Annotated in this window: 52 protein-coding genes and 1 rRNA gene (1 of these 53 running past the window's edge); 30 read left to right on the top strand and 23 right to left on the bottom strand. The window is 68.1% G+C overall.

Annotated features, from left to right (window positions below; all coding sequences use genetic code 11):
• Nucleotides 1-151: 151 nt before the first annotated feature.
• Nucleotides 152-268 (top strand): 5S ribosomal RNA (rrf, locus tag CTB96_RS07560).
• Nucleotides 269-922: 654 nt separating this feature from the next.
• Here rrf and CTB96_RS07565 read toward each other — a convergent pair.
• Nucleotides 923-1261 (bottom strand): META domain-containing protein, encoded by a 339-nt coding sequence (locus CTB96_RS07565; protein ID WP_110126329.1) that lies wholly within the window; start codon nt 1259-1261, stop codon nt 923-925.
• Nucleotides 1262-1324: 63 nt separating this feature from the next.
• Between CTB96_RS07565 and CTB96_RS07570 the strand changes: the two genes are divergently transcribed.
• From CTB96_RS07570 to CTB96_RS07600, 7 genes are all read left to right on the top strand, one after another.
• Nucleotides 1325-2344, top strand: coding sequence for an adenosine deaminase (locus CTB96_RS07570; protein ID WP_110126330.1), 1020 nt, complete (start codon nt 1325-1327; stop codon nt 2342-2344).
• A 2-nt stretch (nt 2345-2346) separates the two neighbouring features.
• Complete coding sequence (locus CTB96_RS07575) at nt 2347-5970, top strand: proline dehydrogenase family protein (RefSeq protein ID WP_110126331.1); 3624 nt, start codon at nt 2347-2349, stop codon at nt 5968-5970.
• A 36-nt stretch (nt 5971-6006) separates the two neighbouring features.
• Nucleotides 6007-6633: a hypothetical protein gene (locus CTB96_RS07580; RefSeq protein WP_110126332.1), complete on the top strand. Its 627-nt coding sequence runs from the start codon at nt 6007-6009 to the stop codon at nt 6631-6633.
• Between the two features lie 214 nt (nt 6634-6847).
• Nucleotides 6848-7849 (top strand): 3-oxoacyl-ACP synthase III, encoded by a 1002-nt coding sequence (locus CTB96_RS07585; RefSeq protein ID WP_110126333.1) that lies wholly within the window; start codon nt 6848-6850, stop codon nt 7847-7849.
• Nucleotides 7846-10551: an alpha/beta fold hydrolase gene (locus CTB96_RS07590; protein WP_110126421.1), complete on the top strand. Its 2706-nt coding sequence runs from the start codon at nt 7846-7848 to the stop codon at nt 10549-10551. Before CTB96_RS07585 ends, CTB96_RS07590 begins: the two co-directional genes overlap by 4 nt.
• Complete coding sequence (locus tag CTB96_RS07595; protein ID WP_110126334.1) at nt 10548-11519, top strand: NAD-dependent epimerase/dehydratase family protein; 972 nt, start codon at nt 10548-10550, stop codon at nt 11517-11519. The genes CTB96_RS07590 and CTB96_RS07595 overlap by 4 nt, the downstream gene beginning before the upstream one ends.
• A 49-nt stretch (nt 11520-11568) precedes the next feature.
• A complete protein-coding gene (locus CTB96_RS07600; RefSeq protein ID WP_110126335.1) occupies nt 11569-12009 on the top strand; it encodes a YdeI/OmpD-associated family protein in 441 nt (146 codons plus the stop codon).
• Between the two features lie 7 nt (nt 12010-12016).
• On the opposite strand, the gene CTB96_RS07605 is transcribed toward CTB96_RS07600, so the two are convergent.
• Together CTB96_RS07605 and CTB96_RS07610 are read right to left on the bottom strand one after the other, a co-directional pair.
• Nucleotides 12017-12388: a GntR family transcriptional regulator gene (locus CTB96_RS07605; RefSeq protein WP_181397184.1), complete on the bottom strand. Its 372-nt coding sequence runs from the start codon at nt 12386-12388 to the stop codon at nt 12017-12019.
• Between the two features lie 7 nt (nt 12389-12395).
• Nucleotides 12396-12833: an Lrp/AsnC family transcriptional regulator gene (locus CTB96_RS07610; protein WP_110126336.1), complete on the bottom strand. Its 438-nt coding sequence runs from the start codon at nt 12831-12833 to the stop codon at nt 12396-12398.
• 224 nt (nt 12834-13057) lie between these two features.
• On the opposite strand from CTB96_RS07610, the gene ddaH reads away from it, so the two are divergent.
• On the top strand, nt 13058-13903 hold the full coding sequence (ddaH, locus tag CTB96_RS07615) for a dimethylargininase (protein WP_427846474.1): 846 nt from the start codon (nt 13058-13060) through the stop codon (nt 13901-13903).
• Nucleotides 13900-15141, top strand: coding sequence for an ornithine--oxo-acid transaminase (rocD, locus tag CTB96_RS07620; RefSeq protein ID WP_110126337.1), 1242 nt, complete (start codon nt 13900-13902; stop codon nt 15139-15141). The genes ddaH and rocD overlap by 4 nt, the downstream gene beginning before the upstream one ends.
• Nucleotides 15142-15238: 97 nt before the next feature.
• On the opposite strand, the gene CTB96_RS07625 is transcribed toward rocD, so the two are convergent.
• Both CTB96_RS07625 and CTB96_RS07630 read right to left on the bottom strand, forming a co-directional pair.
• A complete protein-coding gene (locus tag CTB96_RS07625) occupies nt 15239-16495 on the bottom strand; it encodes an alpha-hydroxy acid oxidase (protein WP_110126338.1) in 1257 nt (418 codons plus the stop codon).
• Between the two features lie 79 nt (nt 16496-16574).
• On the bottom strand, nt 16575-17321 hold the full coding sequence (locus CTB96_RS07630; protein WP_248283271.1) for a FadR/GntR family transcriptional regulator: 747 nt from the start codon (nt 17319-17321) through the stop codon (nt 16575-16577).
• A 351-nt stretch (nt 17322-17672) separates the two neighbouring features.
• Between CTB96_RS07630 and CTB96_RS07635 the strand changes: the two genes are divergently transcribed.
• Nucleotides 17673-18491, top strand: a complete 819-nt coding sequence (locus tag CTB96_RS07635; RefSeq protein WP_181397185.1) for an alpha/beta hydrolase — start codon at nt 17673-17675, stop codon at nt 18489-18491.
• A 27-nt stretch (nt 18492-18518) separates the two neighbouring features.
• On the opposite strand, the gene CTB96_RS07640 is transcribed toward CTB96_RS07635, so the two are convergent.
• The 8 genes from CTB96_RS07640 to CTB96_RS07675 all read right to left on the bottom strand — a co-directional run bounded on the left by CTB96_RS07640 (nt 18519) and on the right by CTB96_RS07675 (nt 26053).
• Nucleotides 18519-18881 carry a LysR family transcriptional regulator gene (locus CTB96_RS07640; RefSeq protein ID WP_181397186.1) on the bottom strand — a complete coding sequence of 121 codons (363 nt, stop codon included), beginning with the start codon at nt 18879-18881 and terminating at the stop codon, nt 18519-18521.
• A 73-nt stretch (nt 18882-18954) separates the two neighbouring features.
• On the bottom strand, nt 18955-19557 hold the full coding sequence (locus CTB96_RS07645; RefSeq protein ID WP_110126342.1) for a DJ-1/PfpI family protein: 603 nt from the start codon (nt 19555-19557) through the stop codon (nt 18955-18957).
• 125 nt (nt 19558-19682) lie between these two features.
• Nucleotides 19683-20078 carry a sortase gene (locus CTB96_RS07650; RefSeq protein WP_248283272.1) on the bottom strand — a complete coding sequence of 132 codons (396 nt, stop codon included), beginning with the start codon at nt 20076-20078 and terminating at the stop codon, nt 19683-19685.
• 27 nt (nt 20079-20105) lie between these two features.
• The gene (locus CTB96_RS07655) at nt 20106-21509 is read right to left on the bottom strand and encodes a rhamnulokinase (RefSeq protein WP_110126425.1); all 1404 of its coding nucleotides are present in this window, start codon (nt 21507-21509) and stop codon (nt 20106-20108) included.
• Nucleotides 21510-21580: 71 nt separating this feature from the next.
• Entirely contained in the window at nt 21581-23635 is a 2055-nt protein-coding gene (locus CTB96_RS07660) for a bifunctional aldolase/short-chain dehydrogenase (protein ID WP_110126343.1), read from the bottom strand.
• Nucleotides 23632-24489 (bottom strand): alpha/beta hydrolase fold domain-containing protein, encoded by an 858-nt coding sequence (locus tag CTB96_RS07665; RefSeq protein ID WP_110126344.1) that lies wholly within the window; start codon nt 24487-24489, stop codon nt 23632-23634. The genes CTB96_RS07660 and CTB96_RS07665 overlap by 4 nt, the downstream gene beginning before the upstream one ends.
• 2 nt (nt 24490-24491) lie before the next feature.
• Entirely contained in the window at nt 24492-25658 is a 1167-nt protein-coding gene (rhaI, locus tag CTB96_RS07670; RefSeq protein ID WP_110126345.1) for an L-rhamnose isomerase, read from the bottom strand.
• The gene (locus CTB96_RS07675) at nt 25655-26053 is read right to left on the bottom strand and encodes an L-rhamnose mutarotase (RefSeq protein ID WP_110126346.1); all 399 of its coding nucleotides are present in this window, start codon (nt 26051-26053) and stop codon (nt 25655-25657) included. Before CTB96_RS07675 ends, rhaI (CTB96_RS07670) begins: the two co-directional genes overlap by 4 nt.
• Before the next feature lie 236 nt (nt 26054-26289).
• Here CTB96_RS07675 and CTB96_RS07680 point away from each other — a divergent pair, with 236 nt between their 5' ends.
• Complete coding sequence (locus CTB96_RS07680; RefSeq protein ID WP_110126347.1) at nt 26290-27306, top strand: LacI family DNA-binding transcriptional regulator; 1017 nt, start codon at nt 26290-26292, stop codon at nt 27304-27306.
• Here CTB96_RS07680 and CTB96_RS07685 read toward each other — a convergent pair.
• Nucleotides 27303-28574: an MFS transporter gene (locus CTB96_RS07685; protein WP_110126348.1), complete on the bottom strand. Its 1272-nt coding sequence runs from the start codon at nt 28572-28574 to the stop codon at nt 27303-27305. The genes CTB96_RS07680 and CTB96_RS07685 overlap by 4 nt on opposite strands.
• 375 nt (nt 28575-28949) lie before the next feature.
• Between CTB96_RS07685 and CTB96_RS07690 the strand changes: the two genes are divergently transcribed.
• The 3 genes from CTB96_RS07690 (at nt 28950) to CTB96_RS07700 (ending at nt 32474) form a co-directional block, all read left to right on the top strand.
• Nucleotides 28950-29591 (top strand): class II aldolase/adducin family protein, encoded by a 642-nt coding sequence (locus tag CTB96_RS07690; RefSeq protein WP_110126349.1) that lies wholly within the window; start codon nt 28950-28952, stop codon nt 29589-29591.
• 109 nt (nt 29592-29700) lie between these two features.
• Nucleotides 29701-30867 (top strand): L-rhamnose isomerase, encoded by a 1167-nt coding sequence (gene rhaI, locus CTB96_RS07695; RefSeq protein ID WP_110126350.1) that lies wholly within the window; start codon nt 29701-29703, stop codon nt 30865-30867.
• Nucleotides 30868-31013: 146 nt separating this feature from the next.
• On the top strand, nt 31014-32474 hold the full coding sequence (locus tag CTB96_RS07700; protein ID WP_110126351.1) for a rhamnulokinase: 1461 nt from the start codon (nt 31014-31016) through the stop codon (nt 32472-32474).
• A gap of 78 nt (nt 32475-32552) precedes the next feature.
• On the opposite strand, the gene fucO is transcribed toward CTB96_RS07700, so the two are convergent.
• Together fucO and CTB96_RS07710 are read right to left on the bottom strand one after the other, a co-directional pair.
• The gene (gene fucO, locus CTB96_RS07705) at nt 32553-33704 is read right to left on the bottom strand and encodes a lactaldehyde reductase (protein ID WP_110126352.1); all 1152 of its coding nucleotides are present in this window, start codon (nt 33702-33704) and stop codon (nt 32553-32555) included.
• A gap of 111 nt (nt 33705-33815) precedes the next feature.
• Nucleotides 33816-34685, bottom strand: coding sequence for a sugar phosphate isomerase/epimerase family protein (locus tag CTB96_RS07710; protein WP_110126353.1), 870 nt, complete (start codon nt 34683-34685; stop codon nt 33816-33818).
• 202 nt (nt 34686-34887) lie between these two features.
• Between CTB96_RS07710 and CTB96_RS07715 the strand changes: the two genes are divergently transcribed.
• From CTB96_RS07715 to CTB96_RS07735, 5 genes are all read left to right on the top strand, one after another.
• Nucleotides 34888-35691 (top strand): DeoR/GlpR family DNA-binding transcription regulator, encoded by an 804-nt coding sequence (locus CTB96_RS07715; RefSeq protein WP_146215766.1) that lies wholly within the window; start codon nt 34888-34890, stop codon nt 35689-35691.
• Between the two features lie 49 nt (nt 35692-35740).
• On the top strand, nt 35741-36778 hold the full coding sequence (locus tag CTB96_RS07720; protein WP_219993235.1) for an autoinducer 2 ABC transporter substrate-binding protein: 1038 nt from the start codon (nt 35741-35743) through the stop codon (nt 36776-36778).
• Nucleotides 36779-36842: 64 nt separating this feature from the next.
• Nucleotides 36843-38384, top strand: a complete 1542-nt coding sequence (locus CTB96_RS07725; RefSeq protein WP_110126355.1) for a sugar ABC transporter ATP-binding protein — start codon at nt 36843-36845, stop codon at nt 38382-38384.
• Nucleotides 38381-39397: an ABC transporter permease gene (locus tag CTB96_RS07730; protein WP_110126356.1), complete on the top strand. Its 1017-nt coding sequence runs from the start codon at nt 38381-38383 to the stop codon at nt 39395-39397. Before CTB96_RS07725 ends, CTB96_RS07730 begins: the two co-directional genes overlap by 4 nt.
• Nucleotides 39394-40488, top strand: a complete 1095-nt coding sequence (locus CTB96_RS07735; protein ID WP_110126357.1) for an ABC transporter permease — start codon at nt 39394-39396, stop codon at nt 40486-40488. The genes CTB96_RS07730 and CTB96_RS07735 overlap by 4 nt, the downstream gene beginning before the upstream one ends.
• Here CTB96_RS07735 and CTB96_RS07740 read toward each other — a convergent pair.
• Nucleotides 40485-41870, bottom strand: coding sequence for an MFS transporter (locus CTB96_RS07740; RefSeq protein WP_110126358.1), 1386 nt, complete (start codon nt 41868-41870; stop codon nt 40485-40487). The genes CTB96_RS07735 and CTB96_RS07740 overlap by 4 nt on opposite strands.
• A 5-nt stretch (nt 41871-41875) precedes the next feature.
• Nucleotides 41876-42406, bottom strand: coding sequence for a MarR family winged helix-turn-helix transcriptional regulator (locus CTB96_RS07745; RefSeq protein ID WP_110126359.1), 531 nt, complete (start codon nt 42404-42406; stop codon nt 41876-41878).
• A 204-nt stretch (nt 42407-42610) separates the two neighbouring features.
• Between CTB96_RS07745 and CTB96_RS07750 the strand changes: the two genes are divergently transcribed.
• Entirely contained in the window at nt 42611-43504 is an 894-nt protein-coding gene (locus tag CTB96_RS07750) for an alpha/beta fold hydrolase (RefSeq protein ID WP_110126360.1), read from the top strand.
• A gap of 9 nt (nt 43505-43513) precedes the next feature.
• Entirely contained in the window at nt 43514-44563 is a 1050-nt protein-coding gene (gene lplAB, locus CTB96_RS07755; RefSeq protein WP_110126361.1) for a lipoate-protein ligase LplAB, read from the top strand.
• On the opposite strand, the gene CTB96_RS07760 is transcribed toward lplAB, so the two are convergent.
• Entirely contained in the window at nt 44560-44880 is a 321-nt protein-coding gene (locus tag CTB96_RS07760) for a GNAT family N-acetyltransferase (protein ID WP_248283273.1), read from the bottom strand. The genes lplAB and CTB96_RS07760 overlap by 4 nt on opposite strands.
• A gap of 34 nt (nt 44881-44914) precedes the next feature.
• Here CTB96_RS07760 and CTB96_RS07765 point away from each other — a divergent pair, with 34 nt between their 5' ends.
• Complete coding sequence (locus CTB96_RS07765) at nt 44915-45820, top strand: DNA-methyltransferase (protein WP_110126362.1); 906 nt, start codon at nt 44915-44917, stop codon at nt 45818-45820.
• On the top strand, nt 45817-46743 hold the full coding sequence (locus CTB96_RS07770) for an LLM class F420-dependent oxidoreductase (protein ID WP_110126363.1): 927 nt from the start codon (nt 45817-45819) through the stop codon (nt 46741-46743). The genes CTB96_RS07765 and CTB96_RS07770 overlap by 4 nt, the downstream gene beginning before the upstream one ends.
• A 17-nt stretch (nt 46744-46760) precedes the next feature.
• On the opposite strand, the gene CTB96_RS07775 is transcribed toward CTB96_RS07770, so the two are convergent.
• The gene (locus tag CTB96_RS07775) at nt 46761-47789 is read right to left on the bottom strand and encodes a LacI family DNA-binding transcriptional regulator (RefSeq protein ID WP_110126364.1); all 1029 of its coding nucleotides are present in this window, start codon (nt 47787-47789) and stop codon (nt 46761-46763) included.
• Between the two features lie 230 nt (nt 47790-48019).
• Here CTB96_RS07775 and CTB96_RS07780 point away from each other — a divergent pair, with 230 nt between their 5' ends.
• From CTB96_RS07780 to CTB96_RS07790, 3 genes are all read left to right on the top strand, one after another.
• A complete protein-coding gene (locus CTB96_RS07780) occupies nt 48020-49351 on the top strand; it encodes an ABC transporter substrate-binding protein (RefSeq protein ID WP_110126365.1) in 1332 nt (443 codons plus the stop codon).
• Nucleotides 49352-49429: 78 nt separating this feature from the next.
• Entirely contained in the window at nt 49430-50482 is a 1053-nt protein-coding gene (locus CTB96_RS07785) for a carbohydrate ABC transporter permease (RefSeq protein WP_110126366.1), read from the top strand.
• Complete coding sequence (locus CTB96_RS07790) at nt 50479-51390, top strand: carbohydrate ABC transporter permease (RefSeq protein WP_110126367.1); 912 nt, start codon at nt 50479-50481, stop codon at nt 51388-51390. Before CTB96_RS07785 ends, CTB96_RS07790 begins: the two co-directional genes overlap by 4 nt.
• A 153-nt stretch (nt 51391-51543) precedes the next feature.
• Here the strand turns inward: CTB96_RS07790 and CTB96_RS07795 are convergent, their stop codons facing one another.
• Nucleotides 51544-52977, bottom strand: a complete 1434-nt coding sequence (locus CTB96_RS07795) for an HNH endonuclease signature motif containing protein (protein ID WP_110126368.1) — start codon at nt 52975-52977, stop codon at nt 51544-51546.
• Between the two features lie 181 nt (nt 52978-53158).
• Nucleotides 53159-53854 (bottom strand): NAD(P)H-binding protein, encoded by a 696-nt coding sequence (locus CTB96_RS07800; RefSeq protein WP_110126369.1) that lies wholly within the window; start codon nt 53852-53854, stop codon nt 53159-53161.
• A gap of 89 nt (nt 53855-53943) precedes the next feature.
• On the opposite strand from CTB96_RS07800, the gene CTB96_RS07805 reads away from it, so the two are divergent.
• From CTB96_RS07805 to CTB96_RS07815, 3 genes are all read left to right on the top strand, one after another.
• On the top strand, nt 53944-54804 hold the full coding sequence (locus tag CTB96_RS07805; RefSeq protein ID WP_248283275.1) for a M15 family metallopeptidase: 861 nt from the start codon (nt 53944-53946) through the stop codon (nt 54802-54804).
• A gap of 101 nt (nt 54805-54905) precedes the next feature.
• Nucleotides 54906-56063, top strand: coding sequence for an amidase domain-containing protein (locus CTB96_RS20470; RefSeq protein WP_181397188.1), 1158 nt, complete (start codon nt 54906-54908; stop codon nt 56061-56063).
• Nucleotides 56064-56162: 99 nt separating this feature from the next.
• A complete protein-coding gene (locus CTB96_RS07815) occupies nt 56163-56855 on the top strand; it encodes an amidase domain-containing protein (RefSeq protein WP_110126371.1) in 693 nt (230 codons plus the stop codon).
• Nucleotides 56856-56946: 91 nt separating this feature from the next.
• Here CTB96_RS07815 and pgm read toward each other — a convergent pair whose 3' ends face one another.
• Nucleotides 56947-57671 carry the 3' portion of a phosphoglucomutase (alpha-D-glucose-1,6-bisphosphate-dependent) gene (pgm, locus tag CTB96_RS07820; RefSeq protein ID WP_110126372.1) on the bottom strand. It continues 892 nt past the right edge of the window, so 725 of the gene's 1617 nt are visible here — the last part of the coding sequence; the start codon falls outside the window, past its right edge; its stop codon occupies nt 56947-56949.

Raw genomic sequence — 57671 nt, forward strand, 5'->3', positions numbered from 1 at the left:
AGCTGACCGGTACTAATAAGCCGATAATTTGATAACACAACAGTTTGAATAAGCTGCAAGCGTCCACTATGTGGTTCTCGATGTACGGTCGAGAACAAATAACTAAATACTTATGTATAAATTTGTTCGATTCACCAGCATCACCAGGTGTTTCGGCGGCTATAGCAAGAGGGAAACGCCCGGTCACATTCCGAACCCGGAAGCTAAGACTCTTTGCGCCGATGGTACTGCAGGGGGGACCCTGTGGGAGAGTAGGACACCGCCGGACTTAACTTAGCAACACCAGAAAAGCCACCCCACCGGGGTGGCTTTTCTGCGTTTAACCCCCACCCCTCGACGCCTAGCCCATCCGCCGGCCNACCCGTCTCGAGGTCGCACCATCCGCTGGTCGAGCCTGTCGAGACCCCGCGAGATCGCCTACCCACCGCAACCCACGCCCGTCACCCAGTCTCGACACGCTCGACCACCGAGACGGGCGCGACCCACACACATCCGCGAACCGTGAGAAAAGCACCAGAACACACGGCTTTTCGGGGCTTACCTCACAGCTCGCGAACCACGGCAACCCGCGCGACGACCCCCGAGGGCGCACCACCCGCCGGTCGAGCTCGTCGAGACCCCGTGAGGCGGCCTACCCACCGCAACCCACGCCCGTCACCGGGTCCCAACAAGCTCGACCACCGAGGCGGGCGCGACCCACACACATCCCGCGAACCGTGAGAAAAGCACCAGAACACACGAGTTTTCGGGGCTTACCTCACAGCTCGCGAACATAACGTCGAGAGTCGCGCGACGACCCCGCAAGACCCACCCTCCGCTGGTCGAGCTTGTCGAGACCCCGCGAGACGGCCTCCCCACCGTCACCCACACCCGTCACCCGGTCTCGACACGCTCGACCGCCGAGGCGGGCGCGAGCCGCAGGCTAGAGTCGGGTGCGCGACGCGGGCACCGACCTCGTCAGGGTGCCGATGGGGGTGCCGGCCTCGTTCAGGATAGTCAAGGTGTCACCCTGCCTGGTGGCCGTCGCGGCCTGGCTCAGCCAGGTGTCCACCCCCTCGCAGTACATCATCGTGGAGGCCAGCTGGCCGAACTCCACGGCGTCACCCTCTGCTTTCCAGCCGCCCATCAGGCGGTTGCAGCCATCCGTGCCGGCCAGCCTGTGATCGTCGAGGAACTCCAGGTAGGGCTTGCCACGGATGCCGGCTACACCCCAGACACCCACCCAAGCCGTCTCGTCGGTCGCTGAATCACCCGTTCCCATCGCGCTAGAGTATGGCGACCGCCGACCGGGCGCAAACGACTTCGATGATCCAGGAGTACATCAGTGACGAACCGACAGGGTGTCTGGCCGACCGCCGAACTGCACGTGCACATCGAGGGCACCCTCGAGACCGAGCTGCTCGTGGCCCTGGCCCGTCGCAACAACGTCGAGTTGCCCAGCTACGACCCTGACGCCTTGCGCGAGCTCTACCGATTCACCGATCTGCAGTCGTTCCTCGACATCTACTACGCCAACCTGGCCGTGCTCCGCACCGAAGCCGACTTCTACGATCTCGGCCTGGCCTACCTCACCCGCGCCGCAGCCGCCGGGGTGCGCCGGGCCGAGATCTTCTTCGACCCGCAGACCCACCTGGCCAACGGCATCCCGCTTGCGGTGGTATTCGGCGGCCTCACCCGGGCTCTCAACGAGGGCCGCGAGAACCTCGGCATCTCCGCCGACCTCATCCTCTGCTTCCTGCGCCACCTCGGTGGCGCCGAAGCCCTCGCGACCCTCGACGCCGCGATCCCCTACCTCGACCAGCTCATCGGCGTGGGCCTCGACTCGGCGGAGGTGGGCTTCCCGCCCTCGCTCTTCACCGAGGTCTTCGCCAAGGCCGCCGCACTGGGCTTGCACCGGGTCGCCCACGCCGGCGAGGAGGGCGGACCCGACTATGTGCACGAGGCGCTCGACCTGCTCGGGGTGGAACGGGTCGACCACGGCATCCGTTCGGTCGAGGACGACCATTTGCTCGAGGTGCTCCGGGAGCGTCGGATTCCACTCACGGTCTGTCCGCTCTCGAACGTCTGTCTGCAGGCGACGCCGACTCTTGCCGCGCATCCGCTGCCGGCGATGCTCGATGCCGGCTTGATCGTGACCATCAGCAGCGACGACCCCGCGTATTTCGGCGGCTACATCGACGACAACCTCGCCGCCGTGCAGCAGGAGTTCGCCCTGAGTCCCGAACAGATGGCCCAGCTCGCGCGCAACTCGTTCCAGGCAGCCTTTTTGCCGGATGCTGAGAAACGCCGGTACATCACGGCCGTGGACGAGCACCTCGAGGAGGTGCTGCGACTACTCTCGTGAGCATGACCAATCCCACTTCGAACGTGCAGCAGGACCTCGGCGCGGAAGTTGTGGCGCTCGTCGAGAAGTGGCTGGCGGCAAGCCAAGACATCCCCGCTGACATCTCGGCCGAGCGCCTGGCCGGAGTGCTGAAAGATCCCAACGGCCTGGACTTCACCGTGGGCTTCGTCGACGGTGTGATGCGGCCCGAAGACGTGATGGTCGCGGGCTACAACCTGCAACGGGTGGCCAAGCTGGCCCCCGCCTTCCTGCCTCCCGTGCTCCGCGGCGCCATCGGCGTCGGCGGCGTGATGGGGCCGGTCTTGCCCTGGGTGGTCATCCCGGCAGCCCGCAAGGTGTTACGGCAAATGGTCGGCCACCTGGTGGTGGATGCGACGCCGGACAAGCTCGGGCCCGCGATCGAAGCCCTGCGGGAGTCGGGCAACCGGCTCAACATCAATCTGCTCGGGGAAGCCGTCCTGGGCGAGAAGGAGGCGCTGCGGCGCCTGGCCGGCACCCGCGACCTGCTGGCCAGGGACGACGTGGACTACGTGTCGATCAAGGTCTCCTCGATCGCCAGTCAGCTCTCGATGTGGGCGTTCGACGAAGCCGTCGACCGCGTCGTCGAACGGCTCACCCCGCTGTACGAGCTGGCTGCCGCAGCACCGACGCCCAAGTTCATCAACCTCGACATGGAGGAGTACCGCGACCTCGACCTCACCATCGCGGTGTTCGAACGTATTCTCGACCAACCCAAGCTGCTCAACCTCGAAGCCGGCATCGTGCTGCAGGCCTACCTGCCCGACGCGTTGGGCGCGCTGCAGGGCCTCACCCAGTGGGCGCAGTCCCGCCGGGCCGGGGGCGGTGCGCCGATCAAGGTGCGCGTGGTGAAGGGCGCCAACCTCGCGATGGAACACGTGGACTCCGTGGTTCACGGCTGGCCGCTGGCCACCTACGACAGCAAGCAGGACACCGACACCAACTACAAGCGGGTGCTCAATTGGGCGCTCACTCCGCAGAACACCGATGCTGTGCGCATCGGTGTCGCCGGCCACAACCTGTTCGACGTGGCCTACGCTCATCTGCTCGCCCAGCAGCGCGGGGTGGACGACCGGGTCGACTTCGAGATGCTGTTGGGCATGGCCACCAGCCAGGCCGAAGCAGTGAAGAAAGACGTCGGCCAGCTGCTGCTGTACACGCCGGTGGTCAACCCGGCCGAGTTCGACGTGGCGATCAGCTACCTCATCCGCCGGCTCGAGGAGAACGCCAGCGAGGAGAACTTCATGTCGGCGGTGTTCGAACTGGCCGACACGCCTGCCCTGCTCGAGCGGGAGAAACAGCGCTTCCTCGACTCCCTTGCCGCGCTGGAGACCGGGCCGGGTGCGCAGGCCGGCAGCAGCCGGGCCCCGCTTCCGAACCGGATGCAGGACCGGTCCGTTGTTGTGCCGCTGGCGCCCGAAGCCCCGTCGGGTCCCGCGCTGACCACCCCGCCGGCCGACGCCGACGACCCCAACCTCACCGCAATGGTGCTCGGCCTCACCCGCGGCTCGGTCAGCCGCAGCCGGTCAGAGCTCGGCGCCTTCCGCAACGAACCAGACACCGACCCGTCCCTGCCGGCGAATCGTGCCTGGGGGCGCAGCATCCTGGCCAGGGTCGAGACCTCGATGCTCGGCAAGGACACCATCGCGGCCGCCCGCATCACCGAGACCGATCGGCTCGACGAGGTCATCGCCACCGTGACGACCGCCGGCGAGGCCTGGGGCCGCAAGACCGGTGCAGAACGCGCCGCGGTGCTGCACCGCGCCGGTACCAACCTGGCCGCCCACCGTGACCGCCTGATCGAGGTGATGGCCTCCGAAACCGGCAAGACCATCGCCGAGGGTGACCCGGAGGTGAGCGAGGCGATCGACTTCGCCCACTACTACGCCGAGCGCGCCCGCGACCTCGATATGGTGCAGGGCGCCGTCTTCGTACCCGCCAGGCTCACCGTGGTCACACCGCCGTGGAACTTCCCCGTCGCCATTCCGGCCGGGGGCGTCCTCGCCGCCCTCGCTGCCGGTTCCGGCGTGATCATCAAGCCAGCCACGCTCGCGCAGCGCACCGGAGCGGTGCTGGTGGAGGCGCTGTGGGAAGCCGGTGTGCCCAGGGACCTGCTCGCGCTCGTCGACCTGCCCGACCGGGAGCTCGGCAGCCGGCTGCTGGCGCACCCCGACGTCGACCGGGTGATCCTCACCGGCGCGTACGAGACCGCGCAGACCTTCCGAGGTCTGCGCTCCGACCTCCCGTTGTTGGCCGAAACCAGCGGCAAGAACGCCATCATCGTCACTCCCTCCGCCGACCTCGACCTCGCAGCGGCAGACGTGATCAAGAGCGCGTTCGGCCATGCCGGCCAGAAATGCTCCGCCGCCAGCCTGGTGATCCTGGTCGGCTCTGTCGGCCGCTCGATGCGATTCCTCGGCCAGCTGGTGGATGCGGCGACCTCGATGCGGGTGGGCCGCCCGGCCGACCCCGACAGCCAGATGGGCCCCATCATCGAACCCGCGAACGGCAAGCTGCTGCACGCGTTGACCGAGCTGGGTGCCGGAGAGAAATGGCTGGTCGAGCCCAAGTTGCTTGACGACGAGCTGGAGACGGGCGTTGGGCAGCTGTGGTCGCCCGGCATCCGCAGCGGCGTCGCACCCGGCTCCTATTTTCACCTCACCGAGTTCTTCGGTCCGGTGCTGGGAGTGATGCACGCCCGCACGCTGGAGGAAGCCATCCGGTACCAGAACGCCGTGGACTACGGCCTGACCTCCGGGCTGCACTCCCTCGACGCCGACGAGATCGCACAGTGGGTCGACACGGTTCAGGCCGGCAACCTCTATGTGAACCGCGGTATCACCGGCGCCATCGTGCAACGCCAGCCGTTCGGCGGCTGGAAGCGGTCGGCGGTGGGCCCCGGCAGCAAGGCCGGCGGCCCCAACTACCTGTACGGGCTCGGCGGCTGGGTCACCGACCCCGGCAAGAACAGCTCGACGCTGCACCTGCGTGGCCTGGAGCAGCGCATCACCGATCTCATCGAGGCCTCCCAGCCGTCGCTGCCCTACGAGGACTTCGACGTACTGCGCCGGTCCGCGCTCAGCGACGCCCTCGCCTGGCGGGAGGAGTTCGGCGCCGTCGCCGACGTTTCCGGCCTCGGCCTGGAGCGGAACCTCTTTCGGTACTGCGCCCTGCCGGTCACCATCCGGTCGGGTGAGGACGGCAACCTGGCCCTCCTGCTGCGCGTGATCGCCGCAGGCCTGCTGTCCAAGTCCCGGTTCGTGGTGTCAAGCGCCGTGCCGATCCCGGCCGCCGTGCGCGCCGTGCTCGCCCCCCGGGACATTCCCCTGGTCATCGAGAGCGACGAGGAGTGGCTCGCGCGCGCGGCCGCCGGCGGGGTCAGCACCAGCCGGGTGCGGTTGATCGGCGCCGACCCGGTCGCCGGTGCCGCCGACGCGGCCACGGCCTTCGCCACCGCCCTGAACGGCAGCCCCGACATCGCCGTCTACGCGCATCCGGTCACCCAGTCCGGTCGGGTGGAGTTGCTCGCGTTCCTCCGTGAACAGTCGATCTCGATCACCGCCCACCGGTTCGGCAACCCCAGCGCCCTCACGGATGAGGTCATCTAGCGCCATAATGGCTGCGGCCGGAGGCGAGGTGATGGTGTGCAGGCACCCAAGTGGTTACGACTGCGGCGGGAAGCCTGGGGCTTCATCGTCGGGTCGGCGCTGTTCATCCTCGGTGCCGTGCCGGCCTACCTCGGCGCCGTGGGCGCCGTGGCCGACAACGCCACCTTCTTTCTCGGCTCGCTGTTCTTCACCGCGGCGGCCTACATCCAACTCGCCCTCAGCGGGCGGAGACCGCCGCGCACCACGACCAACCGGCCGGACCGGTTCGACTGGTGGGCGGCAGCCATCCAGTTCGCCGGCACGCTGTTCTTCAACCTGAGCACCGGCACCGCATTGGTGGCCAGCCTCGCCGCAGGCGAGCGCACCGGGTGGCGCCCGGATGTCTACGGGTCGGTCTGCTTCCTTGTCTCCAGTGCGCTCGCCGTGGGGGCCACCACCGGCCGGGACGCGCTCTGGGACCCGCACGCCCGCACCTGGCGGAGCACCTGGCTCAATCTGCTCGGCTCCGTCGCCTTCGGCGCCGCGGCGGTCGGCGCCATCGTCGTGCCGGCTACCGGACAACCGTTTCTGCCGAGTTGGGCTACTGTCGGCACCATCGCGGGCGGCGTCTGCTTCCTGGTCGCCGCGGTCCTCACCCGGCCCGGCACGCCGCGCCTGACCTGATGGGATAAACGTGCTCGCGCCCGATGACCGCGTGAGCCGGGTAAAGGGCTGATAATGGAGGGTAGCCGTGGCGGATTTCACTGGGAAACTGGTCGCTTCGAGCATCAGCTACCTCACGGTTGCCACTCAGACTGCTGAGAGAAAATCGATAGGACACGATTTGTCGCCACTCAAAACTCGACAGGGGACCCCGTTGGACGGAAACGCAACGACGATGCATCACAATGTCGCGCTGCTCTCGGTCGCCACGACCATCGCTCCCCGCATCACGACGTCTGAAGACATCGACCGTCGCCTGCAGCCTGCCCTCAAGCGGCTGCGCCTGCCCAAGGGTTTGTTGCAGCGGGTCGCCGGCGTGCACGAGCGCCGCAACTGGGCCGAAGGCCAGGCCTTCGACGATGCCGCCGTCTCGGCCGGCAAGCGGGCCCTGGCCGAAGCCGGCATCGACCCCAGTGAGGTGGGGTTGATGATCAACACCTCGGTCACCCGTAAGCATCTGGAGCCGTCGGTCGCCGTGCGCATCCACCACGGCCTTGGGCTGCCCTCTTCGGCCACGAACTTCGACATCGCCAACGCCTGCCTCGGTTTTGTCAACGGCATGACCCTCGCTGCCCAGCTGATCGACTCCGGTCAGATCAAGTACGCGGTGATCATCGACGGTGAGGATGCCGACGAGATCCAGACCAATACCATCGAGCGTCTCGGCCGTCCCGACATCGGGCGCAAGGACTTCATGAGCGAGTTCGCCAGCCTCACCCTCGGTTCCGGCGCTGCCGCGGCCGTGCTCGGCCGGGCCGACGCGCACCCGGAGGGCCACCGCATCCTCGGCGGCGTCACCCGGGCCGCCACCCAGTTCAACGACCTCTGCGTCGGCAGTGTCGACGGCATGTTCACCGACGCCAAGGCGCTGCTCAAGGGCGGCATGGAGCTGGTGGTGTCGGCCTGGACCGAAGCCAAACGTGACTGGAGCTGGTCGAACATGGACCGCTACATCCTGCACCAGGTGTCGGATGTGCACACGAACGCGATCGTCAAGGCCACCGGCCTCGACCGCACCCGGGTACCGCTGACCTATCCCACCTACGGCAATGTGGGCCCGGCGTCGATCCCGATCACGCTGTCCCAGGAAGCCGCCAAGCTGGAACGTGGCAATCGGGTGTTGCTGATGGGCGTTGGCTCTGGCCTCAACACGGCCATGATGGAGATCCAGTGGTGAGTTACCGGCTGCCGCGCGTCGCGACGGCCCTCGCTCCGGCGAGCCTGCCGCCCAGCGGCCTGCCCGGCCTCGACCCGGCCTGGTCACGCATTGTGGATGTCGTCGAAACCGGTGGGCTCGCGGACGGCGCAACCCACGCCTGGCACCTGCTCGACAACGGCGAACAACTGGCCGCCCTCGGCGTCGAACCGGTGGGAACCGTGCTCTGCGTGCACGGCAACCCCACCTGGTCGTACCTCTGGCGCGACCTCGTGGCCCAGGCCACGGCGGCGGCCGCCGCCGGACAGCCCGCCTGGCGCGTGATCGCCGTCGACCAACTTGACATGGGCTTCTCCGAGCGCACCGGCGTTGCCCGGCCCCTCGCCCGGCGGGTGCGGGATCTCGACGATCTCACCCGTACTCTCGGCCTCTCCGGGCCCGTGCTCACCTTCGGCCACGACTGGGGTGGCGTGGTCTCGCTCGGCTGGGCCGTCGACCACCCCGAGCTCCTGGCCGGGGTTCTGCTGCTGAACACCGCCATCCACCAGAGCGAGACCGAGCCGATCCCGGCCCCGTTGCGGCTGGCACTCGCCCGCGGCATGCTCAGCACCGGTACCGTGCTCACCACCGCCTTCCTCGACACCACCCTCGCGCTCGGCCACCCCGCCCTGCCCACTGCGGTCAAGAACGGCTACCGTGCGCCGTACCGCAGCATGGCCCGCCGCGGCGGCATCGGCGGTTTCGTCGCCGACATCCCGGTGGACGCCGAGCACGACAGCCATGCCGAACTCGACCGCATCGCCGAGTCGCTGCGCTCGCTGAGTGTTCCCACCCTCATGCTCTGGGGCCCGCGCGACCCGATCTTCAGCGACCGGTACCTCGACGACCTCATCGACCGGATTCCGCATGCCGATGTGCATCGCTTCGAGGGCGCCGGACACCTTCTGGCCGAAGACGTCGACTACGCCGGTGCCGCGTTGACCTGGCTGTCGGGTCTCGACAAGCTCGACCAGAGATCGGTCGAGCCTGTCGCGCTGGTCGAGCCTGTCGCGCTGGTCGAGCCTGTCGAGACCCAGCCCCTCTGGCACTACCTCGACGAACTGCACGACAGCGACGAGACCGCCCTGGTCGACATGGCCCCGTCCTCGGGCGACGGCCCCCGGGTGGTCAGCTGGCGCCTGCTCTCCCGACGGGTGCGCGAAATCGCCGCCGGCCTGCACCAGATCGGCGTGCAGAAGGGCGACCGCGTCTCGCTGCTCGTGCCGCCCAGTGCCGACCTCACCGCGGTGCTCTACGCCTGCATCCGTCTGGGTGCGATCGTGGTTGTCGCGGATGCCGGACTCGGCCTGCCCGGCCTCACCCGCGCGGTGCGCGGCGCCAGGCCCGACCACATCATCGGTGCCCTGCCGGGCCTGATGGCCGCATCCGCCCTCGGCTGGCCCGGCCAGAAGATCTCCACCAACCGGCTGCCCTTCGCCAGCCGCAAGGCCCTCGGGGTCTCCTATGCCCTCGCCGACCTCATCTCGCTCGGCCGCGACGAAGAACTGCCAGAGCCGCCGCTGCCCACCGATGTGGCCGCGGTGCTGTTCACCTCCGGCTCCACCGGTCCGGCGAAGGGCGTGGTCTACACCCACGGTCAGCTCGCCGCGGTGAGTCGCGCCCTGCACAACCAGTACGGCGTCGGCCGCGGCACCGGACTCGTCGCCGGGTTCGCCCCCTTCGCGCTGCTCGGGCCCGCCCTGGGCGCCCGCTCCGTCACTCCCGACATGGACGTCACGGCGCCCAAGACCCTCACCGCGACCGCCGTCGCCGCCGCGGTCTCAGCCATCGACGCCACCGTGGTGTTCCTGTCGCCGGCCGCCCTGGCCAACGTCGTGCGCACCCAGGGTGCCCTCAGCCCGGCCGACCGCGCCGCGCTCGCCGGCGTGAAGAGCTTCCTCTCTGCCGGCGCGCCCGTCTCCGAGCCGCTGCTCGCCTCGGCCGCCGCCCTGATGCCCGGCGCCAGCGCGCACACCCCCTACGGCATGACCGAGGGCCTGCTGATGACCGACATCACCCTGGACGGCATCCGTGAGGCCGCCCTCGACGACGTGGCCCGCGGGCCCGGTGGGGTCTGTGTCGGCCGTGCCGCCGCCACGACGCGGGTGCGCATCAGCGCCCTCGACGAGAACGGCCGTGCCGTCGGCGAGCTCTCGGAGGCCGCTGGGGTGACCGGGGAGATCGTGGTCTCCGCCCCGCACGTGAAGGACCACTACGACAGGCTCTGGCTGACCGACCTGGCGGCGACCCGGCAGGTCACCCCGGGCGAGCGCTGGCACCGCACCGGCGACGTGGGCCACCTCGACGCCGCCGGCCGGCTCTGGGTCGAGGGCCGGATGCCGCACGTGATCACCACCGCCGCCGGCGTGGTCACGCCCGTCGGTGCCGAGCTCGCCGTGTCGGCGCTGGCCCAGGTCAGCCGCGCCGCTGCCGTCGGCGTCGGGGCGGCCGGCACCCAACAGGTTGTCCTGGTTGTCGAGACGATTCCCGCCGCCACCCGGGTCAGCCTGGCCGAACCCGATCTCGCCGAGGACGTACGCATGGTCGCCGGCCATCCCGTCGCGGCCGTGCTGGTGGTTCCGCATCTGCCCACCGACATCCGCCACAACTCGAAGATCGACCGCACCCGCCTGGCCGGCTGGGCCCACGGCATCCTGACCGGTGCGCGACTGACGCAGCCATGAGGGTCTTGGTCACGGGCGCCAGCGGCTTCCTCGGCCGGGCCGTCGCGGCCGCGATCGTGGCGGCCGGTCACGAGGTGCGCTGCTTACAGCGCCGGCCGAGCGGGGTGACGGGCGCCACCGACGTGCTCGGCACGATCACCGACCCCGCTGGTGTGGCCGAGGCCGTCGCCGGAGTCGACGCCGTCGTGCACCTGGCCGCCAAGGTGTCGCTGGCCGGGTCGCCCGCCGACTTCGAGACCGTGAACGTGGGCGGAACCCGCACCCTGCTCGCCGCCGCCCGCGCCGCCGGCGTCGGCCGTCTCGTCTTCGTCTCGTCGCCGTCTGTGGCGCACTCCGGCGCATCCATCACCGGCAGCGATGCCGAGCCGGCCGATCCCGCCCGAGCCCGGGGCGACTACGCCCGCACCAAAGCCGCCGCCGAACTGCTGGCCCTCGCCGCCGACTCCGCCGAACTGCGCGTCGTTGCGGTGCGGCCGCACCTGGTCTGGGGCCCGGGCGACACCCAGTTGATCGCACGCATCGTGGAGCGTGCCCGGGCGGGACGCCTGCCATTGCTCGGCCACGGCGCCGCGCTGATCGACACCACCTACATCGACAATGCCGCCAGTGCCATCGAGGCCGCTCTAGAGCGGGTGGATGCCGTGCACGGCAACAGCTACGTCATCACGAACGGCGAGCCGCGGCCGGTCGCCGAGCTCCTCGCGGGCATCTGCGCCGCGGCCGGAGTCGCAGCACCGGCCTGGAGTGTGCCGGCGAGTGTGGCGCGCACGGCGGGATCCGTCATAGAGGCCGCCTGGCGGGTGTTCCCCGGGCAGGACGAACCGCCGATGACCCGGTTCCTGGCCGAGCAGCTCTCCACCGCGCACTGGTTCGACCAGCGCCGCACCCGCGCCGACCTGCACTGGACCCCCGCGGCCACCCTTGACGAGGGCCTGGAGCGCCTCGCGGCGCACTATCGCTCCCTCTGAGCCTCACCGGGGTTGCCCACGTCCGGTTCGGGGCGGCATACTCGGCGCTATGGACTTTCGCGCCGTCATCGAACAATCCGGTGCCACCGCCACCGGCATCCCCGTTCCCGACGAGGTCGTCGCCGGCCTCGGCCCGGGCAAGAGGCACGCCATCACCGTGACGATCAACGGGCACAGCTACCGCAGCTCGGTGGCACCGTACCGGGGTAAGTACATGATCGCCCTGAGCGCCGAGAACCGCAGCCTGGCCGGCGTCGCCGGCGGCGACGAGGTGGACGTGACCGTTGAGCTCGACGACCAGCCGCGCACCGTCGACGAGCCCGAAGCCCTGCGCGCCGCACTCGACGCGGACCCGGCCGCGCGGGCCGCCTTCGCTGCGCTGTCGTTCAGCAACCAGCGCCGGCACGTGAGCGCCATCGAGGGCGCCAAGACCGACGCCACCCGGCAGCGCAGGCTGGATGCCGCGCTCGCCGAGCTGCGTGGCGCCTGAGCCAAGGTCAGCCGGTCAGGCCCAACGCCGCCCGCACGATGGCCAGTGCCTCGTCGGCATCAACGCCGAGTGACCTGGCCCGTTCGGCATAACTCACGGCCGCCAACTGCACCTGTCGGTGCGTCGCATCCCCGGTCGCGGCGACGAACGAACCGAGCCGCCCGCGGGTCTCGATCACCTCGTCCTGCTCCAGAGCGCGGTAGCTCCGGGCCACGGTGTTGGGCGCGAGGTTCAGGTCTTCGGCCAGCCGGCGCACGGTCGGCAACTTGTCGCCGGCCACCAGCCTGCCGGAGCGCACCGCGTCGATCACCTGCATCCGGATCTGCTCGTACGGCGGGGTGGTCGACTCCGCGTCGATCTGGAGACTCAGGGCTGCCATCGCGGCGTTACTCCGCGCCGCGATGGATCAGCCGGGTGAGCACGATGGCGCTGCGGGTGTGGTCGACGTTCGGCGCCAGACGCACCTTCTCCAGCGCTGCTTCCAGGCCCGGGATGTCACGGGCGCGGATGTGCACGATAGCGTCGGCGCTGCCGGTGACGGTGCCGGCATCCACCACCTCCGGCACACCGGAGAGGATTCGCAGCAACTCGTCGGGGGCGACGGTGCCTCGGCAGAACAACTCGACGTAGGCCTCTGTGCTCATTCCGTCGATCGACGGGTCGACCTGAATGGTGAAACCGCGGATCACCCGGTCGGCGACCAGTTTGTCGACGCGTCTCTTCACGGCGGAGGCGGACAGGCCCACCACCGAACCGATGTCCCCGTATCCCGCCCGGGCGTTCTGGCGGAGAAGGTCGAGAATGCCGCGATCGAGGTTATCCATCCATCGAGTCTACGCGCCGAAGTTGCGTGAATTTCGGCGGCAACGCGTGTTCCATGCGCGAATTCGCAGGAAACGTCGATTCATGCTGTGTGAGACTAGAACCGGCGTCCCGGCACGATCAGTTTCACCGACCGTCCGGGCTCTCGAGAGTGACCTGGTCCGCCACCCATCCGCGTCCGCCGCGCCTGCGCAGGCGGATCGCTTACAGAGGAGCTCCAGTGTCCATTGATGTCGCCCCAGACGAGCAGACCACGCCGGCCGTCATTACTCGCACGCCGGTCAAGCGCACCATCCTGATGTGCAAGCCCGACTACTTCACCGTGGTCTACCGGATCAACCCGTGGATGGACCCGGCGCTGCCGACCGACACGAGTCTCGCCGTTGCCCAGTGGCAGACCCTCTACGACACGTACGTCGGCCTCGGCTTCGACGTGCACCTGATCGACCCCATCGACGGCCTGCCCGACATGGTCTACGCCGCTAACGGCGGTTTCGTGATCGACGGCATCGCCTACGGCGCCAAGTTCACCTACCCGCAGCGCCAGCCGGAGGGGCCCGCGTACATGGACTGGTTCGGCGCCAATGGCTTCGACGTGCGTGAGCCCGTCGAGATCAACGAGGGCGAGGGAGACTTCCTCCTCGTCGGCGACGTCATCCTGGCCGGCACCGGCTTCCGCAGCGCCTCGAACAGCCACGAAGAGGTCTCGACCATCTACGGCCGCACGGTGATCACGCTCAAGCTGGTCAACCCGAGTTTCTACCACCTCGACACGGCCATCGCCGTGCTCGACGACACCAACATCGCCTACCTGCCCAGCGCGTTCGACGAACCCAGCCTGGCCATCCTGCGCAGCCGCTACCCGGATGCCGTCATCGTCACCGAGGAAGACGCCGCGATCCTCGGTCTCAACTCCTACTCCGACGGCTACAACGTCGTGATCGCCGCCAAGGCCAAGGACTTCGAACGCCAACTGACCGAACGCGGCTACAACCCGATCGGGGTCGACCTGTCCGAGCTCCTGCTCGGCGGCGGCGGCGTGAAGTGCTGCACGCTGGAGCTGCGCCGATGAGCGCCCTGACCGAGCAGGTGGGCCTGACCGACCAGACCGCCGCCATCGCCCAGGAGAACGCGCACGCCGCCCACAACTACCACCCGCTGCCCGTTGTGGTCGCCTCCGGCGACGGCGCCTGGGTCACCGACATCAACGGCAAGCGCTACCTGGACTGCCTGGCCGCGTACTCCGCGGTCAACTTCGGTCACTCCAACCCGGTGCTGCTGGACGCCGCGCGCGCCCAGCTGGGCCGGATCACCCTCACCAGCCGCGCCTTCCACAACGACCAGCTCGGCCCGTTCGTGACCGCGCTGGCCAAGCTGAGCGGCAAAGAGATGGTGCTGCCGATGAACACCGGCGCCGAAGCCGTGGAGTCGGGTATCAAGGTCGCCCGTGCCTGGGGCTACCGGGTCAAGGGCGTCGCAGACGGACAGGCAAACATCATCGTGGCCGCCGGCAACTTCCACGGCCGCACCACCACCATCATCAGCTTCTCCGACGACGAGTCCGCCCGCGCCGACTTCGGCCCGTTCACCCCGGGCTTCCGCACCGTGCCCTATGGGGATGCCGCGGCGTTGGAGGCAGCCATCGACGAGAACACCGTGGCGGTGCTGCTCGAACCGATCCAGGGCGAGGCCGGCATCGTCGTGCCCCCGGCCGATTACCTCCCGGCCGTGCGCGAGATCACCAGCCGGCACAACGTGCTCTTCATCGCCGACGAGATCCAGTCCGGGCTCGGCCGCACCGGCGCCACCTTCGCGGTGGAACTGGCCGGCGTCGTGCCCGACCTCTACCTGCTCGGCAAGGCCCTCGGCGGCGGCATCGTGCCGGTGTCTGCCGTGGTCGGCAATGCCGACATCCTCGGCGTGCTGCGCCCGGGTGAACACGGCTCCACCTTCGGCGGCAACCCGCTGGCGGCCGCGGTCGGCCTGGCCGTGGTGAACCTGCTCGCCACCGGCGAATACCAGCAGCGGGCGCGGGACCTGGGCGCCCACCTGCACGACCGGCTGCTGGGCCTGGTCGGCCATGGGGTGCTCGAGGTTCGCGGCGCCGGACTCTGGGCCGGCATCGATATCGACCCGGCGCTGGCCAGCGGCCGCGCGGTCTGCGAAGCGCTGATGGAACGCGGTGTGCTCGCGAAAGACACCCACGGCTCCACCATCCGTCTCGCTCCGCCGCTCGTGGTCTCGGCCGACGACCTGGACTGGGCCGTCGATCAACTCGCCGCGGTGCTCGAGGAGCTCGCCCCGGCCTAGCGCCGGGCGCCACCGCCGAGTTGCCCCGTTCCGGTCGAGTTGCCCCCGTCTGCCGGGGCAACTCGTCCGGGCAGGGGCAACTCGGCGCTGGGGAGGGCTACCGAACGGCCTGCGCGGCCAGCGGGTCGAGGCGGCCCAGCCGGGTGAGTTGGGTCACGTGCGCGGGTTCGAGTTCCTCGAGTGAGTTGACGCCCAGTAGCCGCATGGTGCGGGCCACCTGGTCGGAGAGGATCTGCACGGCCTTGTCGACTCCGGCCTCGCCGCCGGCCATCAGGCCGTACAGGTAGGCCCGGCCGATCATGGTGAACCTCGCGCCCAGCGCCACGGCGGCCACGATGTCGGCGCCGCTCATGATGCCGGTGTCCAGGTGCACCTCGAGGTCGTTGCCCACCTCGCGGGCAACGCTGGGGAGCAGGTGGAACGGGATGGGGGCCCGGTCGAGCTGGCGGCCACCGTGGTTCGAGAGGGTGATGCCGTCAACGCCGAGGTCGGCGAGTTTCTTCGCGTCTGCCAGGTTCTGCACGCCCTTCACCACCATCTTGCCCGGCCACTGTGCCTTGATCCAGGCCAGGTCTTCGAAGGTCACAGTGGGGTCGAACATCGTGTCGAGCAGCTCGCCCACGGTGCCGCTCCACCGGTCCAGGCTCGCGAAGGCCAGTGGCTCGGTAGTGAGGAAGTTGATCCACCACTCCGGCCGGGGCAGCGCGTTCACCACGGTGCCGAGCGTGAGCTGGGGCGGAATGGAGAACCCGTTGCGCTTGTCGCGCAGTCGTGCGCCGGCCACGGGCACGTCCACCGTCACCAGCAGAGTGTCGAACCCGGCCGCGGCGGCCCGGTCCACCAGCGCCATCGACCGGTCGCGGTCCTTCCACATGTAGAGCTGGAACCAGTTACGGCCGTGCGGGTTGGCCGCTTTGACGTCTTCGATCGCGGTGGTGCCCATGGTCGACAGCGAGAACGGGATGCCGGCCTTGGCGGCGGCGTGCGCGCCCGCGATCTCACCCTCGGTCTGCATCATGCGGGTGAATCCGGTCGGCGCGATACCGAATGGCTGGGCAACGGGCGCACCGAGCACATCCCAGCCGGTGGACACTGTCGAAACGTCGCGCAGAATCGACGGGTGGAACTCGATGTCCTCGAACGCCTGGCGGGCGCGCTGCAGCGAAATCTCGCCCTCCGCGGCGCCCTCGGTGTAGTCGAACGCGGCCTTGGGCGTGCGGCGTTTGGCGATCGCGCGCAGATCACCGATGGTGAGGGCGGAGTCGAGGCGACGCTTCTTCGCGTTCAGCTCCGGCACCTTGAACTGCATGAGGGGGGCGAGGTCTTTGATCTTGGGTATGCGGCGGTCAACCATGGGAAAGTCCTGTTCTCGGCGGGGAGGGGGCGTCGGATCGTGGGCGGTCGGTCGGGGTGGTTCGGGGGCAGTCGGTCGGTTAGTGCGCGACCGGATGCAGCCGCGTCTCGGCGTAATAGCCGGAGATGTGGGCGTGGACCAAGGCGTGGGCTTCGGCCGGGTCGGCGGCTTCGATGGCCGCGAGGATGCCGCGGTGCTCGGCGCGCAGCCGGGTTGAGGTCGTCGGCCACGAGGCCAGCCGGGCCACACCCGCCAGCACATAGCCCTCGATGGCGTTGCGGAGACCGGCCATGGTGGCGATCACCACCTGGTTGCCGCAGGCCTCCGCCAGCGACAAGTGAAAGGCGGCGTCGAGAGCGAGGAACTCGTCTTCGCTCAAGTCTTGCGAGTCCATCGCGTCGAGCAACTGCAGGCACGGACCGAGGTCATGGCCCCGCCGGTCCGGGTGCAGGAGGGCGTCCGACAGCACGGCCTCGGCGAGTTCGGCGGCCACCGCTGTCTCGAGAACGAGCCTGGTCTTCACGATGTCGGCCACCGGGAAGCCCTGGGCCGCGACCTGCAGTCGCATCAGGACGGACATTCCGCCACCGGGCAGCGCCACGATGATCGCGCCGGCGGTCGGGCCGGAGCCCACATTCGTGCGCACCAGGCCGAGTACCTCGAGCACCCGGAGGGCCTCGCGCACACTGGAACGACCAACGCCCAACTCGGCGGCCAGCGCGCGCTCGCCGGGAAGACGGTCGCCGGGTTTCAGCCTGCCGCCGAGCAGGTCGTCCTCGATCCGGGCCAACACGATCTCCCAGGCGCGGCGTTCCTCGACGGTCACGATGTCCTCCTCCATTGGCGGGCTGTGGGTCGGTGCTCTGGGCTGGGTGGTGCTGTGGGTTGGCCGAATGCTCTAGCGGGTGCGTTACGGCGGTGGTACACAGTACTGGTGTGGTCTGACCACAGAGCCTACGTGACCCGGCAGCTCAGCACCACCCCTCCTCCCCAGCGGGCCGCGCGGAATTTACGACACCTTAACATTCGGAACACCAGACCCCCACTTGGAGGCACAACGATGGACACAGCAGCCGGCTTCTCGGCCCGGCCGCGCGACACAGGGAGAATCGTGCGTATGCATCCGTCGTCTGCCCATCGCTACCCTTCCGCGCCCGCGCCCGCCAGCGCGCCGCCCGTGAGTGATTCGCAGGGTGCCGATCTCTCCGACTGGGACGCCCTCGAGCCGGATGTTCTGGATGCCGTCACTCAGGCGATGGCCTTGAGCGCTGAAACCCGCCGGATCTATCCGACGATCCTCGCCCAGCACTATGGTCCGGGCGCCCTGGAGTACCTCGACATCTATCCGGCACGACAACCCGATGCGCCGGTGCTGGTCTTCCTGCCCGGTGGCTTCGGCGGGCTGCCGATGTGCGCCGACGATTTCGCGGGCGTCGCCCGCGGCCCGTTCGCACATGGCATTACGACGGTGGTGGTCAACTACGCGCACGCGCCCTCAGCCCCACTGGACGAGGCCCGCCGGCAGGTGGGGGCGGCGATCGCGTGGGTGTACGACAATGCCGAACAGTTCGGCGCCGACCCGGCGCGCATCGTGGTGGCCGGGCACGCCGTCGGCGCTCCGCTCGCGGTGGGTGCGGCCGTCACCGACTGGGAGGACGAGTACGGTGTGCCCGCCGGGGTTATCACCGGGGTGGTGGCGGTCAGCGGACGCTTCCAGCCCCACCCGTCGACCGGGTGGGCGGTACCACCGGTCTTCGACCGACGGGTCGACGTGCCGATCATCGTCGCGGTCGGCGACCGGGAACCTGACGAACTGCAACGCCAGTCCGGCGAGCTCGTCGACAGGTTGACCAACGGGGGAACGGCGGTGCTCCTCGACCTGCCGGGGGCGGACCAGCATGGCTCGTTCGCCGGCTACTGTGACGCGCAAAGCCCCCTGACGCTGGCAACCGTGGCCCTGATCAGCGCCGGCGGACGATCGCTCCGGGTGGCCTGAACGGGCAGGCTCCCGGCTCAGAGCAGATCAGCGGGACTGACGGCGTTTGCCGGGCGCGGATTGTCCCTTGACGGCGGGCTTGCGACCCTTGCCCTTGGAGGCCTTGGCCTTGCCGCCGGATCCGGACGTGTTGCCGGAACCCTGGGACGGTCCGCCGGAGGGCGGCATGCTGGCGAGCAGTCCCTTGGAGTCGGCCAGGAGAGCCATGCCGGCCTCGGTGAGCCAGGGCTGGTCGGCGGCAGGCTCGAACAGTGCCACACCCAGCTCGGCCTCGAGGTCGGCGATCGATTTCATCAGCGTGGTGCGGGAGACGTTGAGGTTCTTGGCGACGCGAACGATGTCCAACTCCTCGGCGACAGCGACAAAGCGCCGGAGCAGTGTGGTGTCCACGGGCATCCTCTCAGCCGCACGCGCTAGTCGCGTACCTGCACTACAGGCTACGCGAGTGCGGGCGGCCCAGTCGTCAGGCCGTGGCCACGGCGTCGACCGGGCGGCTCTGCACCCTGGCGTCGTCCAGCAGCTTCATGAACTCGCGCATCCACGCCGGGTGGTCCGGCCAGGCCCGCCCGGTCACCAGGTTGCCGTCCACCACGGCAGCGCCGTTCTCGAAGGTGCCGCCGCCCAGCTCAACGTCGAGGCCGAGGGCTGGGTAGGCGGATGACGTGCGCCCGTGCAGCACACCGGCCGCGGCCAGCAGCAACGGCCCGTGGCAGAGCGCGGCGACAGGGGCGTTGAGGTCGAAGAAGTGGCGCACGATGCGCTTGGCGTCGTCGTCGTTGCGGATGTACTCCGGCGCCCGCCCGCCGGGAATCACAACGGCCAGGTACCCGGCCGGGTCGACATCCCGGAACGCGAGGTCGGCATCCAGGGTGTGGCCGAGCTTCTCGGTGTAGGTGTCGAATCCGTCGACGAAATCGTGCACCACAAACTGCAGCTTCTTCTTGTTCGGTGCCGCGATGTGCACCTCATAACCGGCATCGAGCAGCCGTTGGTAGGGGTAGAACACCTCGAGCGTCTCTGCGGCGTCTCCGGTGAGGATGAGGATCCTGTCGGTGAGCTGGTTCATGGTCGGCCCTTCTCGTCTGCGGCTCCCGGTGGCGTCGGCGAGTTGCCGGCGCGAACTGGTTTCAGCATCCGCCGCATCCGGTCACGAGGCAAGGAGGCACGGAGACACACAGCCGGGACGAAGCGTCAGAAGAAGAGCAGCACCACGCCGAGGATCGCCGAGCCCACGCCGACGCCGGTCAGGATGAGTCCGGTCAGCCGCAGGGCCTTGCCGTCGTGGTCGGGCGAGTGGGTGCGGCAGCGAGCGGGCGCTCGGCCCAGGAACCACACCGTGATGTCGTCGCCCGGCTGCAGGTCGACGCTCTCATGGGTGTCGGCGTGGGCTTCGTGCACGTCGCCCTCGCTGTCGAACCAGCGGATGACCGGACCCTGCGCAGTCTGCGCGATGACGCCGTCGGTCTGTATCCAGCGGCCGCCGAAGCCGCGCACCGACAAACCCGCGATGTACAGCGGAATACCCACGAGCAGGCCGACGAAGCTGAAGATTTCGCTCAGCAGCGAGACCATGTCGTGAAGGTCCACCCGATTCCGCCGTTTCGTTCGCTCTGCCTAGGGTGAAATGTTAGCGTGTGCCGCCGGTGCACGCGGTGTCGGCCGGTAGCTGCGCGGCGGATAGGCCCTGGCCACCAGGGCGCGCAGGCTCTCCAGGCTGCCGCTGGCGAAGCCCTGGGCGCGGGCCTGCACCAGGACGTTGCCGATAGCCGTGGCTTCGACGGGGCCGGCCTGCACGGGCAGTCCGGTGTAGTCGGCCGTGAGCTGGCAGAGCAGCGTGTTCTGCGAACCGCCGCCAACGAGGTGAACAGTGCGAACGGAGCGGCCGGAGAGCTCGGTGGCCGTGCGCAGGGTGCGGGCATACTCGGCGGCCAGGCTCTCGACGATGCTGCGCACCAGTTCGGCCCGGGTGCCGGGCGGCCTGGTGCCGTGCTCGACGCAGTAGGCGACGATGCGCGCGGGCATGTCGCCCGGCGGCAGGAACCTGGCGTCGTCGACGTCGAAGAGAGTGACCTGGCCGGGGAGCGCGGCCGCCTCGGCGAGGAGATCGGGCAGGTCGATGGTGTCGCCGGCGCGCTCCCAGCTGCGGATCGATTCGCTCAGCAGCCAGAGGCCCATCACGTTGCGGAGGTATCGGACTCGGCCGTCGACACCGCCCTCGTTGGTGAAGTTCGCGGCCCGGCTGGCCTCGGTCAGCACCGGCGCGGGCAACTCGACCCCGACCAGCGACCACGTGCCGCTGGAGATGTAGGCACAGTCGTCGGTGAGCATCGGCACCCCCACCACGGCGGATGCGGTGTCGTGCGACCCGGCGGCCACCAGCTGCAGCCGGTCGCTGCCGATCTCGGCGGCCACGCCCGGCAGGAGGGCGCCGACCGAATCCCCCGCAGACACCAGGTCGGGAAAAAGGCTCCGCGGCAGGCCCAACGTGCCGATCAGGGTGTCATTCCAGACCGCGCCGGCGCCGGTGGTCTGCAACAACCCCGTGGTAGACGCGTTGCTGCGTTCGGCCACCCGCCGGCCGCTCAGCCAGAAGCCGAGCAGGTCGGGGATGAGCAGCAGGCCGTCGGCCGCCGCCAGGTCGCCGCTGGCCCGGTCGGCGGCCAGTTGGTACAGGGTGTTGAACGGCAGCACCTGCAAGCCGTTCTGTCGGTACAGCTCGGTAGGCGCCACCAGGGCATGGGTGGCCTCGACGCCGGCGAGGGTGCGGTCGTCGCGATAGTGAAACGGGTTGCCGAGCATCCGGTCGCCGCGCATCAGCGCGTAGTCCACCGCCCAGGAATCGACGGCGACGCTGGCCAGGCGGGGCGCCTCGCGCACAGCGGCGCCGAGGCCGAGCAGCGCGTTGCGGTAGAGCTCGAGGATGTTCCAGTGCAGCCCGTCGATGGTGCGCACGGGATTGTTCGGGAACCTCGCCACCGGATGCAGCTCGAGCTCGTTCGGGCCGACATGGCCGAGCATGACCCGGCCGCTCGAGGCACCCAGGTCGATCGCCGCGACCGACCCGCCCGAACTGCGCAGCGCTGGGATGGTCACCGCAGGAAGGCGGCGGCGACGCCGGCGTCGACGGGGATGTGCAGCCCGGTGGTGTGGCTGAGGTCGGCCGTGCACAGCACGAACACGGCGTTGGCCACGTTCTCGGGCAGCACCTCGCGCTTGAGCAGGGTGCGCTGGGCGTAGTACTTGCCCAGTTCCTCCTCCGGCACGCCGTAGACCGCGGCACGCTTGGCACCCCAGCCGCCGGCGAAGATGCCGGAGCCGCGCACCACGCCGTCGGGGTTGATGCCGTTCACCTTCACGCCGTATTCGCCCAGCTCGGCAGCGAGCAGCCGCACCTGGTGGGCCTGGTCGGCCTTGGTGGCGGAGTAGGCGATGTTGTTCGGGCCGGCGAAGACCGAGTTCTTCGACGAGATGTAGATGATGTCGCCGCCGAGACCCTGGTCGATCAGCACCTTCGCCGCCGCCCTCGACACCAGGAAGGAGCCCTTGGCCATCACATTGTGCTGCAGGTCCCAGTCCGCGACGGTGGTCTCGAGCAGCGACTTCGACAGTGAGAGCCCGGCGTTGTTCACGACCAGGTCGAGGCCGCCGAAGGCGAGCAGTGCGGCGTCGACGCCGGCCTGCACCTGGTTCTCATCGGTGACGTTCGCCTGCACCCCGACCGCCACATCGGTGTTGCCGATCTCAGCGGCAGCGGCCTGCGCCTTCGCCAGATCAAGGTCGGCGATCACGACGCAGGCGCCCTCCGCGGCCAGGCGGGTGGCGATGGCCTTGCCAATGCCGGAGGCCGCGCCCGTGACGAGGGCCACCCGGGTGGCCAACGGCTTGGGTGCGGGCATCCGCTGCAGCTTGGCCTCTTCGAGTGCCCAGTATTCGATCTTGAACTTCTCGGCCTCATCGATGGGGGCGTAGCTGGAGAGCCCCTCGGCGCCGCGCATGACGTTGATGGCGTTGAGGTAGAACTCGCCGGCCACCCGCGCGGTCTGCTTGTTCGCGCCGTAGCTGAACATGCCGACGCCGGGGATGAGCACCACCAGCGGGTCGGCGCCGCGGATGGCGGGGGAGCCTGCGCTGGTCGAGCTTGCCGAGACCTTGTTGCGGTCGTAGTAGCCCTGGTAGTCGGCCCGGTAGGCCTCGTGCAGCTCGCGCAGGCGGGCGATCGACTCCTCCACCGAGGCTCCGGCCGGCAGGTCGAGCAGCAGAGGCTTCACCTTGGTGCGCAGGAAGTGGTCGGGGCAGCTGGTGCCCAGCGCCGCCAGTCGCGGGTGCTCGGAGCGGGAGAGGAAGTCGAGGACCTCCGGCGCATCCGTGAAATGGCCGACCTTGGGGCTGTCGGTGGAGACGAGACCGCGCAGGGTGGGCGCCAGAGCCGCAGCCCGTGCGCGGCGGTCGGCCTCTGGCAGTGGCTCGAAGCCGGGCAGCACCGCACCGAACGGCTCCGCGGAGGAGTGCTCGGCGATGTAGGCGGCAGCGGTCTCAATGATCCAGAGCGAGTTGGCCTCGCAGGCATCGCTGGACTCGCCCCAGGCAGTGATGCCGTGGCCGCCGAGGATGGCGCCGATGGCGTCGGGGTGGCTGTCCTTGAGGGCGGCGATGTCGAGACCGAGCTGGAAGCCGGGGCGGCGCCACGGCACCCAGACCACCCGGCCGCCGAAGATCGCGCTCGTGAGTGCTTCGCCGTCGGCCGCGGTGGCGATGGCGATGCCGGAGTCGGGGTGCAGGTGGTCGACGTGGGCGGCGTCGACGAGGCCGTGCATGGGAGTGTCGATCGACGGCGCTGCGCCACCCTTGCCGTGCAGGGTGTAGTCGAGGGCCGCCACCATCTCGTCTTCCCGGTCGAGCCCCGGGTACACGTTCACCAGCGCGCGCATCCGGTCCAATCGCAGCACCGCCAGGCCGGGCTCGGTGAGGGTGCCGAGATCGCCGCCGGAGCCCTTGACCCAGAGCAACTCGATGGTCTCACCCGTGACCGGGTCGACCTCGGTGCCCTTGGCGGAGGTGTTGCCGCCGGCGTAGTTCGTGTTCTTCGGGTCGGCACCGAGCCGGTTGGAACGGGAGATCAGCGCTGCGGCTGTGGCATTGGTCATGAGGCTTCCTTGGTGCTGGAGGGGACATGGGATTCTGCGGTCGAGAGTAACCAGGCCGCCATCGTTTCGATGCTGGCGAGGGCGCCCGGATGCTCCGGGGTGTTCAGGTGGCCGTGCACGGTGTTGTCCTCGCGCAGGCAGGTGACGTCGACACCGGCGGCGCCAAGCTCGGCGGCGTAGGCCTCACCGGAGGCGCGGAGGCTGTCCCGGTCGGAATTGAGGATGAGGGTCGGCGGCAGGCCGGTGAGGTCGTGGCCGCCGGGGAAGGCGTGCGGATCGACCAGCGCAGCCGGGTCGCCGGCGAAGTTGAGATTCATCCGGGCCACGTCGTCGGCCCGAAACCGGAATTCCTCCGGGAGCTCATCGAGCGTGGCCGCCAGTTCGGCGCTCGGCTCGGGGAGCACCGCGTGCACCGTCGGGTAGGCCAGCAGCACCTTGGCGGGCAGACGCCGGCCGGAGTCTCGCAACCGAACGGCGGCCGCCGCGGCCAGGGCTCCACCCGCGCTCGCCCCGCCGAGCGAGATCGCCTCTGGGTCCAGTCCCAGCCCGGCGGCGTGGCTGAGCGTCCAGTCGAAGGCGGCGAGAACGTCGTCGGAGGGCACCGGAAAATGCACGCCGGCCCGCCCGGACTCCGGCTCCGGAGCGAGCCGGTAGAACACCGAGACGACGCCGATGCCCCGGGCGGCCAGCTGCCCGGCTACCCAGTCGGCCTCTGGCATATCCAGGTCGCCGTGGGCGAAGCCGCCGCCGTGCAACCAGACCAGTCCAGGTGCGGTGGTGTGGGCCGCGCCCTGAACCGGGTAGATCCGGACCGGAACACTCCCGTGCGGACCCGGGATGAGCCGGTCGGTCATGCCTACGCGCCCCAGCCGGCCTGCTGGCCGCCCACTCGCTCGGCGGCGATCGTGGCCTGGTTGCCGGATGCCGCATAGGCGGCCATCGGGTCGGCTGCCAGCCCGCGGCTTTCCCGCCAGGCGGCCAGGTCCGGGCGAACGTCGGTGTAGAAGGCATCCATCAGAATCGCGTTGGCGCCGAGCACGTCGCCCGCATCCTGCGCGGCGCTGAGCGCGGTGCGGTCCACGAGCAGGGCGCGGGCGGTCATTTCCTGCACGTTGAGCACCGAGCGGATCTGGCCGGGGATCTTCTCTTCGACGTTGTGGCACTGGTCGAGCATGAAGGCGACGGTGGAGTCCGGGCCGTAGCCGCCGCCGCGGATGACTTCGTAGAGGATCCGGAAGAGTTGGAATGGGTCGGCGGCGCCGACGATGAGGTCGTCGTCGGCGTAGAAGCGGGAGTTGAAGTCGAACGAGCCGAGCTTGCCGAGCCGGAGCAGCTGGGCGACGATGAACTCGATGTTCGTGCCCGGGGCGTGGTGGCCGGTGTCCAGGCAGACGAGGGCGCGCTCGCCGAGGGCGCTCACCTGGGCGTAGGAGGTTCCCCAGTCGGGCACGTCGGTGTGGTAGAAAGCCGGCTCGAAGAACTTGTACTCCAGCACCAGGCGCTGGCTCTCGCCGATGCGGGCGTAGATCTTGGCCAGCGAATCGGCGAGCCGGTCCTGCCGGCCGCGGATGTCGCCCTGGCCCGGGTAGTTGGTGCCGTCGGCCAGCCAGATCTTGAGGTCCTGCGACCCGGTGGCGTGCATGATGTCGATGCACTCGAAGTGGTGGTCGATGGCCTTTTGCCGCACCGCGGGGTCGATGTGGGTGAGACTGCCGAACTTGTAGGCGTCGTCCTGGAAGGTGTTCGAGTTGACGGTGCCGAGCGCCAAGCCCAGGTCGGCGGCGAACACCCGGAGGGCGGCGTAGTCGTCGACCTTGTCCCAGGGGATGTGCAGAGCGACCTTGGGGGAGAGGCCGGTGTAGGTGTTCACCTGGGCGGCATCCGTGATCTTCTCCTGGATGGTGCGCGGAGTACCGGGCGTGGCGAAGACCTTGAACCGGGTGCCGGAGTTGCCGAACGCCCAGGAGGGCAGTTCGATGACCTGGTCGGCGAGCTGGGCGAGGATGGCGGTGGGGATGCTCACGGGGCGCTACTTTCTGCGGGAGTCGAGTGGTTGGCAGCGGCGTCGAGGGCCGCGATCTGGGAGTCGAGGTTGAAGACCTCGGTGAGCTGGAGGAAGCCGGTGTCCGGAGAGCCGTCGAGGGCGACGAAGAAGTCGCCCATCTCGGCCTGCCAGCGGGCGTTGACCTCGGTCGCCGCCATGCCGGCCTGCGCGGCAGCGAGGTCATCGGTCTCGAGATAACCGATCAGAAGGCCGTCTGCGCGCAGGAAGAGGGAGTAGTTGTGCCAGCCGGTGGCAGCCAGAGCGCGGAGCATGTCCGGCCAGACCGCGGCGTGCCGCCGGGTGTATTCGGGAATGAACTCCGGCTTGACCTGCAGCTGGAAACACACGCGTTCTCGGGGGGTCGTGCTCGTCATTGAGGGCCTCTACTTCATCGGGGATTCTGAAATGAATCGATTCAATCATGACTCGGTGATGCGTTGACCGCAACCGAATCAGGGTCGGTATGAATCGTTTCATCCGGCGATGCATTGTCGACGATAGAGGCTTTGGTCCCGATCCGTCAATGGCACCCGGCCAATTTCAGCGCAAAATGATTCGTTTCAGTTGCTGACCGCTAAACTTCAAGCTGATTCGCGGCGAAGGAGGCCCGGTGGCAACTATCAGCGTGCGCGAAGTGGCGGCAGAGGCAGGAGTCTCGGTCGGCACCGTGTCCAACGTGCTCAACCGCCCGGACAAGGTCTCCGCGGGCACGGTCTCCAGAGTGCAGGCCGCGATCGAGTTGCTCGGCTTCGTGCGAAACGACGCCGCCCGCCAGCTTCGCGCCGGGCGCAGCCGGAGCATCGGCCTGGTGGTGCTCGATGTGGGCAACCCGTTCTTCACCGACCTGGCCCGCGGCGCGGAAGACCGCGCCGCGCAGGCCGGCCTGACCGTTCTGCTGGGCAACAGCGACGAGACCGCCGAGCGCGAGAGCGCCTATCTCGACCTGTTCGAGGAGCAGCGCGTGCACGGCGTGCTCATCTCACCGCTCGGCGACAGCGGCGAGCAGCTCAAGCGCCTGCGGCGCCGCGGCACGCCGACAGTGCTGGTGGACCGCCAGACCGAGGACCGCAGTTTTTCCTCCGTTGCCGTCGACGACGTGTTCGGCGGACACCTGGCCGCCAGCCACCTGATCGAGACCGGCCGTACTCGGCTGGCCTTCGTGGGCGGGCCGCACAGCATCCGCCAGGTCACCGACCGGCTCGAGGGCGCCCGCGCCGCGGTGGCCGAGCATGCCGGTGTGACCCTGGAAGCCATCGACACCTGCTCACTCTCGGTGCTGGAGGGCCGCGCCATCGGCGAGGCCCTCCTCGCACGCCCGGCCGAGGACCGGCCAGACGCGATCTTTGCCGCCAACGATCTGCTGGCCCTCGGCGTGCTGCAGGCGTTGAGCATGCTCGGCGACCTGCGGGTGCCGCAGGAGATTGCCCTGATCGGCTACGACGACATCGCCTTTGCCTCTGCCGCCGTCGTGCCACTGTCGTCGATTCGCCAGCCCAGCGCGCTGATCGGTTCCACGGCGGTGGAGCTGCTGCTGCGGGAGGCCGACGGTGGCGAGAACTTCGAGCCGGAGCAGATCGTCTTCCAGCCAGAGCTCGTCGTTCGCGCCTCCACCGCCGCCCGAGACTAGCGCGTACCGGCCGCGACCGATTCGCGTTCGGGCTCGGGCAGGAACTCCTCGGGGTAACGCTCCCGTTCGATCTGCTGCAGCGTCTTGCCCTGGGTGCCTGGCGCCCAGATCGCGCCCACCACCAGGGAGACCGCGAGGAATCCGATCAGGAGAAGGCCGAGCCAGGACAGGCCGATCGAGCTGAGCAGGATCGGGAACACCATGCTCAACAGGCCCACCATGATGCGGGCGACGAAGAACAGGATGCCCTGCGCGCTGGCCCGGTACTCCGTGGCGAAGAGCTCACTGGCCCAGAGTCCGTAGAAGGCCTGCGCGCCGATACCCGCGGCGACGCCCCAGAGCACTGCGAAGGAGAGCAGCGCCGGCATGGTCGGTTCGGCGAAGACCAGCACGGCCCAGGCGGCGATGCCGAGGAGCGAGCCGACGATGTAGAGCACGCGGCGGTTGTACTTGTCGGCCAGCTTCATGAAGCCGAAGTAGGTGGTGAGCACGGTCAGGCCCCAGACCAGCGCCTGCAGCAGGTACTGCTCGGTCGCGCTCTCCACGCCCGCGGCGGCGTAGACCCGCGGCATGAAGATGCCGGCCTGGCCGGCCACAATGTTCCAGAACGAGTACACGCCGATGAGGAAGAAGATCGCGGTGATGTTCGCCTTCTTGCTGAACAGCTGACGGATGCCGTGCACGAGGGAGGTCGACGTCGATGCGGCGTTCGATTCCTTCCAGATCTCGGTTTCTGGCAACCCCTGGCGCATGTACCAGGTGATGAAGGCCACCACGAAGAGCTGGGCGAAGATGAGCCGGCTGCCGAGAAGGCCGAGCGGCTCGACGAGCACGGCGAGCAGGAAACCGATCAGCGGTCCGAACGACCAGGCGAGCTGGGCCGCGCCCACGTGCTTGGCACGCTCGCCGGCCGGGGCCTGCTCGGAGAGGTACGTCCACGAGGCCGGAACTCCCGCGCCGACGGCGATGCCGGTGATGATGAAGGCGAGTAGCAGCATCCAGTAGCTGCCGGCGAAGACCGCCAGGGCCACTCCGATCATGTAGAGGATGAGGTCGTAGGTGTAGATGAACTTGCGGCCGAACTTGTCACACAACGGGCCGCCGATCAGGGCGCCGGCCGCTGCGCCGAACGCATTGGCACTCAGGGCCGCCAGGAGCCCGACCGCGAAGTCGTCGATGCCGAATTCCTTCTGCCAGAGCGAGAGGCTGGTGGCGATCGCGATGATCGACCCGGCTTCGATGTAGTTGGACATGGCCACCGAGATCATGGCTGTTTTCGCTGAAATACTCTTTTTTCCCAATCGGACCACGGATGGTCCTCCCTTGCTGTCGTCATTGATGCAGAGGTTCGTGGCCTCACCACTGAGGACGCGATGCGTTGCGCCGAGGGCGCCGAGCGGTGAATCGAGTGAAACGATTCAACGAACGCGGTTGCAGACTACGCCTTCAGAAGTCGGTCTGCCTAACCGCCCGCAGCCCGGCTCGCCGGCGACGGTCGCCGGAGCTGACGAGCGGCGCTGAGCCGGAGTTGACCTGCAGCCTCTCCCGGGGTTATGCTCGCAACTGTTGAAACGATTCAATTGCCCGCTCAGTCGGGCAGGTTCCCATGAATCACCGCAGATTCCCAAAAGACGAGGATTTCCATGAGCAGGGCAAGCAATGAACTACGAGAAGAGATTCTGTACTGGTGCCGCGAGTCGGTCCGTACCGGACTGAATTTCAACACCCAGGGCAACATCTCCATCCGCCTGCCCGAGCACGAGGCGATCGTCATCACGCCCTCCGGCATCCGCTACGACGTGCTGACCATCGACCAGATGGTCGTCGTCGGCTACGACGGCGTTGTCATCGAGGGCGACCTGTTCCCCTCCACCGAGACCGACGTGCACCTCGCGCATTACCGCCGCCGCCCCGACGTGAACGCCATCGTGCACACCGAATCCCCGTGGGCCAACATGTTCGGTGCCGTCGGCAAGACCATCGACCCCGTGCTGCTGAACATGGTGCTCTACGCCAAGGGCGCCGTGCGGATCATGCCGTTCGAGTTCTCCACCAACACCGACTTCGGCGAACTGAGTGCGGCCCTCATGGGCGACGACACCAACGCCGTCGTCTGGGGCAACCACGGCATGATCTCCGTCGGTGAAGACGTCGCCGGCGCCTTCAAGGTCGCCGTCGCGGTTGAAGCCAACGCCCAGGTGCTGCACGGCGCACTCGCGCTCGGCACCCCGAACATCCTGCAACTCGAGAACATCGTGATCCCCGAGGGTGCACGCCTGCCCTAACCGCTCCACCTCCGCTGCGGCCCCGGACCGGGGCCGCACACCTCGCACCAGCGATTCACCACCAGCCGATTCAAGCATTGAACCGACACACACCACAGAGAAGTGACCCATGACGGTAAACGCAGCAACCCTCCTCCTCCTGGAAGAACAGGCCATCGAATTGCCCTCCTGGGCATTCGGCAACTCAGGCACCCGGTTCAAGGTGTTCGGCACCCCCGGCACCCCGCGCACCCCGCAGGAGAAGATCGCGGATGCCGCGCAAGTGAACAAGTTCACCATGCTCTCGCCCAGCGTTGCGCTGCACATTCCGTGGGACAAGGTCGACGACTATGTCGAGCTCGGCCGGTTCGCCGAGGACCACGGCGTGAAGCTCGGCACGGTCAACTCGAATACCTTCCAGGACGACGCCTACAAGTTCGGCAGCCTCACCCACATCGACCCCGCGGTGCGGCAGAAGGCCATCGACCACCACTTCGAGTGCATCGATGTGATGGATGCGACCGGCTCCCGCGACCTCAAGGTGTGGCTGGCCGACGGCACCAATTACCCGGGCCAGGGCGACATCCGCGGCCGGCAGGACCGGCTAGCCGATTCGCTGGCGAAGATCTACGCCCGCATCGGCCAGGAACAGCGCCTGGTGCTGGAGTACAAGTTCTTCGAGCCGGCTTTTTATCACACCGACGTCCCCGACTGGGGAACCTCATACGCCCAGGTCTCGGCGCTCGGCGACCGGGCGATGGTATGCCTGGACACCGGTCACCACGCTCCCGGGACGAACATCGAGTTCATCGTCGCCCAGCTACTCCGGCTCGGCAAGCTCGGTTCGTTCGACTTCAACTCCCGCTTCTACGCCGACGACGACCTCATCGTCGGCGCGGCGGACCCGTTCCAGCTCTTCCGGATCCTCTACGAGGTCATCCGCGGCGGCGGCTACGGCCCGGACTCGACCGTGGCGTTCATGCTCGACCAGTGCCACAACGTGGAGGAGAAGATCCCGGGCCAGATCCGCTCGGTGCTCAACGTGCAGGAAATGACCGCCCGCGCCCTGCTGGTGGACACCGACGCCCTGGCCACCGCGCAGGCGAACGAGGACGTGCTCGGCGCCAACGCGATTCTGATGGATGCCTTCTACGCCGACGTGCGGCCCGACCTGGCCGCGTGGCGCGAATCGCGCGGACTGGCCGGCGACCCGATGAAGGCGTATGCGGCATCCGGTTACCAGGAAAAGATCTCCGCCGACCGGGTGGGTGGCCAGCAGGCCAGCTGGGGCGCCTGACCTGCACAACTGTTGCCGCTTCGGACGATTGCGCCCCGCACACCGGGCGCAGTTGTCCGCGGCGGCAACAGTTGTCTCCGCACCATCCGCCTGAACCGCCCTGACCCGCACGATTGAACCCCGCACGACTGAACAGAGAGCACCCCATGACGAAACTCACCCCCGACGCTGTTGTCGCGGCCGTCGACCTCGGCGCCACCAGTGGCCGGGTGATGCTCGGCCACGTCGGGCGGAACGAACTGCGGCTGCGCTCTGTGGCGCGATTTCCCAACGGACCCACCCCGGTCAATGAGAACGGTCGCGTCTCGCTGCACTGGAACATCGTGGAGCTGTACCGCAACGTACTTGCCGGCCTGGCGACCGCGGTCGCTGAGGAGCCGGGCCTGGCGAGCATCGGCGTGGACTCCTGGGCGGTCGACTACGCCCTGTTGCGGCAAGGCCGGATGCTGCAGGTTCCCTATCACTACCGCGACGACCGCACTGTGCCCGCCGTCGACGCCGTGCACGCGCTCGCCGACCCGGCCGGCCTGTACGAGGTGAACGGCCTGCAATTCCTGCCGTTCAACTCGCTCTACCAGCTCGCGGCCGACCGGGAGGCGGGCACCCTCGACCTGGCCGACCAGATGCTGCTCGTGCCCGACCTGCTGGGCTACTGGCTCACCGGGGTGAGCGTCGCCGAACGCACCAACGCGTCCACCACGGGTCTGCTCGATGTGCGCACCGGCGACTGGAACGAGAGCCTGATCGACCGGCTCGGTTTCAATCGCAGCCTGTTCCCGCCCCTCGTCAACGCCGGCACCCGGGTCGGCAGCCTGCTGCCGAGTGTCGCGGCCGAGATCCGCTCCAGCCGCCGGGTGGAGGTCACGGCGATCGGCTCGCACGACACCGCCTCCGCCGTTGTCGCGGTTCCGGCCACCGGCGAGGACTTCGCCTACATCTCCTGCGGCACCTGGGGGCTGGTGGGGGTGGAGCTGGACGGACCGGTCCTGACCGCGCAGAGCCGGGAGCAGAACTTCACCAACGAGGGCGGCGTCGACGGCCGGGTGCGCTACCTGCACAACGTGATGGGCCTGTGGCTGCTGAGCGAGTCCATCCGCAGCTGGGAGAACGAGGGCCACTCGATCGTGCTCGCCGACCTGCTGCGTGAAGCCGCCGCAGTGACCGCTCCCGTCGCCGTGTTCGACGCCGACGACCAGCGCTTCCTGGCTCCCGGGGACATGCCCGGCCGCATCCGCGCGTACTGCGAAGAGAACGGCCTCGAGCCGCCCCGGTCGATGGCCGAGATGGTCCGCAGCATCCTGGAGAGCCTGGCGGATGCGTTCGCCCGCGGCGTGCAGCAGGCCAGCCTGCTCTCCGGCAAGACCGTGCGCGAGGTGCACATCGTCGGCGGCGGGTCCCAGAACCGCCTGCTCTGCCAGCTCACGGCCGACCGCTTGGGCCTGCCCGTTCTCGCCGGTCCGGTGGAGGCCACCGCGATCGGCAACGTGCTGATCCAGGCTCGCGCGCAGGGCCTGGTCGCCGGATCACTCGAGGAACTGCGTGCGCTCGTGGCTCGCAGTTTCGTGCCGGAGGCGTACACCCCGGCTCGCTCGCTCGTGCGGCAGTAACCGGGCAGGCGACCAGATACGCGAAAAGCGTCCGACCCTCGCGGGCCGGACGCTTCTTCGTTGGCGGAGGTGCCGGATCTAGTAGATCGAGGTGTACAGCGCCAGGATCTGCTCGACGCTGACGTCGCGCGGGTTTCCGCCGGTGCAGACGTCGTCGAATGCCGCCTGGGCCAAGGCCGGCAGGTCGGCCTCCTTCGCACCGATCTCCCGCAGGGTGGTGGGGTTGCCGAGCTCGCGCGTGAACGCCGCGACGGCATCGACGGCGGCGGTGCGCGCCTCGGCCACGGGCAGGGCGGCGGCGCCGGGCACCTGGAAGGCCACCGCGATGTCGCGGAAACGTTCCCCGGTGGCATCCGCGTTGAACGCCATCACCGGGGCGAGCAGGATGCCGTTGGCCACGCCGTGCGGGGCGTTATAGAAGGCGCCGAGCGGGTGCGCCATGCCGTGCACGAGGCCGAGGCCCACGTTGGAGTAGCCCATACCGGCGATGTACTGCGCGAGTGCCATCCGGTCCGCCGCGTCCGCGTCGCCGTCGGCGGCCGCGCGCAGGGATTGGGCGATGGTGGTGATGGCCTTCAGGTGGAACAGGTCGGAGAGCTCCCAGGCGCCCTTGGTGGTGTAACCCTCGATGGCGTGGGTGAGGGCATCCAGGCCGGTGGCGACCTTGAGCGAGCGCGGTGCGCTCGACATCATCTCGGAGTCGACCACGGCGACCACCGGAATGGCGTGTGGGTCGACGCAGACGAACTTGCGGGAGCGCTCGACGTCGGTGATGACGTAATTGATCGTGGTCTCAGACGCGGTACCGGCGGTGGTGGGCACGGCGATGATCGGCACGGCGGGGTTTTTCGTGGCCGCGACACCCTCGAGGCTGCGCACATCGGCGAACTCGGGGTTCGTGGTGATGATGCCGATGGCCTTGCAGGTGTCCTGTGGCGAGCCGCCGCCGATGCCGATCAGCACGTCGGCGCCGGAGGCGGCGAATGCCGCCACGCCCTTCTGCACGGCCTCGATCGGCGGGTTCGGGGTGACGTCGGAGTAGACCTCGTACGGGAAACCGGCGGCGTCGAGCAGGGCGGTGACCCGGCCGGTCACTCCGGTGTCGACGAGGACCTGGTCTGACACCACGAAGGCCCTGGCGAAGCCCCGGGTGGCGAGCTCGCCCGGGATCTCCCGGATCGCGCCCGCACCGAAGTGCGCGGTCTGGTTCCAGATCATTCGATTGCTCATTTGTCGTGACTTCCTTATCTTCGACACGGTCATTCAGCCAACACCGTTGATTGAATCGTTTCAGTGTTCGAAGTCTACTCCCGGAAGCCCGCTGGAATCAGCCGCGTCAGGTCATTGCAGATCGATGGTTTCCACCGCCCGCAGCTTGCCCCGGATGAACGCGTTCGCGTGCGCGCCGAGGTCCTCGGAGTCCACCCAGAGGTTGCGCCACACCGCCAGGCTGCGGCTGAGCGACGGGTGCACGACCGCGGTCGAGAACGACTCGAACGCGATCGGGCCGTCGTAGCCGATCAAGCGGAGCCCGCGGAAGAGTTCGTCGAAGTCCACGGTGCCGCTGCCCAGATAGCCGCGGTGGCTCTCGCCGATGTGCACGTAGCTGAGCCTGTCGCCGCAGGCCAGCACCGGCCCGATCAGATCAGACTCCTCGATGTTCATGTGATAGCTGTCCAGGTGCACGCCCACGTTCGGGTGGCCCAGTTCGTCCAGGTAGGTCAGGGCTTGGGCCGCGGTGTTGAGCAGGTTGGTCTCGTACCGGTTCACCACCTCCAGGCCCAGTCGGATGCCCAGGGTCTGTGCGCGCTCCGCCACCCGCCGGAGCACCTCGAGGCTGTTCAGCCGGCCGCGCTCGGTGGCCGGTGCCGGGTATTTGGCCAGCTGGCTGTAGAGCACCCCGACGAAGTACTGGCTCTCCAGCTCGCTGAGGATCTCCAGGGCCGTCATCAGCTTGGCCTCCCCGGCGGCGACCACGTCGGGGTCTTCGCTGCTGATGTCGGTGTCCGCGCTCTGCCCGAGTGAGGCGCTGACCTTGAGTGGCTGGCCGGCCAGGCTCTGCTTGGCAGCGCCCCGGTCGAAGGCGGCCGGCTCGAGGAGCGGGATCTCGAGCAGGTCGAAGCCGGCGTCGATGGTCTTGCCCACCGCGAGGTCGAAGCCCTTACGGTCGAATTCGCCGGACCAGACCAGTCCGTGGCAGCCAATCAGCATGGGAGAACTCCTTTGTCTCGATGAGGCGGTCGGGTACCGGGGACTGTAGAAGCGGCATCCGCGACTGTCAACCTGCTCGCTTGCCTTCGAAAGCACCGGAAGGTTGCGTTTGGGTTTCGGTCATTGACGGCACCGTTGCGTCGAGTTATGTTCCCCGCTGTTACCGCAGTTTCCATCGCCAGAGTTGTCGATCGGAGGAGCAGTGCCAGAGCGCAACGATTTCGTTCGCGAAGAAGTCATCCTGCACGAGCTCACCGCGAGCGGCCGGGTTCGGGTGAACGACCTCGCCGCGCAGTTCGGCGTCTCGGCCGTCACCATCCGCAAGGATCTCGACTCTCTCGAGCAGCGGGCCCTGTTGCGCCGGGTGCGCGGCGGCGCGGTGATCACCGCCGTCGGTGACGAGGGCGCGTTCAGTGAACGCCTGCGGCAGGAGGCGCCTGCCAAGCGCGAGATCGCCCGCCGGGCGGCCGAACTCGTGCACGACGGCGACGTGATCGCCATCGACTCATCGACCACCGCCTACTACCTGGCCCAGGAACTACTCGACCGCAGGGACCTGATGGTGGTCACCTACGGCATGCGCTCGGCCACGCTCTTCATGGACCACTCGAACGCCACTGTGGTGATGCCCGGCGGGGTGCTCCGCCGGGCATCCGGCTCGATGGTGGGTGCATTCTCGAATGTGCTCACCGGCCGGGGCCGCATCATCTCCGGCTTCTTCGGCGTCGCCACCCTGTCGACCCACCTCGGCCTGTTGGAACTCTCCAGCGAGGAGGCGGCCACCAAACGCAGCCTGATCGGCGCGTGCAACGCCGTCTACGGGCTGTTCACCTCGTCGAAGATCGGCGCCTTCGGGCTGCACGCCTTCGCCGAACCGGGCCAACTGACCGGCCTCTTCACCGACGACGGCACCGACGACGACTTCGTCGCCGAGTGGGCGGCGGCGGGGGTGCCGGTCTTGAGACCCCAGCACCACTCCCTCAGCACCAGTCATCCCGCACCGTGACGGCAGGGCGAAGCCGCCCCGCCAGCACCCCAACCAAGGAGACAGAACAGTGATCCCAGCCAGGAAAGCACTCGCAGCGGGCGCCATCGCGCTCGTCGCCGCCATGACCATTGCCGGCTGCACCAGCCGCAACGACGACTCCGGCGGGGGAGGAGGCTCCACCTCCGGCTCCGACGAACCGATCCGGGTCGCCTTCGTACCCAAGCTCCAGGGCATCCCCTACTTCGAGGCCATGAACTCCGGCGGCCAGCAGGCCGCCGACGACCTCGGCATCGAATGGCTCTACCAGGGCCCCACCACGGCGGATGCGGCGGCGCAGGCCGACATCGTGCGCTCGTTCATCCAGCAGGACGTCGACGCGCTGATCGTGGCGCCCAACGACCCCGACTCGATGGCGCCGCTGCTGCAGGAAGCCGCGGACAAGGGCATCCAGGTGGCCACCAGTGACACCGACGCCCCCGATTCGGTGCGTCAGGTGTTCGTCAACCAGGCATCGGTGCAGGGCATCGGTGAGGCCCTGACCGACTCGCTGATGACGGCTATGGGCGGCTCGGGCAAGTACGCCATCGTGTCCTGCGGCGAGACCGCGGCCAACCTGAACGCCTGGATCGACGTGCAGAAGGAGTACACAGCATCGGAGTACCCGGACGCCGAGATCGTCGACATCGTCTACGCCGGTGAGGACCAGGCTGCTGCCACCTCGATGGCGACCGACCTGATGAACGCCAATCCAGACCTCACCGGACTGGTCGGCGAGTGCACCTCGTCCGCGCCCGGTGTGGCGCAGGCGGTGAAGGACGCCGGCAAGACCGGGTCGGTCTTCACCGTCGGCCTCGGCACCCCGATGTCGATGGCGCCGTACCTCGAAGACGGTTCGTCCTCCGCGTCCATCCTGTGGGACGTGCAGAACCTGGGCTACCTCACCGCCTGGGCCGGTCTGCAACTGGCCGAAGGCAACGAGTTCGAGGCGACCAATGACGTGAGCGCCGATTTGCCGGCCGTGGAATACGACGCCGACACCCAGGTGCTGCTGCTCGGGCCGCCGCTGGAAATCACCAAGGACAACGTCGCCGAGTTCGACTACTGAGTGACCCCGGCCGGGGTGATCCCACCCCGGCCCGTTTCACCCTGACAACCCAAGGAGTCTCTCCGTGAGTCCAGAGAACGTCACCGCGACCGAGCCCGCCCTGCGGCTTGAGTTGCAGGGCATCGTGAAGAGTTACGGCGGGGTGCGCGCCATCCGGCACGCCGATTTCGCGGTACGGCCCGGCACCGTGCACGCCCTCGTCGGCGAGAACGGCGCGGGCAAGTCCACCCTGATCAAGATCATCGCCGGGGCGGAACGGGCCGACGCCGGCAGCATCGTCTTCGACGGCGTGGCGAGCACCATCGCCTCCACCGCCGACGCGATCAAGCTCGGCGTGCAGACCGTCTACCAGGAGCCCCAGCTCTTCCCCGAACTGAGCGTGGCCGAGAACGTGTTCGTCGGCCGGGAACTCAAGCGCGGACTGCGCATCGACTGGACGGCCCAGGCCGACCACATGCACGAGCTGCTGGGTACCGTCGGGCTGCCCGACCGGATCGCGACGGTGCCGGTCGGCAGCCTGTCGATCGCCGAACAGCAGCAGGTCTCGATCGCGAAGGCGCTCGCCGGGGAGGCCACCGTGCTGATCCTCGACGAGCCCAGCGCCATCCTCACCGACAGCGAGATCGACGTCTTGTTCGCCGTGATCCGCCGGCTGACCGCCTCCGGCGTTGCCGTCATCTATATCTCCCACCGGCTCGACGAGTTGTTCCGCATCGCCGATGTCGTCACGGTGATGCGCGACGGCCGTACGATCACGACCGAGCCGATCGGCGAGTTGTCGGTGCGGCAGATCGCCGAGCTCATGGTCGGCGGGGTGGTCAGCGAGTCCCGGCCCGCGCAGGGTGAGACCGCCGGTGAGGTCGTCCTCGAGCTCGACGCGCTTTCCGGCGCCGACACCTTCCGGAATGTGAGCCTCACCGTGCGCTCCGGCGAGATCGTGGGCCTGTACGGGCTGGTCGGCTCCGGCGCGGGCGACATCGCCAGCGTCGTGTACGGCATCGACCGGGCGAGCTCAGGGCGGATGCTGCTCTCCGGCGAACCGGTGTCCATCCACTCGGCGTCGAAGGCGAGACGCCTGGGCATCCACCTGCTGCCCGCCAACCGGTCGGCGCAGGGTTCGTTCTCGTTCCAGAGCATCGCCTTCAACATCACCGCGGGGGAGCTGAAGCTGCTGAGCCGCCTGCCCGGCTGGGTCACCCGGCGCCGGGAGCGCGACATCGCCCGGGAGTTCATCGACCGGCTCGCCGTCAAGACTCCCAGCCAGAGCTCGCCGCTCAGCTCGATGTCCGGCGGTAACGCCCAGAAGGTGGTGCTCGCCCGGCAACTGGTGAAGCGCCCGCGCCTGCTGGTGCTCGTCGAACCGACCCAGGGCGTCGACGTGGGCGCCAAGGAGGAGATCCACCGCATCATCTCCCGGCTGGCCGACGAGGGCACTGCGGTGCTCGTGGTCACCAGCGATCTCGGTGAGGTGCTGCGCATCTCCGACCGCATCCTCGTGGTGCGGGACGGCGAGATCACCGCAGAGTTCCGGCCGGATGCGACCCAGGTCGAAATCCTGGCCGCCGCCTCCGGCGCCGAATCCGACCCCACAAAGGAATCAGCATGAGTGTCGACGAACGCGGTGTATCCGCCCCGGCTGTGCGGGCCACCGCGCGCCGCATCCTGCCCCCACCGGTGACCGGCCAGGAACTGGTTCTGGTCGGGGTGATCGTGGTGTTGTGGGTGCTGCTGGGCCTCTTCACGCCGGCGTTCCTCAGCGCGGGGTCGATCCGGCCGCTGCTGGTGTCGGTGGCGCCGATCGCGCTCATCGGGGTGGGCATGACGTTCATCATCATCACGGCCGGCATCGACGTGTCGGTGGGCGGAGCAATCATGCTCTGCGCCGTCGTCACCGCGAAAAGCCTGGTGGATTTCGACCTGGCGCTGCCACTGGCGATCGCCCTCTCGATCGGCCTCGGCCTGCTGCTCGGCCTGCTCAACGGGGTGCTGATCGCCTACGGCCGGGTGCACGCCATCATCATCACCTTCGGCACCGCGAACATCTTCCAGTTCCTGGCGCTGCGGGTGTTCGGCTCCTCCACCGTCAACGGCATTCCGGGAACCTTCGACGTCTTCGGCCGAGGCGAGGCGGGGCGCACCTTCGGGGTGCCGCACAGCTTCCTGATCACCATCGTGATCGTCGCCGTGGCCTGGTGGTATCTGCGGCACACCTCCGGCGGACGCAACCTCTTCGCCATCGGCGGCAACGCCCAGGCCGCCCGGCTCGCGGGCATCGCGGTGCAACCGCGCATCCTCGCCGCCTACGCGCTCACCGGCGCCCTGGTCGGGCTCGCGGCCTGCTTCTTCATCGCGGCCGGTACCTCCACCCTCGACCAGGCGGTCGGCTCCGGCCGGGAGCTGGCCGTGATCGCCGCCGTCGTGATCGGCGGCACCTCCATCCTCGGCGGCCGCGGCTCGGTGATCGGCACGCTGCTCGGCGCGATCCTCGTGCAGACGGTCACCTCCGGGGTGACCCAGCTGGGCTGGCCGTCGCAGCTGGCGAACCTGTTCGTGGGCGTGTTCATCATCATCGCCGTCGGCACCGACCTGCTTCGCCAGCGGGCAAGGAAGGCATCATGACCGCCACCACTGAACACCCGTCACCGGCCGCTCCGGCGGCCCCGCCGGAGAAGGGCCGTGGGCTCTTCTCCCGCGCGCTCGAGGCCCTGCTCACCCAACGGGTCGTGCTGCTGGTCGTACTGATCGTGCTGCTGCTCGTCGGCATGAGCATCCTGGACGCCGCCGGCGTTCTGAGCGGGTCGTTCAACGCCGACTATCTCGCCTCTGCCCTGATCAGCGCGGTGCCGCTGGCCATGCTCGGGCTGGCCCAGCTGATGGTGATCCTGTCGGGCCGGGGCGGCATCGACCTCTCGGTGGGATCGATGGTGTCGCTCACCGGTGTGGTCTTCGGTTTCGCCTACGGCCTCTGGGGCTGGAGCCTGATCGCCGCCCTGGTGCTGGCCATCCTGGTCGGCGGGGTCTGCGGCGCGATCAACGGGGTGCTGGTGGCCTACATCGGCTTCCCGCCGCTGATCGCCACCCTGGCCACCTACTACGCCTACCGTTCGCTGGCGTTGGTGGTCAGCGACCAGAAACCGGTGAACTCGCCGGTGATCCAGGACTTCTACTCCGCCGCGCAGTCGGTCGAACTGCCGCTGATCGGCGGATCGCTGCCCCTGATCCCGCTGGGCATCTTCACCTTCTTGATTCCCACCATCGTGATCGTCTGGCTGCTGCTCAACAAGACCACCTTCGGTCGCCGGCTCTACGCACTCGGCACCAACAACGTGGCGGCCACCTGGTCGGGCATCAACGTGAAGCCCAACCGCATGGCGGTCTACATTGCCTCCGGTGTGATCTCGGGGTTGGTCGCGGTGGTCACCGTGGCACAGTTCGCCTCGGCCCGGCCCGACGCAGGCACCAGCGGCAACGGCATGGCGCTGCCGTCGATCACCATCGCGGTGCTGGGCGGGGTCGCCATCACCGGCGGCATCGGCCGGGTCGCCGGCATCGTGCTCTCGACGCTGCTGATCGTCTGGATCAACGCCAGCATCCTGCTCACCCTGCCCGGCAACGACGGCACCCAGTTCCAACTTCTAGCGCTCGGCGTAGTGCTGATCTTCGCGTCGCTGCTGAACGGTCTCACCCGCCGCAAGTACGGCGGAATCTAACGCGGAGCCGTCGCCTCGACCACGGCGATCTCCCGGGTGGCGGTCTCCCGGTCACGGTCTTGCCGGGCGGTGTCCGCCCTGGCCGTGACGGTGCGGATGGCCGTGGTCAGCGGCTGCCCGTCGCCGCTGTGCCGCACCCGCAGGCGGGGCGTCGTGCGTGGGGCGGTGCGCGGCCGGATACGCACGCGCAGGCGCTGGTACTTGATCATCCAGAACATCACGGCGGCGGCCGCGATCAGGCCGGATGCCGCGGCGACGCCGATCGACCAGCGCGGGCCGTACTGGTCGGCGACCCAGCCCACCAGCGGGGCGCCGAGCGGGGTGCCGCCGGCGAAGATCGCCATGTACAGCGCCATCACCCGGCCGCGCATGGCCGGTTCGGTGGTGGTCTGCACGTAGGCATTGGCCGTGGTCATCAGGGTCAGCGAGGTGAGCCCGACGAACGCCAGGGAGATCGCGAACGTGATGTAGGTCGGCATCAGCGCGGCGATCAGGCAGGTCAGGCCGAAGAAGAAGGCGCCGCCCACCACCAGGCGCATGCGGGGCCGGCTGCGCCGGGCCGAGAGCAGGGCGCCGGCTACGCTGCCGACGGCCATGATCGAGCTGAGCAAGCCGAACTCGCTGGCTCCCATGCCGAACTCCACGGTGGCCATGGTGGAGGTGAAGATGGCGAAGTTGAAGCCGAAGGTGCCCACCAGGAACACCGTGATCAGCACCGCGACGATGTCCGGGCGTTTCCAGACGTACCGGAAACCGGCCATCAGTTGCCCGCGTTCGCGCGGAGCCCGGGGTTGCTTGCGCAATTGCCGGGTGCGCAGCAGGGTCATGGCGAAGACGGTGAAGGCGAAGGTCACGGCGTTGATCAGGAAGACCCAGCCGGCGCCGACGGCGACCGTGAGCACACCGGCCACGGCCGGGCCGATCAGGCGGGCGCCGTTGAACGAAGCGGAGTTGAGGGCGACGGCGTTGGAGAGGCTGTCGTCCGGCACGAGCTCGGAGACGAAGGTCTGCCGGGCGGGAGCGTCGATCGCGGCAACGATGCCGAGGCCGAGCGCGAAGAGGTAGACGTGCCAGAGCTCGACGACGCCGGTGACGGTGATGAGGCCGAGGCCCAGGGCGAGCGCGCCCATCAGGGTCTGGGTGAGCATCAACAGCTTGCGGCGGTCGAACCGGTCGGCGATGAGACCGGACCACGGCATCAGCACCAGCTGCGGCCCGAACTGCAGGGCCATCACGATGCCGACCGCGGTGGCGTTGTAGTCGGTGAGCTGGGTCAGCACGATCCAGTCCTGGGCCGTGCGCTGCATCCAGGTGCCGACATTGGACACCATGGCGCCGGCGAACCAGATCCGGTAATTCAAAACGCTCAGGGAGCGGAACATTGCACTCAACTGTTGGCGAGCTCCTTCATGATGTCGGTGGCGGCGGCCAGCACGTGGCGCTGTTCGGGGGTGAGTTTGAGGATGCGCTTGGCGATCCAGTCGTCGCGGCGGCGGCGGGTCTCGCGCACGAGCGAGAGCCCGGTGTCGGTGACGGTGAGCACGATCTTGCGGCCGTCCTCCGCGGAGCCGGCCCGGTCGAGCAGGCCGGCCTCGACGAGGGCGTTGACCGTGCGGTTCATCGAGGGCGGGGTGACCCGCTCCTCCTCGCTCAGCGCACTGAGGGTCATCGGTCCGAGACGGAAGACGGCGCCGAGCGCCGAGAACTGGCCGCTGGTGAGTTCGTTGTCGGCCTGTTCCTGGCGCACCCGGCGGGCGAGGCGCCCGTTGGCGAGGCGAAAGTCGTGGCTCAATTCGGCCACCGTGCGGCGCTTGGCGTGCGCGGAAGCCGGGTGGGCGGCCGTGGTCGGAACGGCAGTGCCCTGAACGGCAGTGCCGGTCGACGTGGCGCCGGGCGCAGTAGGAGGAAGAAGAGTCATGATTACTTAGCATAACAAATTAGCTTTGCTAATCATTCCCCCAACCCGAATCGCGCCCGCATCGCCCTAACTGTTACCGAAGCGGACTTCTGCGTCCGGCGCACCGGCCGCAGAAGTCCGAACGGGCAACAGTTGCGTCAGTGGGTGGATTGGCGGCGGAAGGGGGGTGGGACGCGAGCGTGGGTTTAGCGGCAGAATGAGGCCGTGCCCACCTTCATTGACGAATACGGCGTTGCCATCGAGTACTACGCCTGGCCGGTCGACCATCCCCGCGCGATTGTGCAGATCGTGCACGGAGTGGGGGAGCATGCCCTGCGTTACCGGGAGGTGGCCAGGGCGCTCAACGCGGCCGGCTACACCGTCTACGCCGACGATCATCGCGGCCACGGCCAGACCGGCATGCGGCAGCATGGCGGCGACGCCGGCCAGCTCGGCCGGCTCGGCCCCGGTGGGCTGCGCGCAACGGTGGCGGCCGTGCACACGTTCACGCAGGTGATCCGCCAGGCGCAGTCCACGCAGACGGGGCCGGCGCATGCCGACCTGCCGCTGGTGCTGCTCGGCCACAGCTGGGGGTCGTTCATGGCCCAGATGATCCTCGACCAGCATCCCGCCGACTATCAGGCCGTGGTGCTCACCGGCACCGCCTACCGCTGGCCGGGTTACCTCGAGAGCGGTGACCTCAACCGCCGACACAAACACCTCGGCGAGACGGGTGCGGAGTGGCTGAGCCGTGACCCGGCGGTCGCGGCGGCTTTCGTGGCCGATCCGCTCACCACCGGGGTGCCGCTGGCGAAGCTGTTCGGCCTGCGCGATGCCGTTCGCATCCTGGGCCGGCCCGCGCGCGGCCTGCCCGCCGGATTACCCGTTCTGATCCAGGTCGGCGGCGACGACCCGGTGGGTGGGGAGCGCAGTGCGCTCAAGCTGGTGGATGCGTATCGCCGCCGGTCGGGCCTGACCGACGTGCGCATGATCGTCTACCCGGGTGCCCGGCACGAGGTCTTCAATGAGACCAACCGCGACGAGGTGCTTGCCGACCTGGTGGGCTGGCTCGACGCACACCTTCCCGCCACCGCTCAGGACGACCCAGCCGACGATTAGGCTGGGCCCATGCATGGTGAATACAAGGTTCCTGGTGGCAAGCTTGTCGTCGTCGATCTCGAGGTAGTCGACGGTCTGATCACGGAATTTCGTCTGGCCGGTGATTTCTTCCTCGAACCCGACGATGCCCTCGAGGACATCAATGCTGCGGTGAACGGTCTGCCGGCCGACAGCGATGCCGCGACCATCGCCGCCGCGGTGCGTGCGAGCCTGCCGCCCCAGGCGACGTTGCTCGGCTTCTCACCGGAATCCGTGGCCGTGGCCATCCGCCGTTCGTTGGCCCACGCGAGCGGCTGGAAAGACTACGAGTGGAAGCTGATCCACACCAAGGCCGTTCCGCCCGTGATGCAGATGGCGCTCGACGAGGTGCTCGCCGTCGAGGTGGGCGAGGGCCGCCGCAGCCCCACCCTGCGCATCTGGGAGTGGAACGAACCTGCCGTCGTCATCGGCAGTTTCCAGTCGCTCAAGAACGAGGTCGACCAGGTCAACGCCGACAAGTACGGCTTCACCGTGGTGCGCCGGGTCTCCGGCGGCGGCGCCATGTTCATGGAGGCGGGCTCGGTCATCACCTACTCGATCTACGCGCCCACCGACCTCGTGCAGGGCATGACCTTCGCCGATTCCTACGCCTTCCTCGACGAATGGGTCATCACCGCGCTCAAGTCGCTCGGCATCGACGCGCACTACCAGCCCCTCAACGACATCACGAGCCCCACCGGCAAGATCGGCGGCGCCGCCCAGAAGCGGCTCGGCAGCGGCGCCGTACTCCACCACGTCACCATGAGCTACGACATGGACGGCGAGAAGATGGTGCAGGTGCTGCGCATCGGTCGGGAGAAGCTCAGCGACAAGGGCATCACCAGCGCCGCCAAGCGGGTCGATCCGCTCCGCAGTCAGACGGGGCTCAGCCGCGCCGAGATCATCGACCGGATGAAGCAGACCTTCACCAGCCTGTACGGGGCCACTCCCGGAGATATTACCGACGCGGAGTATGCCAAGGCGGCCGATCTGGTGGAGAGCAAGTTCAGCACCGATGAATGGATCGGCCGCGTTCCCTAACGACCTCGGCTGAGCAGGTCCTGGTACTCGGCGTGGGTGTTGATCCACTCGGCGACGAAGGGGCACGCCGCCACGACAGTGAGGTTCGTGCGCGTGCGCACGTCGTCGAGAGCCTGTTCCACCAGGATGCTCGCCAGCCCGTGATCGCGCTTGGCGGGGTTCACCTCGGTGTGGGTGAACTGCATCTCCTGACCCACCACCCGGTAGTCGGCCAGGCCGACGGGCTCACCGTCCTGCCAGAGCGTGTAACGCGAGAGGTCCGGTTCGTGCTCGACGTGCGCGGTCGTCTCGGCGCTCATCATCTCTTCACTTGTCATCGGAACAGCGTAAGCCGACTGACAGAATGAGGGAATGCCAAACGCGTGGACTCAGTCCTCTCCCAGCAGAGTCATCCAGGCCGACAACCTGGATGTGCTGCCCACGCTGCCCGACGGCGCCTTCACCCTGATCTACCTCGACCCGCCGTTCAACACCGGCCGCAGCCAGAAACGCCAGGCCACCACATCGGTGCGGACCATCCAGGCCAGCGGCGGGCACGCCACCGGTACCATCACCGGATTCAAGGGTCAGCGCTACGAGCGCATCAAGGGTGACTTGCTCGGCTATGACGACCAGTTCGAGGACTACTGGGCGTTCCTCGAACCAAGGCTGATCGAAGCCTGGCGCCTGCTCGCCGACGACGGCACCCTCTACCTGCACCTCGACTACCGTGAGGCGCATTACGCCAAGGTGCTGCTCGACGCCCTCTTCGGCCGGGACTGCTTTCTCAACGAACTGATCTGGGCCTACGACTACGGCGCCAAGTCGAAGAACCGCTGGCCCACCAAGCACGACACGATCCTCGTCTACGTGAAGAACCCCAAGGGCTACTACTTCGACTCCAGCACCGTCGACCGGGAACCCTACATGGCACCCGGCCTGGTCACGCCGGAGAAGGTGGCGAAGGGCAAACTGCCCACGGATGTCTGGTGGCACACCATCGTCTCGCCCACGGGCAAGGAGAAGACCGGTTACCCCACCCAGAAGCCCGTCGGCATCCTGCGCCGCATGCTCCAGGCTTCCAGCCGCGAGGGCGACTGGGTGCTGGACTTCTTCGCCGGCAGCGGCACCACCGGCGCTGTTGCAGCCGCGCTCGGTCGCAAGTTCCTGCTGATCGACCAGAACCCCGAGTCGCTTGCCGTGATGCACGACCGGCTGGGCGAGCTTCCCGACGTGGATTTCGTCGACGCGGATCGGCAGACAAGACTGGGAGCATGAGACTCCGCATCTTCACCGAGCCCCAGCAGGGCGCCAGCTACGACGACCTCCTCGCGGTGGCCCAGGCCACGGAGACGCTCGGGTTCGACGCCTTCTTCCGCTCCGACCACTACCTGGCGATGGGCGACCATGTCACCGGCCTGCCCGGCCCCACGGATGCCTGGACCACCCTTGCCGGTCTCGCCCGCGAGACCGAACGCATCCGTCTGGGCACCCTGGTGTCGTCGGTCACCTACCGGCCGCCGGGAGTCCTCGCGATCCAGGTGGCCCAGGTCGACCAGATGTCGGGCGGACGGGTCGAGCTGGGCCTCGGCACCGGCTGGTTCGAGCAGGAACACCTGGCCTACGGCATCCCGTTCCCGGCCAAGCGGTTCGGCATGCTCGAGGAGCAGCTCGAGGTGATCACCGGCCTGTGGGAGACCCCGGTCGGACAGACCTACAGCTTCAGCGGCGAGCACTACACCCTGGTCGATTCGCCCGCCCTGCCCAAGCCCACCCAGGCGCGGGTTCCGGTGATCGTGGGCGGAGGCGGCGCCAAGCGCACCCCGGCCATGGCCGCGCGCTTCGCGACCGAGTTCAACCTGCCGTTCCCCGAGTTCGCCGACATCGCCGGCAAGTTCGCCGGCGTGCGCGCGGCCTGCGAGGCTGTCGGCCGCGACCCGCAGGAACTGGTCTACTCGACCGCGCTCATCGCCGTGGCCGGCGCGGATGAGGCCGAGTTCAGCCGTCGCGCTGCCGCCGTTGGCCGTGAACCCGCCGAGCTTCGTGAGCACGGCCTGGCCGGAACCGCCAGCGAGGTGGTCGACCGGCTCGGTGCGCTGGCCGACGACGGCGTGGAGTGCGTCTACTTGCAGATCATGGACCTGGCCGACCTCGACCACCTGGACTTCATCGCCCGCGAGGTCGTGCCGCAACTCGGCTGATCGCCCGGCCGGGTGGATCAGGCCGAGTCGCGCAGTATCAGGCGGGTGGGCATGATGTTGTGGTGCGGCACCGACTCGTCGTCGGCGAGCAGTCGGAGCAGCAGGTCCGCCATCGTGAAGCCCATCTCCTTCGACGGTTGGCTCACTGTGGTGAGTGAGATCGGGCCGGAGGTGGCGGCGGGGCTGTCATCGAAGGACACCACGGCGATGTCGCCCGGAACCATGCGGCCCTGCTCGGCGAGCACGCCCATGGTGCCCACGGCCATCAGGTCGCTGGCGACGAAGAGTGCGTCGATGTCGGGAGTGTTCGCCAGCAGGCGCCGGGTTGCGGCGGCGGCTCCGGCGGCCGTGAAGTCACCGTGCTCGATGGCCGCGACCTCGAGACCCGCCTGGCTGAGGGCCTGGTGGAACCCGGTCAGGCGGTCGATACCGGCGGGCATGTCGACGGGGCCGGTGATGGTGCCGATGCGGCGGCGGCCGAGGTCGATCAGGTGCTGCACGCCGCTGATCGCGCCGGCGATGTTGTCGACGTCGACGAAGTAGTTGTTCTCGCCGGAGTGGTTCGTGGGCCGGCCACCGAAGACGACGGGCATGGTGGACTCGAGGTTGGCGACGAAGTCGTCACCGGTGTGGTGCGAGATCACCAGGGCGCCGTCGACGTTGCCCGAGCGCAGGTAGCGCATGGTCTTGTGCCGGGGGTCGCTCGAGGCCACCAGCAGGTTGAGGGTGTAGTCGCTCTCGTCGAGTCGGTTGGTGATTCCCTGCACGACTGCGGCGAAGTAGGGGTCGCCGAAGAATTTGGTCATGTCTTCGGGTACGACCAGGGCCACGGACTGGGTCTGGTGGCTGGCGAGGGACCGCGCCGCGCGGTTGGGCACGTAGTTGAGGCGGTCGATAGCGGCGTTGACCGACTCGACGACCTCGGGCCGAACCTTCGGCGACCCGTTCACGACGCGGCTGACGGTGGCCCTGGACACACCTGCGTCCGCGGCCACCATCTCCAGGGTCGGCTGGGGCGGGCGCGTCGACCGAGTTCCCATGGGCATGGCGTCATTCTATTTGGGCGCACGCGACCGCACGCCACCGCCCGGGCCGACGCGCCGCCGACTCGCCGGTGAATGCGCGGTTCTACCGACCCCGTGTTGACACACCGGGCGTGAGTGCCCTATGGTGGCGGTGATTGATGAGAGCGCTCTCACGCCCGGCGATGAGAGCGCTCTCATTCCCGCACGTATGTCTTGCAATCGCACAAGCACACGCACACAAAGGAGTGATAGTGAAGTTCTCACAACGCACCAAGGTTGGGGCCGCAGTTGCCTGCGTCGCATCCTTCGCCCTTCTCGCCACCGGTTGTTCTTCGGCCGGCACCGGCGGTTCCTCAGACGGTGACAACATCGAGTTGACCATCACCACGTTCGGCAGCATGGGCATGTCCGACCTGTACGCACAGTACGAGAAGGAAAACCCCGGCATCACGATCAAGGCCAACAACATCGACACGGGTGGAAACGCCCGCACGGATGCCTTCACCAAGATCGCCGCCGGAAGCGGACTGTCCGACGTCACGGCCGTTGAGGAAGGCTGGCTCGGATCGATCCAGGAGGTCTCCGATCAGTTCGTCGACCTTTCCGACTACGGCGCAGACAAGATCAAGGACCGCTGGGTTCCGTGGAAGCTTGCCCAGGGCACCGACAAGGACGGCCGCATCATCGCGTACGGCACCGACATCGGCCCGGAAGGCCTCTGCTACAACAGTGCAGCGTTCGCGGCCGCAGGCCTGCCGACCGACCGCACCGAGGTCGCCGCGCTGCTCGGTGGCGCTGACGCCACGTGGGACAGCTACTTCGCACTCGGCGAGCAGTACCAGAAGGCCACCGGTAAGGCCTGGTTCGACCAGTCCGGCTTCATCTGGAACTCCATGGTCAACCAGATGGACGAGGGCTACTACACCGCGGACGGCGACCTGAACGTCACCGACAACGCGGACCTGAAGGCTGCCTGGACGAAGCTTGCGGCCGCTAACGCTGCCGGCCTCTCTGCTGCCCAGACCCAGTGGGACTGGAACAAGGGTGCGTCGTTCACCGACGGAACCTTCGCGACCTTCATGTGCCCGGGCTGGATGCTCGGAGTCGTCCAGGGCCAGGTTGAGACCGCCGGCGGCGACGCCACCGGCGCGACGGCCGGCTGGGACTTCGCCGACGTCTTCCCCGGCGGAGCGACCAACTGGGGCGGATCGTTCCTGACCGTTCCGACGCAGTCCAAGCACCCGCAGGAAGCTGCTGACCTGGCCGCATGGCTGACCGACGCTGACCAGCAGGTCGCCGAGTTCAAGGCTCAGGGCCCGTTCCCGTCCGTCACCGCAGCGCAGACGGATCCCGCCCTCGCTGAGGCGACCGGAGTCTCGGCGTTCTTCAACGACGCCCCGATCGCCGACATCCTGACCAAGCGTGCCGATGGTGTGAAGGCCCAGTTCAAGGGCCCCGATGACTCCACGATCCAGGAGCAGGTCTTCGGCCCCTCCGCGATCTCGCTTGACCAGGGCGTTGCAGGCGACAAGGCCTGGGACGACGCCATGACCCTGTTCGACCAGCTCATCACCAACAAGTAGTAGCAAGAATCCGCTCGACCGGGCTCCCCGACGCCGAATCCAGGCGTCGGGGAGCCCGACTTGAAGGCAGAAAGTCACATGACACGAACACTCGAACCAGACACCAGCGCCCCTGCGCCGGTCAAGCGTCCCGGTCGCGCTAGCGCCCTCACCTACAAGCACCGGCTCAGTCGCATGGATGTGAAGCTGTCGCCCTACCTGTACATCTCGCCGTTCTTCGTGCTGTTCGGGCTCGTCGGACTGTTTCCGCTGGTTTACACCTTCGTGGTGTCCCTCAACAACTGGAACCTGCTCAGCGGACCGGGGGAGTGGGTCGGCTTCGACAACTACAGCGCAGAGCTCGCCGACCCGCTGTTCTGGAACTCGCTGTTCAACACCATGAGCATCTTCCTGCTCTCGAGCATCCCGCAGCTGGTCGTCGCCACGGCCATCGCCGCCATCCTCGACCAGAACCTGCGCGCCAAGACCTTCTGGCGCATGAGCGTTCTCATTCCCTACGTCGTGACGCCGGTTGCCGTCGCCCTGATCTTCTCCAGCATGTTCAGCGAACAGAGCGGCCTGGTGAATCACCTGCTCAGTTTCGTCGGCGTGGACCCGATCGGGTGGAAGACCGACGTCCTGCCCAGCCACCTGGCCATCGCCGGCATGGTGAACTGGCGATGGACCGGCTACAACGCCCTCATCCTGCTCGCCGCCATGCAGTCGGTGCCGCGGGATATCCACGAATCAGCCGCTCTGGACGGGGCCGGCTTCGTACGCCGCTTCTTCTCGATCACTCTGCCGAGTATCCGCCCCACCATGATCTTCGTGATCATCACCGCCACCATCGGCGGGCTGCAGATCTTCACCGAGCCGCGCCTCTACGACGCCACGAGCTCCACGGCAGGTGGAGCCCACCGGCAATTCCAAACCACTGTGCTCTACCTGTGGGAGATGGCGTTCCAGAGGCAGAACTTCGGCAAGGCATCAGCGGTGGCGTTCATCCTCTTCATCATCATCGTGGCCTTCGGCCTACTCAACTTCCTGATCTCGCAGCGGATCGCGACGACGGATTCCCGATCTGAGTCCAAGAGAGCGAAACGTCAGCTGAGCCGCACGCTCCGAAACGGCGCGAAGGAGCCCCGAGCATGACCGACACCATCACCCGCGCCGAGAGCGCGTCGAGCACGCCAGAACCGGTGGCTCCCAAACTGCCCAAGAAGACCAAGCACAAGGGCCTCGGCATCGACCGCCGACCCGGCTTCCTCACCTACGGCATCCTGATCGCCCTGTTCGCCGGCGGCACCTACCCGCTCTGGTGGTCGGTCGTTGTGGGAGCGAGCCCTTCTTCGGTGTTGTCGCAGGAATGGCCGCCCCTGTTGCCGGGAGGGCAGTTCTGGGACAACGTCGCCGTTGTCTTCGACACCATCCCGTTCTGGCAGGCCCTGCTCAACAGCGTGCTCGTGTCGACAATCATCACCGTGTCTGTGGTGTCGTTCTCTACCCTCGCCGGCTACGCGTTCGCGAAGCTCAAGTTCCGCGGCAGCAACGGGCTGATGGTGTTCGTGGTTGCGACGATGGCCATCCCCACCCAGCTGGGCATCATCCCGCTGTTCATCCTGATGCGCCAGTTCGGCTGGACCGGGTCGATCGGCGCGATCATCATCCCGACGCTCGTCACGGCCTTCGGAGTCTTCTTCATGCGGCAGTACCTCGTCGACGTGATTCCGGACGAACTGATCGAGGCCGCCCGGGTCGACGGTGCCAACATGATCACGACCTTCTGGAACGTGGCCGTGCCGGCCGCTCGCCCCGCGATGGCGATTCTGTCGCTCTTTACCTTCATGATGGCCTGGACCGACTTCCTCTGGCCGATGATCGTGTCGCCGCAGAACCCGACTCTCCAGGTCGCGCTCAGCCAGTTGCAGTCGGCGCGCTATATCGACTACTCGGTCGTGCTCGCCGGCGCGGTGCTCGCGACCCTTCCACTGCTGATCCTCTTTGTCTTCGCGGGCAAGCAGCTCATCTCAGGCATCATGGCGGGGGCCGTGAAGGGCTGATTCGAGCAGAGTGCATCAGCACTACGACGCCGCGTGGCCGGCCGTTCGGGGGAACTCCGTCGGCCACGCGGCGTCGTTCCTTTAAGCGAAGCAGTGCGTCAGGCAGTGCGTATGCGTCAGCTGCAGCAGCGCATCAGAGCCCTGACCGGAGAGCTAGAACGGTGGCGGTTCTGCTCTGCCCAACGATCGGGGCAGTGAGGGTGCCGCCGGCGCCGGCGCTGACGGTGTCGGCTGGCCGATCGGGTTGGCGGGTTCGCGAGTGTAGGTCTTGCCGCCCGGGCTGGTCCAGGTGAGCGCCCCGGTCGGGGTTTGCCGGGTGCGGAAGCTGGATTGGTGTTTCAACCGGTGACAGGCCTTGCACAGGTGCACCAGGTTCCCGACGGCGGTCGGTCCGCCCTTGTTCCACGGCACGGTGTGGTCGATTTCACTGTGGGTGGCTGTGCGATTGCAGCCGATGCCCTGACAGGTTTGATCGCGGATCTCGGTGTACCGCTTCATATCTGCCGGGGGTGTGTACGAGTCGCGGCCGACGGAGAGCATGCACCCGGTTTCCGGGTGGGTGAGGATCCGGTCCCAACTGGGCGCGGTGCCGGCCAGTCGACGGGCGGTTTCCGGATCGATCGGCCCGTACCCTTCGAGCATCCCGGGTTCGAAGCTCTTCCCCATCAGGGTGAGCACGGGAACGGTGACGTGCACGGTGCCGCGGATGCCCCGGCCCAGGCCGCCGGCGCATTCACCGTCCAGCAGTAGGTCCCGGAAGGCGTCTGCGCGGCGTTGATCCATCGTGCGCAGCACCACCTCGCAGCCGGGATCGGCGCCGTCGGCACCATCGTTGGTGTCGGCGTCGTTGAGGCTCTTCGCGATCCGGGTCAACCGGTCATACCCGGCCTGGGCTTCATCGGCCTTGAGGTACGCATTCAACCAAGCCATGCCGTCCACGTCGGGCTGCAGCACCACCCGCCGCAGGGTTACGCCGACGTCGGCGCGCTCCTGCAACGACACCGGATGCAATCGGTCCAGTTCTCGGGCGGCAACCCTGCCGAACTGCGTCGCGGTGAGCTTCTCCGCTTTACCCAGTACAGCCGCTTCGAGAGCGGGCAGTACTTCGTCGGGGGCGCCGGTGGTGACGTCCTGCATCCTGAGCACGTGCGCCCAGCTGATCCGGCCCTGCGCCAACGCCTTCTGAAACCCGGGCAGTTTCTCGACCAGGTGGGCGGCGTTGAAGATCATCATCCGCGCCGTCGTGGAGTGCAGCCGGAGCGCCCCGGCGACCTCGGTCGCGAGGGTGCGCTCGGCCAGCTCGACGTCGTCCCAGGCCGGGCCGTGTGCGTGGGTGTCGGGATCGTTCGCCCCGGTTTCGACCGGGTCTCCGCGCAGTCCGGCGATGATCCGGGGGTGCTCGCCGAGCCGGTGCAGTTCGGCGAGAAGCCGGGCTCGTTCGGCATGGATCGCCGACATCTGCCGGGCGTTCTCGATCAGCGGATCGATGATCGCGGCGATCGCCGCGGAGGTGGCATCGATGCCCTCGGGTCGAGCCGTGTCGGGCTCGACTGGGGCGTCTTCGGGTGTGGCGTTTGAGGTGGCCATGGCTCTATAGAACCACCACCCACTGACACTGCCGATCCCAGTAAATCAGCGGTGGAGAAGGCCACAAACAGGCCGCCTGTGCAGGAGCCGCGGGGCGACAGGCCCAGGGCCGAAAGCAAGAACGGCGCCCCTGTTGCGCAGGGGCGCCGTCGAAATCGTGGCTATCAGCCAAAGGCCGCCATCAGGCGAAAACGCGCACAGCCTCCTGCACCGTGACCGGTCCCGTCACCAAGTGCAGCACCGTGCGCGATCCGGCGCCGGTGCGCAGAATTTCCGCAATCACCGCGGCAACGTCTGCGCGCGGGATGCTGCCCCGAGGCTCGGGCCTAACCGCTCCCTCGGCATCCGGGCCGGTGAGTTCCAGGCGTACCAGGCCGGTGGGGGCGTCGTCGGTGAGCGTGCCGGGGCGCACGATGGTCCAATCCAGGTCGCGGCGCACCAGGTCTTCCTCGGCGCCGAGCTTGGCCTGCAGGTACACCAGGAAGTCCTCAGGTACCCCGTCGGGCTTCGCACCGTCGCGCACGAGGTCGGCGCCGGTTGAGGAGATCTGTACGAACCGCGTCACGCCCGCGGCTTCCGCCGCATCCGCCAGGAGCACCGAGGCGCCCAGGTCGACCGAGCCCTTTCGGGCGTCTCCGCTGCCCGCGCCCGCACCGGCCGCGAAGACCGCGGCGTCGGCACCGGCGAGCACCGCAGCAATGGCGTCAACGGTGCTGTTCTCCAGGTCGAGAACCACCGGCTGGGCGCCATCCAACAGCAGGTCGGCGCTCTGCTCCTCCTTGCGGATCAGCCCGATGACGGTGTGACCGTCACCCGACATTTCCCGCGTGAGTGCCCGAGCAATTTTGCCGTGTCCGCCAGCTATAACAATTCTCATACTCGATACAACAGGCGCGCCAACGAGGGAATTCCCCGGCACGCACCGCCTGCGGTGCGACACGCCCGTTGCAGACTAGGCTCGGCAGCGTGTCTGAACCAACGCGCCGGGGGGCGTCACCGCGCGTGCGCCGTCGTCGCACGCTTGTCGTAGCGACGGCTGTAGTTCTCGTGATCGCCGGAGCCGGAGCGGTGATCCTGGGCGGAATCACCGGTCGAGCGGCCACGGCGCCGACGGCAGCCGCCACCGCCACGACCACTCCCGATGCCGAGCCTGCCGAGCCGACCGAGCCGCCGCGGCCATCACCGTCGACCTCGCCCGAACCCGCTCCTGCACCAACGTTCAATCGAGCTGCACATTCGATCGATGACCCGGACAGCATCTGGGTCGTCGTCGACAAGCTGCGGCCATTCAATCCCGTCGACTACGCCCCGGGCGATCTGGTCGACGTTCCGGTTCCGTTCGCCAACCCTCCCCAGATGCGGGTAGAGGCGTCAGATGCCGTTGTCGCTCTCTTCGCTGCCTTCACCGCCGATACCGGCTTGGCACTGCAGTCCCAGAGCGCCTACCGCAGCTTCGACACGCAGACGACGGTCTACAACCGGGACATCGCCTCTCTCGGGCAGGCCGGCGCCGACCTCAGTACCGCCCGCCCCGGCACGAGCGAGCATCAGACCGGCCTGACCATCGACATCAGCGCCCAGCCCGGGCAGTGCTCCCTGAACGCCTGTTTCGCCGATACCCCGCACGGCCAGTGGCTGGCCGCCAATGCCTGGCGATTCGGCTTTCTGTTGCGGTACCCGGCTGACAAAGTGGCCGTGACCGGATACGAGTTCGAGCCCTGGCACTACCGGTACATCGGCATCGATCTGGCCACCGAAATGCACAACACCGGCGTGACCACTCTCGAGGAATTCTTCGGCCTTCCGGCGGCCCCGTCCTACAACTGATTCCATGCTCATGCATGGGTTGTGCAGGCTCCGCACAGTGTTCTGCCAAGTAGGGATGTTTTCCTTGCGGGTCCCCACCCCCGCTGACGAGAAACGATTTTGTGCGCCCCGCTTCCCCTCCCGAATCCCGCAAGTCCACCCGACGACACCTTAAACGCCAGCAGAAGAGGGCCCAGCGCAAGCGCCACCTCGTTGTCGTAGCGAGCCTCACTGTCGGCACGACCGTGGTGGCCATCATCGCCGGCCTCGTCATCGACAGCGGCGCGTTCAGCGCCGAAGCCGGCCCCGCGAGCGCGGCCCCGGCGTCGCAGACTGTCGTCACGCCGACCCCGACGCCGTCCGCCACGATTTCGATGCCGGCCGCGACAGAGACTGCCGAGCCCATCGTGCGCAGCGCCGTTGTGGCATCGGATGGTTCGCCCGCCGGCCCCGTCACCGGCGGTACCGTCGTCACGGTCACGGGCACCGACCTCGAAGGTGTCACCAGCGCGAGCTTCGGCGACAACCCGGCGACCGTGGTCGCGGCCACCAGTGACACCGTCACTCTGGAGACTCCCGCAGCGACCGACCTCAGCACCGGCGCCGTCACCGTGAACCTCTTCGCCGACACCGGAGCGCCCGTGCAGGTGGTCGGCGGTGCCGACGCAGCCGGGAGCGCCGATGGGACCTCGAGTGCCGCTGCCACGGCCGCCCTCACCGAGGCCATCGAGGCGACGAGCAGTGCCGCCGTCACGGCTACGGCCGCGCCGGCGGCCACTCCCGCTCCTGCCGTGCTCACCTTCACCTACGTGCCGGATCCCGCGATCACCGCGCAGATCGACTATGCCCTCGCGCACTGGAACAACTACAACTCAGCGGTGTACGGCGCTATCTCCGGTAACGACTGTGTGAACTTCACCAGCCAGTCACTGCTCGCCCGCGGCTGGACGATGGACGCAGAATGGTCGTTCAGCGCCGGACAGTACAGCGCGGCCTGGGCCAGTTCCACGGCCTTCGCCGCGTACCTCAGCGCCCACCCGGAGCGTGCCACCGCGCTCAGCGATGACCAACGCGACCAGGTGAAGGTCGGCGACGTCGTGCAGTTCGACTGGGATGACTCCGGCGACAGGGACCACACCGGCATCGTGACAAGGGTCGAGCGCACCGCCACCGGCGTGGAGATCTACTACGCGGGACACACGGCCAACACCGACTACCGCTCGGTGGACGCATCCCTCGCTGCCGGCGGCGGAAGCGTGAGCTACTGGAGCATCGTCTAGCCCGGGTTTTTCATCGGCCGCTCATAGCCCGGTCCCAGACTCTTCACCAAAAGGTGTGATTTGCTGGAGGATTCGTCCCCCCGAACAGAGGTAATCGTTGTGGCTGTAGCTCGACCTGCACGAATCGGCGTCGTCGCCCTGGTACTCGGTGGCATCGTCGTCGGCGGGGTGGCTCTGGCAACCTCAACCAACGATCGGGGCACCTCGGGGCAGACCGCGTCGACGGATGCCGCGGCATCCGTTGCCACCACGGCAGCGCCGGAGGCCGACACCCGCGAGACGCCCACCGCGACGGCCGCGCCGGTCGAAATGGACGCCAATGTGCAGGCCCAACTGGACTACGCGCTCACCTACTGGAGCGACTACAACACCGACGAATACGGCGTTGTCGACGGCAACGACTGCGTGAACTTCACCAGTCAGTCCCTGGTGGCCCGCGGCTGGGCCATGGATGAGGACTGGTACACCAGTGGCACCGGCTCTGACTTCGACTTCTCGTCGCCCTGGGTGAGCTCGACCGCATTCATGAACTACCTCGCCGACTCCGGCCGCGCTACTGCCCTCACTGACGACCAGCGCGACCAGGTGAAGCTCGGCGATGTGGTGCAGTTCGACTGGGACAACTCCGGCGACCGCGACCACACCGCCATCGTGTCCCGCATCGAGGGCAGCGGCGACGACATCGTGATCTACTACGCCGGGCACACCGACGACTCCGACTACCTCTCGGTGGACTTCGCGATCACCGAAAAGCACCCGGGCGGCACCGCGTACTACTGGAGCATCCCCTAGTCCCCACCTTAGGAACCGGTGCGCCCACTTGCGCCAAGATGCCCCGTCACGGATTGTGACGGGGCATTTTCGCGCAACTCGCGGCTGGGCGCTAGCTGATGGCGGCGTCGACGATGGCCTTCGCCTCGATCTGCACCTGCTTGAGGTGCTCCGGGCCCTTGAACGACTCGGCGTAGATCTTGTACACGTCTTCGGTGCCGCTGGGTCGGGCCGCGAACCAGGCGTATTCGGTGATCACCTTGACGCCGCCGATCGCGGCACCGTTACCCGGCGCGTGGCTGAGTGCGGCGATGATCTTGTCACCCGCCAGCTCAGTGGCCGTGATGGCCGCACCGTCGAGCTTGCCCAGAGCGGACTTCTGCGCGGGCGTTGCCGCGGCATCGATGCGCTCATAGGAGGGGGCACCGAAGTGCTCGGCCAGCTCGGCGTAGCGCACGCTCGGGGACTTGCCGGTGACGGCCACGATCTCCGCGGCGAGCAAAGCGAGCAGGATGCCGTCCTTGTCGGTGGTCCAGACGGTGCCGTCGAAGCGCACGAAACTGGCTCCGGCGCTCTCCTCGCCGCCGAAGGCCACGGATCCGTCGATGAGGCCGGGAACGAACCACTTGAAGCCCACCGGCACCTCCCACAGCTCGCGGCCGAGGAACCCGGCGACGCGGTCGATCATGGTGGAGGAGACGAGGGTCTTGCCGATCGCGGCATCCCCCCGCCAGCCGTCGCGGTGGCTGTAAAGGTAGTCGATGGCCACGGCCAGGTAGTGGTTCGGGTTCATCAACCCGGCATCCGGGGTGACGATGCCGTGCCGGTCGGCGTCAG

The organism is Cryobacterium arcticum (assembly GCF_003185895.1).
In the GTDB taxonomy this organism is placed as follows: domain Bacteria; phylum Actinomycetota; class Actinomycetes; order Actinomycetales; family Microbacteriaceae; genus Cryobacterium; species Cryobacterium arcticum.

Coding starts and splice junctions, on each gene's coding strand:
- CTB96_RS07605 (WP_181397184.1), bottom strand. CDS start 12,388: ATGGCAGCCCTGAGTCTCCAGATCGACGCGGAGTCGACCACCCCGCCG.
- rocD (WP_110126337.1), top strand. CDS start 13,900: ATGAGCGCCCTGACCGAGCAGGTGGGCCTGACCGACCAGACCGCCGCC.
- CTB96_RS07665 (WP_110126344.1), bottom strand. CDS start 24,489: ATGACCGACCGGCTCATCCCGGGTCCGCACGGGAGTGTTCCGGTCCGG.
- CTB96_RS07660 (WP_110126343.1), bottom strand. CDS start 23,635: ATGACCAATGCCACAGCCGCAGCGCTGATCTCCCGTTCCAACCGGCTC.
- CTB96_RS07625 (WP_110126338.1), bottom strand. CDS start 16,495: ATGGTTGACCGCCGCATACCCAAGATCAAAGACCTCGCCCCCCTCATG.
- CTB96_RS07565 (WP_110126329.1), bottom strand. CDS start 1,261: ATGGGAACGGGTGATTCAGCGACCGACGAGACGGCTTGGGTGGGTGTC.
- CTB96_RS07710 (WP_110126353.1), bottom strand. CDS start 34,685: ATGCTGATTGGCTGCCACGGACTGGTCTGGTCCGGCGAATTCGACCGT.
- CTB96_RS07740 (WP_110126358.1), bottom strand. CDS start 41,870: ATGTTCCGCTCCCTGAGCGTTTTGAATTACCGGATCTGGTTCGCCGGC.
- CTB96_RS07690 (WP_110126349.1), top strand. CDS start 28,950: ATGAGCAGGGCAAGCAATGAACTACGAGAAGAGATTCTGTACTGGTGC.
- CTB96_RS07595 (WP_110126334.1), top strand. CDS start 10,548: ATGAGGGTCTTGGTCACGGGCGCCAGCGGCTTCCTCGGCCGGGCCGTC.
- CTB96_RS07575 (WP_110126331.1), top strand. CDS start 2,347: ATGACCAATCCCACTTCGAACGTGCAGCAGGACCTCGGCGCGGAAGTT.
- CTB96_RS07600 (WP_110126335.1), top strand. CDS start 11,569: ATGGACTTTCGCGCCGTCATCGAACAATCCGGTGCCACCGCCACCGGC.
- CTB96_RS07760 (WP_248283273.1), bottom strand. CDS start 44,880: ATGACAAGTGAAGAGATGATGAGCGCCGAGACGACCGCGCACGTCGAG.
- CTB96_RS07585 (WP_110126333.1), top strand. CDS start 6,848: ATGCATCACAATGTCGCGCTGCTCTCGGTCGCCACGACCATCGCTCCC.
- lplAB (WP_110126361.1), top strand. CDS start 43,514: ATGCATGGTGAATACAAGGTTCCTGGTGGCAAGCTTGTCGTCGTCGAT.
- CTB96_RS07655 (WP_110126425.1), bottom strand. CDS start 21,509: ATGCTCGGCCATGTCGGCCCGAACGAGCTCGAGCTGCATCCGGTGGCG.
- CTB96_RS07610 (WP_110126336.1), bottom strand. CDS start 12,833: ATGGATAACCTCGATCGCGGCATTCTCGACCTTCTCCGCCAGAACGCC.
- CTB96_RS07645 (WP_110126342.1), bottom strand. CDS start 19,557: ATGAACCAGCTCACCGACAGGATCCTCATCCTCACCGGAGACGCCGCA.
- CTB96_RS07745 (WP_110126359.1), bottom strand. CDS start 42,406: ATGACTCTTCTTCCTCCTACTGCGCCCGGCGCCACGTCGACCGGCACT.
- CTB96_RS07790 (WP_110126367.1), top strand. CDS start 50,479: ATGACCGACACCATCACCCGCGCCGAGAGCGCGTCGAGCACGCCAGAA.
- CTB96_RS07735 (WP_110126357.1), top strand. CDS start 39,394: ATGACCGCCACCACTGAACACCCGTCACCGGCCGCTCCGGCGGCCCCG.
- CTB96_RS07785 (WP_110126366.1), top strand. CDS start 49,430: ATGACACGAACACTCGAACCAGACACCAGCGCCCCTGCGCCGGTCAAG.
- CTB96_RS07800 (WP_110126369.1), bottom strand. CDS start 53,854: ATGAGAATTGTTATAGCTGGCGGACACGGCAAAATTGCTCGGGCACTC.
- rhaI (WP_110126350.1), top strand. CDS start 29,701: ATGACGGTAAACGCAGCAACCCTCCTCCTCCTGGAAGAACAGGCCATC.
- CTB96_RS07730 (WP_110126356.1), top strand. CDS start 38,381: ATGAGTGTCGACGAACGCGGTGTATCCGCCCCGGCTGTGCGGGCCACC.
- CTB96_RS07685 (WP_110126348.1), bottom strand. CDS start 28,574: ATGATCTCGGTGGCCATGTCCAACTACATCGAAGCCGGGTCGATCATC.
- CTB96_RS07775 (WP_110126364.1), bottom strand. CDS start 47,789: ATGCCCATGGGAACTCGGTCGACGCGCCCGCCCCAGCCGACCCTGGAG.
- CTB96_RS07795 (WP_110126368.1), bottom strand. CDS start 52,977: ATGGCCACCTCAAACGCCACACCCGAAGACGCCCCAGTCGAGCCCGAC.
- CTB96_RS07700 (WP_110126351.1), top strand. CDS start 31,014: ATGACGAAACTCACCCCCGACGCTGTTGTCGCGGCCGTCGACCTCGGC.
- CTB96_RS07765 (WP_110126362.1), top strand. CDS start 44,915: ATGCCAAACGCGTGGACTCAGTCCTCTCCCAGCAGAGTCATCCAGGCC.
- CTB96_RS07770 (WP_110126363.1), top strand. CDS start 45,817: ATGAGACTCCGCATCTTCACCGAGCCCCAGCAGGGCGCCAGCTACGAC.
- CTB96_RS07675 (WP_110126346.1), bottom strand. CDS start 26,053: ATGACGAGCACGACCCCCCGAGAACGCGTGTGTTTCCAGCTGCAGGTC.
- fucO (WP_110126352.1), bottom strand. CDS start 33,704: ATGAGCAATCGAATGATCTGGAACCAGACCGCGCACTTCGGTGCGGGC.